Annotated in this window: 50 protein-coding genes and 2 pseudogenes (1 of these 52 cut by a window edge); 12 read left to right on the forward strand and 40 right to left on the reverse strand. The window is 35.1% G+C overall.

The features are described from left to right. From NST77_RS16385 to NST77_RS16400, 4 genes and pseudogenes are all read right to left on the reverse strand, one after another. A pseudogene (locus tag NST77_RS16385) lies at window positions 1-1,310 on the reverse strand (IS1182 family transposase); its annotated part reaches 250 nt to the left of the window's first position; the annotation flags it as partial. Window positions 1,311-1,473: 163 nt separating this feature from the next. Further along, window positions 1,474-2,334, reverse strand: a complete 861-nt coding sequence (locus NST77_RS16390; protein WP_095329886.1) for a hypothetical protein — start codon at window positions 2,332-2,334, stop codon at window positions 1,474-1,476. Window positions 2,335-2,662: 328 nt separating this feature from the next. Beyond that, entirely contained in the window at window positions 2,663-3,853 is a 1,191-nt protein-coding gene (locus NST77_RS16395; RefSeq protein WP_341123219.1) for a MalY/PatB family protein, read from the reverse strand. Window positions 3,854-4,020: 167 nt separating this feature from the next. Further along, window positions 4,021-5,295 carry an ATP-binding protein gene (locus NST77_RS16400; protein WP_341123220.1) on the reverse strand — a complete coding sequence of 425 codons (1,275 nt, stop codon included), beginning with the start codon at window positions 5,293-5,295 and terminating at the stop codon, window positions 4,021-4,023. Window positions 5,296-5,483: 188 nt separating this feature from the next. Here NST77_RS16400 and NST77_RS16405 point away from each other — a divergent pair, with 188 nt between their 5' ends. Beyond that, on the forward strand, window positions 5,484-5,951 hold the full coding sequence (locus NST77_RS16405) for a hypothetical protein (protein ID WP_123260531.1): 468 nt from the start codon (window positions 5,484-5,486) through the stop codon (window positions 5,949-5,951). Window positions 5,952-6,002: 51 nt separating this feature from the next. After that, on the forward strand, window positions 6,003-7,244 hold the full coding sequence (locus NST77_RS16410; protein ID WP_341123221.1) for an MFS transporter: 1,242 nt from the start codon (window positions 6,003-6,005) through the stop codon (window positions 7,242-7,244). A 13-nt stretch (window positions 7,245-7,257) separates the two neighbouring features. Here the strand turns inward: NST77_RS16410 and NST77_RS16415 are convergent, their stop codons facing one another. From NST77_RS16415 to NST77_RS16435, 5 genes are all read right to left on the reverse strand, one after another. Then, window positions 7,258-7,530, reverse strand: a complete 273-nt coding sequence (locus NST77_RS16415) for a hypothetical protein (RefSeq protein WP_095329881.1) — start codon at window positions 7,528-7,530, stop codon at window positions 7,258-7,260. A 157-nt stretch (window positions 7,531-7,687) separates the two neighbouring features. After that, window positions 7,688-8,359: a YdeI/OmpD-associated family protein gene (locus tag NST77_RS16420; protein WP_341123222.1), complete on the reverse strand. Its 672-nt coding sequence runs from the start codon at window positions 8,357-8,359 to the stop codon at window positions 7,688-7,690. Window positions 8,360-8,373: 14 nt separating this feature from the next. After that, complete coding sequence (locus tag NST77_RS16425) at window positions 8,374-9,135, reverse strand: MurR/RpiR family transcriptional regulator (protein ID WP_095329879.1); 762 nt, start codon at window positions 9,133-9,135, stop codon at window positions 8,374-8,376. 108 nt (window positions 9,136-9,243) lie between these two features. Then, window positions 9,244-10,569: a 6-phospho-alpha-glucosidase gene (locus NST77_RS16430; protein ID WP_095329878.1), complete on the reverse strand. Its 1,326-nt coding sequence runs from the start codon at window positions 10,567-10,569 to the stop codon at window positions 9,244-9,246. 12 nt (window positions 10,570-10,581) lie between these two features. Continuing rightward, window positions 10,582-12,183: an alpha-glucoside-specific PTS transporter subunit IIBC gene (locus NST77_RS16435; protein ID WP_172859643.1), complete on the reverse strand. Its 1,602-nt coding sequence runs from the start codon at window positions 12,181-12,183 to the stop codon at window positions 10,582-10,584. Window positions 12,184-12,629: 446 nt separating this feature from the next. On the opposite strand from NST77_RS16435, the gene NST77_RS16440 reads away from it, so the two are divergent. Further along, window positions 12,630-13,352, forward strand: coding sequence for a 3-ketoacyl-ACP reductase (locus NST77_RS16440; RefSeq protein WP_171509989.1), 723 nt, complete (start codon window positions 12,630-12,632; stop codon window positions 13,350-13,352). Between the two features lie 70 nt (window positions 13,353-13,422). Here the strand turns inward: NST77_RS16440 and NST77_RS16445 are convergent, their stop codons facing one another. After that, window positions 13,423-14,247 carry an aldo/keto reductase gene (locus NST77_RS16445; protein WP_341123223.1) on the reverse strand — a complete coding sequence of 275 codons (825 nt, stop codon included), beginning with the start codon at window positions 14,245-14,247 and terminating at the stop codon, window positions 13,423-13,425. Between the two features lie 220 nt (window positions 14,248-14,467). Here NST77_RS16445 and NST77_RS16450 point away from each other — a divergent pair, with 220 nt between their 5' ends. After that, window positions 14,468-16,228, forward strand: a complete 1,761-nt coding sequence (locus NST77_RS16450) for a flavocytochrome c (protein ID WP_303984014.1) — start codon at window positions 14,468-14,470, stop codon at window positions 16,226-16,228. A gap of 52 nt (window positions 16,229-16,280) precedes the next feature. Here the strand turns inward: NST77_RS16450 and NST77_RS16455 are convergent, their stop codons facing one another. Beyond that, the gene (locus NST77_RS16455) at window positions 16,281-16,874 is read right to left on the reverse strand and encodes a nitroreductase family protein (RefSeq protein WP_341123224.1); all 594 of its coding nucleotides are present in this window, start codon (window positions 16,872-16,874) and stop codon (window positions 16,281-16,283) included. A gap of 139 nt (window positions 16,875-17,013) precedes the next feature. Between NST77_RS16455 and NST77_RS16460 the strand changes: the two genes are divergently transcribed. The 3 genes from NST77_RS16460 (at window position 17,014) to NST77_RS16470 (ending at window position 20,173) form a co-directional block, all read left to right on the forward strand. Next, window positions 17,014-17,163, forward strand: coding sequence for a hypothetical protein (locus NST77_RS16460; RefSeq protein WP_017186665.1), 150 nt, complete (start codon window positions 17,014-17,016; stop codon window positions 17,161-17,163). Window position 17,164: 1 nt separating this feature from the next. Further along, complete coding sequence (locus tag NST77_RS16465; protein ID WP_303984009.1) at window positions 17,165-18,478, forward strand: ISL3 family transposase; 1,314 nt, start codon at window positions 17,165-17,167, stop codon at window positions 18,476-18,478. 121 nt (window positions 18,479-18,599) lie between these two features. Continuing rightward, window positions 18,600-20,173, forward strand: a protein-coding gene (locus tag NST77_RS16470) for an IS3 family transposase (protein ID WP_123259231.1) whose coding sequence is annotated in 2 segments (ribosomal slippage) — window positions 18,600-19,233 and window positions 19,233-20,173 — 1,575 coding nt in all. Because the reading frame shifts where the segments join, the coding sequence is not laid out codon by codon here. Between the two features lie 81 nt (window positions 20,174-20,254). Here the strand turns inward: NST77_RS16470 and NST77_RS16475 are convergent. Together NST77_RS16475 and NST77_RS16480 are read right to left on the reverse strand one after the other, a co-directional pair. Next, window positions 20,255-20,980, reverse strand: coding sequence for a hypothetical protein (locus NST77_RS16475; protein ID WP_164668678.1), 726 nt, complete (start codon window positions 20,978-20,980; stop codon window positions 20,255-20,257). Window positions 20,981-20,996: 16 nt separating this feature from the next. Then, the gene (locus tag NST77_RS16480; RefSeq protein WP_109983296.1) at window positions 20,997-21,836 is read right to left on the reverse strand and encodes a hypothetical protein; all 840 of its coding nucleotides are present in this window, start codon (window positions 21,834-21,836) and stop codon (window positions 20,997-20,999) included. 893 nt (window positions 21,837-22,729) lie between these two features. On the opposite strand from NST77_RS16480, the gene NST77_RS16485 reads away from it, so the two are divergent. Continuing rightward, window positions 22,730-24,160 carry an alanine/glycine:cation symporter family protein gene (locus NST77_RS16485; RefSeq protein ID WP_095329872.1) on the forward strand — a complete coding sequence of 477 codons (1,431 nt, stop codon included), beginning with the start codon at window positions 22,730-22,732 and terminating at the stop codon, window positions 24,158-24,160. Between the two features lie 397 nt (window positions 24,161-24,557). On the opposite strand, the gene NST77_RS16490 is transcribed toward NST77_RS16485, so the two are convergent. Beyond that, window positions 24,558-27,686 (reverse strand): alpha-mannosidase, encoded by a 3,129-nt coding sequence (locus tag NST77_RS16490; RefSeq protein WP_171509993.1) that lies wholly within the window; start codon window positions 27,684-27,686, stop codon window positions 24,558-24,560. A gap of 243 nt (window positions 27,687-27,929) precedes the next feature. Beyond that, a complete protein-coding gene (locus tag NST77_RS16495; protein ID WP_341123226.1) occupies window positions 27,930-29,273 on the reverse strand; it encodes a UDP-glucose dehydrogenase family protein in 1,344 nt (447 codons plus the stop codon). Window positions 29,274-29,460: 187 nt separating this feature from the next. Between NST77_RS16495 and NST77_RS16500 the strand changes: the two genes are divergently transcribed. Then, complete coding sequence (locus NST77_RS16500; RefSeq protein ID WP_341123227.1) at window positions 29,461-29,787, forward strand: hypothetical protein; 327 nt, start codon at window positions 29,461-29,463, stop codon at window positions 29,785-29,787. A gap of 154 nt (window positions 29,788-29,941) precedes the next feature. Here NST77_RS16500 and NST77_RS16505 read toward each other — a convergent pair. The 7 genes and pseudogenes from NST77_RS16505 to NST77_RS16535 form a co-directional block, all read right to left on the reverse strand. After that, window positions 29,942-31,501: pseudogene (locus tag NST77_RS16505) on the reverse strand (IS1182 family transposase); the annotation flags it as partial. A gap of 303 nt (window positions 31,502-31,804) precedes the next feature. Continuing rightward, window positions 31,805-32,656 (reverse strand): HAD family hydrolase, encoded by an 852-nt coding sequence (locus tag NST77_RS16510; protein ID WP_095329868.1) that lies wholly within the window; start codon window positions 32,654-32,656, stop codon window positions 31,805-31,807. Window positions 32,657-32,922: 266 nt separating this feature from the next. Continuing rightward, on the reverse strand, window positions 32,923-33,075 hold the full coding sequence (locus NST77_RS16515) for a hypothetical protein (RefSeq protein WP_204259867.1): 153 nt from the start codon (window positions 33,073-33,075) through the stop codon (window positions 32,923-32,925). 272 nt (window positions 33,076-33,347) lie between these two features. Then, window positions 33,348-33,923: a hypothetical protein gene (locus NST77_RS16520; protein WP_095329861.1), complete on the reverse strand. Its 576-nt coding sequence runs from the start codon at window positions 33,921-33,923 to the stop codon at window positions 33,348-33,350. Between the two features lie 292 nt (window positions 33,924-34,215). After that, window positions 34,216-34,395, reverse strand: coding sequence for a hypothetical protein (locus NST77_RS16525; protein ID WP_095329860.1), 180 nt, complete (start codon window positions 34,393-34,395; stop codon window positions 34,216-34,218). Between the two features lie 183 nt (window positions 34,396-34,578). Then, window positions 34,579-35,154: a GNAT family N-acetyltransferase gene (locus NST77_RS16530; RefSeq protein ID WP_095329859.1), complete on the reverse strand. Its 576-nt coding sequence runs from the start codon at window positions 35,152-35,154 to the stop codon at window positions 34,579-34,581. A gap of 30 nt (window positions 35,155-35,184) precedes the next feature. Beyond that, the gene (locus NST77_RS16535) at window positions 35,185-35,703 is read right to left on the reverse strand and encodes a VanZ family protein (RefSeq protein WP_095329858.1); all 519 of its coding nucleotides are present in this window, start codon (window positions 35,701-35,703) and stop codon (window positions 35,185-35,187) included. A gap of 257 nt (window positions 35,704-35,960) precedes the next feature. On the opposite strand from NST77_RS16535, the gene pepF reads away from it, so the two are divergent. Further along, window positions 35,961-37,769 carry an oligoendopeptidase F gene (gene pepF / locus NST77_RS16540; protein ID WP_341123228.1) on the forward strand — a complete coding sequence of 603 codons (1,809 nt, stop codon included), beginning with the start codon at window positions 35,961-35,963 and terminating at the stop codon, window positions 37,767-37,769. A 102-nt stretch (window positions 37,770-37,871) separates the two neighbouring features. Here pepF and bglA read toward each other — a convergent pair whose 3' ends face one another. After that, window positions 37,872-39,311 (reverse strand): 6-phospho-beta-glucosidase BglA, encoded by a 1,440-nt coding sequence (gene bglA, locus NST77_RS16545; RefSeq protein WP_144544637.1) that lies wholly within the window; start codon window positions 39,309-39,311, stop codon window positions 37,872-37,874. 193 nt (window positions 39,312-39,504) lie between these two features. Between bglA and NST77_RS16550 the strand changes: the two genes are divergently transcribed. Further along, on the forward strand, window positions 39,505-40,215 hold the full coding sequence (locus tag NST77_RS16550) for a GntR family transcriptional regulator (protein WP_123258294.1): 711 nt from the start codon (window positions 39,505-39,507) through the stop codon (window positions 40,213-40,215). Between the two features lie 124 nt (window positions 40,216-40,339). Then, window positions 40,340-40,936: a hypothetical protein gene (locus NST77_RS16555; RefSeq protein ID WP_123258295.1), complete on the forward strand. Its 597-nt coding sequence runs from the start codon at window positions 40,340-40,342 to the stop codon at window positions 40,934-40,936. Window positions 40,937-41,151: 215 nt separating this feature from the next. Here NST77_RS16555 and NST77_RS16560 read toward each other — a convergent pair whose 3' ends face one another. The 17 genes from NST77_RS16560 to NST77_RS16640 all read right to left on the reverse strand — a co-directional run bounded on the left by NST77_RS16560 (window position 41,152) and on the right by NST77_RS16640 (window position 57,571). Continuing rightward, window positions 41,152-42,837: a methyl-accepting chemotaxis protein gene (locus tag NST77_RS16560; protein ID WP_341123229.1), complete on the reverse strand. Its 1,686-nt coding sequence runs from the start codon at window positions 42,835-42,837 to the stop codon at window positions 41,152-41,154. A gap of 169 nt (window positions 42,838-43,006) precedes the next feature. Then, window positions 43,007-43,804: a DUF4097 family beta strand repeat-containing protein gene (locus NST77_RS16565; RefSeq protein WP_341123230.1), complete on the reverse strand. Its 798-nt coding sequence runs from the start codon at window positions 43,802-43,804 to the stop codon at window positions 43,007-43,009. After that, on the reverse strand, window positions 43,797-44,357 hold the full coding sequence (locus NST77_RS16570; protein ID WP_095329851.1) for an HAAS signaling domain-containing protein: 561 nt from the start codon (window positions 44,355-44,357) through the stop codon (window positions 43,797-43,799). The genes NST77_RS16565 and NST77_RS16570 overlap by 8 nt, the downstream gene beginning before the upstream one ends. Continuing rightward, window positions 44,350-44,673 carry a PadR family transcriptional regulator gene (locus tag NST77_RS16575; protein WP_095329850.1) on the reverse strand — a complete coding sequence of 108 codons (324 nt, stop codon included), beginning with the start codon at window positions 44,671-44,673 and terminating at the stop codon, window positions 44,350-44,352. Before NST77_RS16575 ends, NST77_RS16570 begins: the two co-directional genes overlap by 8 nt. 247 nt (window positions 44,674-44,920) lie before the next feature. After that, a complete protein-coding gene (locus NST77_RS16580) occupies window positions 44,921-45,820 on the reverse strand; it encodes a ketose-bisphosphate aldolase (protein ID WP_123258298.1) in 900 nt (299 codons plus the stop codon). Between the two features lie 24 nt (window positions 45,821-45,844). After that, window positions 45,845-46,696, reverse strand: a complete 852-nt coding sequence (locus tag NST77_RS16585) for a class II fructose-bisphosphate aldolase (protein ID WP_123258299.1) — start codon at window positions 46,694-46,696, stop codon at window positions 45,845-45,847. Between the two features lie 57 nt (window positions 46,697-46,753). Beyond that, window positions 46,754-47,839, reverse strand: a complete 1,086-nt coding sequence (locus NST77_RS16590) for a PTS fructose transporter subunit IIC (protein ID WP_341123755.1) — start codon at window positions 47,837-47,839, stop codon at window positions 46,754-46,756. A gap of 16 nt (window positions 47,840-47,855) precedes the next feature. Then, complete coding sequence (locus NST77_RS16595) at window positions 47,856-48,170, reverse strand: PTS fructose transporter subunit IIB (RefSeq protein ID WP_047943848.1); 315 nt, start codon at window positions 48,168-48,170, stop codon at window positions 47,856-47,858. 42 nt (window positions 48,171-48,212) lie between these two features. After that, complete coding sequence (locus NST77_RS16600; protein WP_303983622.1) at window positions 48,213-48,683, reverse strand: PTS sugar transporter subunit IIA; 471 nt, start codon at window positions 48,681-48,683, stop codon at window positions 48,213-48,215. Window positions 48,684-48,708: 25 nt separating this feature from the next. After that, window positions 48,709-50,223 (reverse strand): BglG family transcription antiterminator, encoded by a 1,515-nt coding sequence (locus tag NST77_RS16605; RefSeq protein ID WP_249877806.1) that lies wholly within the window; start codon window positions 50,221-50,223, stop codon window positions 48,709-48,711. Window positions 50,224-50,479: 256 nt separating this feature from the next. Next, the gene (locus NST77_RS16610) at window positions 50,480-51,283 is read right to left on the reverse strand and encodes an undecaprenyl-diphosphate phosphatase (protein ID WP_217279731.1); all 804 of its coding nucleotides are present in this window, start codon (window positions 51,281-51,283) and stop codon (window positions 50,480-50,482) included. 229 nt (window positions 51,284-51,512) lie between these two features. After that, entirely contained in the window at window positions 51,513-52,682 is a 1,170-nt protein-coding gene (locus NST77_RS16615; protein ID WP_341123233.1) for a hypothetical protein, read from the reverse strand. Between the two features lie 69 nt (window positions 52,683-52,751). Then, a complete protein-coding gene (locus NST77_RS16620; RefSeq protein WP_163186497.1) occupies window positions 52,752-53,378 on the reverse strand; it encodes a hypothetical protein in 627 nt (208 codons plus the stop codon). Window positions 53,379-53,385: 7 nt separating this feature from the next. Further along, window positions 53,386-53,514 (reverse strand): hypothetical protein, encoded by a 129-nt coding sequence (locus tag NST77_RS16625; protein WP_268876242.1) that lies wholly within the window; start codon window positions 53,512-53,514, stop codon window positions 53,386-53,388. A 156-nt stretch (window positions 53,515-53,670) separates the two neighbouring features. Beyond that, window positions 53,671-54,966, reverse strand: coding sequence for a helix-turn-helix domain-containing protein (locus NST77_RS16630; RefSeq protein ID WP_163186499.1), 1,296 nt, complete (start codon window positions 54,964-54,966; stop codon window positions 53,671-53,673). 174 nt (window positions 54,967-55,140) lie between these two features. Beyond that, window positions 55,141-56,397: a cytochrome P450 gene (locus NST77_RS16635; RefSeq protein ID WP_341123235.1), complete on the reverse strand. Its 1,257-nt coding sequence runs from the start codon at window positions 56,395-56,397 to the stop codon at window positions 55,141-55,143. Window positions 56,398-56,461: 64 nt separating this feature from the next. Beyond that, window positions 56,462-57,571, reverse strand: a complete 1,110-nt coding sequence (locus tag NST77_RS16640; protein ID WP_172859460.1) for an SDR family oxidoreductase — start codon at window positions 57,569-57,571, stop codon at window positions 56,462-56,464. Window positions 57,572-57,671 lie beyond the last annotated feature (100 nt).

The raw sequence follows: 57,671 nt of genomic DNA on the forward strand, positions 1-57,671 counted from the left end.
GCCTTGGTACATGATGAGCGGAATGGGCATCCTGAACAGTCTTCGCACTCGTAGATTTTGAAACTCCTTTGGAAACCTGTAGCGTCCGTTCGGACAGAATGATATTGAAATTCTAAACGCTTCTGATTAGGGCACATATATGTATCGGTTTCTTGATCATATTCCCAGTTATCAGGATTAAATGTATTTTGTTTGTACTTTTTCTTTTGTTCCTTCAAAAACATGTTATATGTTATCAGTGCTTCTCGGTTTCTGTTTGAGAGAATATCACTAAAGTTTTGTTCACTACCATAACCTGCATCTGCAACAATATGTTTCGGTAACTCGAAATAATGTTGCTCTATCTCATCTAAAAATGGAATTAACGTACGTGTATCTGTGGGATTTGGAAATAAACTATAAGCAAGCGCATATTGACCTTCCGTTGCGATTTGTACATTGTAACCAGCTTTCAATTGCCCGTTTTTCATATAATCATCTTTCATTCGCATAAATGTCGCATCTAGATCTGTTTTAGAATAGCTATTACGTGGTCCAAAGATTTTAAAATCCTGTTGGTACTTCCTTTTTCTCAAGACAAAATCAATCAACTGTTTACGCACTTGTTTCGGGTATTTTCGTTCACTTCGTAAGGCTTTTCGTTCCGTAACGTCTGAAGATTCTTCCATTTGTTTATCATATTCGGTCACTACTTCGTCTACTTTTTGAACCATTTGAGTGAGCTCTCCAAATGATAGCTGTTCATCACTTTCCCGTTCCATTTGGGGTATGATTTCGTTCTCAAGCAACTCATTGTACAACTGGTTTGACTTATCAATTAAACGCTGATGAAATTTCTCAATCGCTTTCTTCCAGACAAACGTAAATTTATTCGCATTCGCTTCAATCTTTGTGCCATCGATAAATATCGCTTCTTGATCGATCAGTTTTTCTTCGATCAATTGGCAGCGAAATTGGATGAAACATTGACGAATTAAATCTTTTACTTCTGGTTGAACGCGAAATCGGTTAATTGTACGATAGCTTGGTTCATACCCTTGAGCTAACCACATCATACGGATACTGTCTTTTAATAGGGCCTCCATTTTACGCCCCGAAAAGACAGATTGAGTGTAGGCACATAGAATAATTTTAAGCATCATGCGTGGATGATAAGCAGGACAACCTTCGTTTCGAAGAAATGGTTCAAACGCTTCTTGAGGAATACTTTCCACTAAATGATGGACATGGAAGGCAATATCATTATTTTGTAACTTTACTTCTAAATCTAGAGGCAAAACGATTTGATTCATGGTATAATCTTTAAACATAAGGACACTTCTTTCTGATTAGATTTGGTATGGTAACTTAATTTTATCAGAAGTTGTCCTTATTTTTTATTGTAAAAATAAGCAAAACGGTGAAATTTTACTTGTCGTAAAATTTCACCGTTTTTTTCGTCTTAGAGGTGGGTTTTGTCCCAGCCTCTTTTTATTAGTTTGCTTCTTGGTTCCAGCCAAAAAGTTCATTATCTCGTTGTTCGGATTCTAAAATAGCATGGTGAAAGGCTTTAAAATCAATAGGCTGATCTTTTTTCTCCGTAATCGCCTTAATATATTCACCAAGTTTCACCTTATTCTCCGGTGAAACTTGCCCAAATGGAATTTCTGCCGATCTGCCATAGTAAACATCAGCTGTTTTAGCCGCTAATTTTACTTTCTTACTATTAATTAAATAACGGGAATTAGGAACCGTATAAACAGTCTCCCAATCACTTTCTGTTTCCAACTGAATTTTTGATAGATGTTCTCCTGCAACTGAAATAAGGATTACATCAGGCTGTAAGTATTCAATAAGCTCATGCCATAATTTCACGCCTTCTGCTTGAAGATCTTTCTTTGCTTCTTTGCTTAAACTATCCCAAGTAGGATTAGTAGCAAGCGGTGAGCAAATATCTGTATGCAATGCCGTATTTTCTTTGTTACCATAAAAGCTTGCATTCATTCCATTCAATAACGGTTCAAAAGAAGGCTCATACCATGCTTTATATGGGTCTTTTTCAAAATACTGGTCAAGTGCAGTAATATACTGTTGATTGAATTGATAGTGATGGTCTCGTTTCATCGATTGAAACCTTTGGAAAGGGTCAGGGTCAGGGAAATCACGTCTAGACGGATTTAGACCTACAGTAATGATGCGGATAGGGGATTCAAAATATTTCTTACTATTACCAAAATACATAATTGGCATCGAGGGCTTTACGATATACGTCCTCTCTTTCTTACTTTCATACATTTCCCAATACTTTTTAATTAATTCGGTTTGTACTGCCTGTTGAATAACAATAAAAATCATCCTTTCAATTTAGTAAAAAATAATAGCAAGTCCACCAAAAAGGGACTTCCTTCCTCTCTATTATATATTATCCTTAGGCTATTGGTAAAGAATACGTCATCTTTTATAAAAAATCTTTTTATGGTAAAAAAACATAATCTTTCTCTATAAATTCCGGCTGATGCCCTGTTTATACACTAGGATAGTTAACTATTCTTTTAATCAAAGCACACAAAAAGAAAAGGAGCTGATCATTAAAGATACTTTTTCTAAACAAGTATATTTGTTTCCAGTTCATTCCTGTTAAAAGTATCAGTATAATCAGACCCTCGAAAAAAAGCTACGCTCTTTATTTTAAATCTGCGAACTCTCTTGCAATTCTTTCTATGGCTTCTTTTATAATCGGTCTTGGGGAAGGAATACAAATTCGTTGATGATTAATTCCTTCTTCTCCGAACATACTGCCATCTTCTAGTAAAACATTGGCTTTATGATAAATACGCTCATGCACTTCTTCTGGCGTTATTCCATATCCGCTGAAATCCATCCACATAATATAGGTTCCTTCTGGGATTGTTACTTTCACTTTTGGCATATTTTCATCAATGTAAGCCTTTACCCATTCCATGGTTCCGTCAATATATTCCTTTAATTCCTCAAGCCATTCTTCTCCTTCCTTATAAACCGCAATAAGCGCAGATATTGTAAAAGGAGATGCCAATTGGTGCCCCATTTCTTTATTAAATGCATTGCGCAGCTTCACATTTGGAATGATTAAATTCGTGCAGTGAAGTCCTGCCACGTTAAATGTTTTATTAATTGCCGTACATGTAATCAAATGATCCTGATTATCTGCTACCATCGCAATTGGAGTGAATTTCTGTGTACGTCTAATTAAATCCCCATGAATTTCATCTGCAATAATTAACACATTATGTTTTACACAAATCTCATTTAAACGAGTTAGTTCTTCTACTGTAAAAATGCGACCAGTTGGATTATGGGGATTACAAAGAATAAACAGCTTCGTTGATTCTTCCTTTGCCTTCTCTTCAAAATCAGCAAAATCGATGGTATAATACCCTGCTTCGTCTTGAAGTAATGCATTATTCCGAACCACTCTGCCATTTCCTTCAATTGCCGAAGTAAATGGCGGATAAACTGGACGTTGAATGATTACACCATCTCCAACCTCTGTAAAAGCACGCACAGCCATATTAATTGCATGAACTGTTCCCGGACTGTAGACAATAGATTCTCTGTCTATCTCCCAATTATGTCTTTTTTTAAACCAAAGCTGAATTGCTTCATAGTACTCATCTGGAAAAATAGAATAGCCGTATATGCGATTATCTACCGTTTTATGTAATGCATCTACTAATGCTTGTGGTACGGGCAAATCCATATCTGCTGTAAATAAGGGGATTGTCTCTTCATCATACCGCTCTGTAAGTCCCATCTCCTTAATAATTTTTCCACCATCCCATTTAATCGAATAGGTATTTCGCCGATTTACTACTTCATCAAAGTTATTAATCACTACATCCACCATCCTTTTGCTAGTTTGAAGTCATTATAACATGGAGTGTTTGGAAAAAACTCGACTGGAATCTTTACCATCTAAAGTTTATTACCTTTTACGCCAAACTTATTTCCTTTATTCAAATAAACCTCCGCTATTTTAGTGGAGGTTTACATCTGCTTCTATTATGCTTTGGAAACTGTACCAAGTAATGTATCTTGTGTAGCGGCTGGAAAGATTATGGTTGCCTTTGTTCCTTTGTTTAACTCGCTTTGGAAGCTCAAATTGCCATTATGACTTTCAATGATTTTGAAACAGGTCATTAAACCAAGACCTGTCCCTTTTTCCTTCGTTGTAAAAAATGGTTCACCAAGTGTTCCTAATCTCTCGTCCGGAATGCCTACTCCCTGATCCATAATTTCTATCGATATATTGCCATCCTGGAGAGACGTACCCTTAATAGAAATATATCCACCCTTTGGCATAGCTTCTATAGCATTTTGTAGTAAGTTTATAAATACTTGTTTTAGGTGTTTTTCCTCACATAAAATCATTGGAATGTCCCATTCGTATACTTCTTTGATCTGAATATTATGTAAGCTTAATTGAGTATGTATTAATGTAACAACGTCTTTAATAATATTACGAATATCTTTAACTAAAAAAACATCCGCCGTAGGTTTAGCGAGAAAAAGCAACTCGCCGACAATCCCATTAATTCTTTCTATCTCTGTCAATACGATTTCAAAATATTTATTTTGGGGATTTTCTGCCTTCGCTAGCTGAATAAAGCCTTTAATCGAGGTTAATGGATTTCTAATTTCATGGGCAATTCCTGCAGACATCTCTCCCAAAATCGCTAATTTTTCTGACTTCTGGAGCAAATGCATCGTTTGCTCTTTACTAGCTGTTATATCTTTTCCAATCGATAATATCACATCTTCACCATTTAACTTTATCGCTAAACAGGAGGCCTCATAGAAAAAATCATTTCCAGCAACACGTTTCATTTTATATTCAATAGGAGAGAGCGGTTTCTTTTTCTCTAAGGCAATATTCAGCCGCATTTTCCACCGTTCCATATAGTCTGCTGCGACAAACTCTCCAAATGATCGATTAATTAAGTCTTGGCCGCTAGATGCTCCCATCATTCTAACAGCAGCATGATTGACATAGACTAACTTGTTTTCTCTTAAGGAGTGAATAAATATGGATTCAGGTAATGAATCCATTAGAAGTCGATAGCTTTCTTCACTATCCTTAGCCTTCTTCTCATAGTATTTGGACAGATCATACCTCCAGCCAACAATCCACGCTAAGATCGTAAACAGAAAAAAGTCAATATTGAAAAATGGTTCGTGCTTTATAACAAATTGATAAGTAGTAAATAATATAGAGATTGTTACTAACGTAATTTGTCCCCATGTTTTTATTTGCCTATTACGATTCCAAAGCAGCATAGACATTGCCCCTTCAAAGTATAATTTCTATATACGTTCGTCTTAATGAACATCACATCTTTTCTCCTATCTTATCATTTTTTAACTAGAAGCGCATTTGCTAATATTAGAATAATTAATTGCTGTTTTATTATTTTCCATCCTCCAGTATAATCTAATGAAAGGAAACATTAAAAGGGAGGGACACAATGGTAGATTTTTTTAAAATTATCGCGGAAATTGTTAATATTCTTCATGATATTATTATGGATGCTGCTGCTATTCTTGGTTGGCAAGCCACAGACAAAGATTTGCATTTATGGATTATCGGCCTTATCGGAATTATTTCATTCTTTATTGTTCAATTTATTTTTAAACGGTTAGCCGCTTGGAGTATCAAGAGTATTTCTTTTATTTATACATTTACACTTATTCTTGTATTAGTATTTGCCATTGAAATTCAGCAAGGAATTACAGGACGGGGAAATATGGAGTTCGCAGATGCTGTGGCCGGGATTAACGGGTTTCTTCTTTTCTTTGGGATCTATCTAGTTATTACTCTATTGTTTAAAGGGATTAAAAAAATCCTTCGCAAAAAAAGTAATCATGTGGACACCAATAATCATTCAAACGAAGATAGCAATCTTCCATCTCGCCAATCACGCTATCATAAATAATAGTCTTCATAACTCATTAGTTACATTTTTGAAGATAAAGGAATGATACCTATGAATCGCTTGAACGCTTTTAGTAAGAAACATTCTAAAATTAATTATTCTGTTTTACTTGCTATTATTTTTGGCGGGTTCCTCATTTTCGGATTATCAGAGAACGTTAAAGGACCTGCTATCCCTATCATTCAAGCAGATTTTCTTTTAAGTGAGTCACAAATAGGATTTTTGCTTGCTATCAATTCACTTGGCTATTTAATTGCTTGTACCTTTACTGCCGCTTTAGCCAATAAAATTGGCATCAAATGGACTGGAGTTGTTGCTTTCGCCGCAATGGCTCTTTCAGGTATTTGTCTTTATTTCTCCGAAAAATATTTCACCCTTTCTTCCTCCTATTTCCTTTTATATATTGGAAATGGGATGCTTGAAATCGGACTGGGGATAATGGCAGCACGAATTTTCACAAAGAATACGGGATTAATGATGAATCTCGCTCATTTTTTCTATGGACTAAGCTCAATGGTTGCACCTATTATTGCCTCTTGGATGATGAAATGGACAATCTCAGGCGAAGAATTAAGCTGGCGAGGAATGTATTTTATTGTGCTGCTTTTAGCCATTCTCCCTATCATCCCTTCTATCTTCGGCAAATTTCCAGAAGAGGAAACTAGTGATGACGAATCAGTGTCATATCGATTTTTACTTCGCGATCCAGTTGCATGGCTTATTGTCATGATACTTTCCTTTGGGGTGGTATCTGAATTGGCTGTCGGAGGCTGGTTAGTAAACTTTTTAATTAAAGCGTATTCATGGAATGTGGAAACAGCTTCTGGTATGTTATCTATGTTTTTTCTCTTCTTTATGCTTTCACGGCTAGTTCTTGGCCCACTAACAGATAAAATCGGCTATACACTCTCCATCATGATCTTTGCTGCCTTTTCCGGCATTTGCAGTTTTGCTGCCATTATCATCGGCGAAAAAGGTGCGATTCTTTTCGCTATCGCCGGAATAGGAATTGCCCCCATTTACCCGACTGTAATGGCATTGCTTGCCAAAAGGTATCCGAAAGGAACGGGTACAGCCATAACCTTTACTGTTACTCTAATGGGAATTGCCAGTGTGTTCGGGAACCTGCTAATTGGAGTCATAATTGATGGGATAAATCGTTTGTTTTATACAAGCAATGGTGTCATTGGACAACAGGCAGGCTATGGATTTATCGCATTATTATCGTTGCTTTGCTCCATTTGCTGTATCATTTTATATTATTATTTACGTAAAAGGCAGGAAGTTATTTAATTGCTACTGCCTCCTATTTAATCTTTAGATAGATAGATTTTATCGATATGGTTGTCAAGATAAGCAGCAAGAAGAGGATGCAGCATCCAATATAAAAGAGTACATCAGGATAATACTTCCATTGATAAAAGTAATAAATAGATACTCCTATTAACACTATAAGAAATAATTCAAAAAGAAATGCAGTAATCATAAAAGCAAAATAAGGATATATAATTCCTTTATGATTGACATTGGTCAAAGTTATGCCATCCCAAAAGCGATCAGCTAGTCTAGCAAAACGCATATAGTCCTCTCCTTCAAAAAAGATATATATTAATCTATGAATTTCCTTTGAAAGTCATGCCACACTTTTTGAAGAGAGGGTTTTAAAAGGCGCTTTCCCAAAAGAAACACGCCTTTTTATTTAGTCAAACTGATAATAAAAAAACTGCTGAAACCTATTATCCCTGCTCTTTTCGATAGGTATCTCTGCTTTTATAACCAGATTGAAGGATCATCTTCATTTCTGCTTTTCTTTTTTCTCTCGTTGCTTCTTGTTTTGCACTATAGACATATCTTGCCCACTCCTTTTGATAACCTAGTGTAAGAGATTGGTAAAAGGCTAATAGCTCGGGTGTATTTATTAAATCATCTTCGACAGCTTGAATTTTTTCTATATAATCATTGACACGCTGACTCGCTTTGGAGGAAGCATCCTTTGCTGTCCTTTTTTCCTCTTCTTTTAAACCTATCACGGTAAATACTTCATCCAATCCAACCATTCGTGCAAATTTTATTGTACTCGTTCCCACATATCCATCTGAATCCGTATCTAGCCCCTTAAACAATTCATCCCGATGAATATAAGTGGGATAGACTTTATTTCCTTTCTTTGGATATGCTAAAAAGATGTATCCCTTCTTGTTCAGCGAATCTGTTCGTATAATCTTATCAATCGTTTCTCGCATTGCAGCCATGTCTAGTACAAAGGCGAATATAGCATCATATTTATCTTGAAGCTCTGTATCATATGCTTCCAATTCTCCAAAGTAATTCGATTCATTTGGTTGATTTAGAATCGCCATTTTTTTGTATTTTTTTAAATTTAATTTATCGACAATTGTTTTTACCATTTATGTTCACCTCTTTAATCATTGCTTTCATTTTTTCGCACTGAATAGTCTAAATAACCTCTATAAACCGAATCAATAACAGTAAATAACCCCAACAGGGATCGATGTTCAATCTCATAATGTTTCCCTAGCATAAAGGATTCATAATAAATATTATATGTAGATAAAGTTGCTAAATGGTTATTGTTGAAAGAAGTAATAGATAGGGTAGGAATTGATTTAACAGCCAATTGTCTTAGTTGACCTACTATATTTTTAACATCTCCACTTAAAGATATAACAATAACTAGATCTGTTGGCTTCATTTTGGCTAAAAGAAAATCAAATTCTGTTTCTGCGGGTATGATGTAGATTTTCTTATTATTAGAAATAAATTGCCGAGCCATTTCTTCCAAAGCATTTCTTTGACCCCATCCACTTGCAAAGCCGTATATCGTATCTGCATTTCTAATCTGATTATATATTGCTTCTGTATCAATATTTTTATATAGTTTTCTTGTCATTTCTATTTCTTTCATTTGCATAGTAAAAAAATCTAAATTTGGCTCAAAGGATTTGGGCTCATTCTTCAAAAAATATTTAAACTCACTATAACCACTAAAACCTATTTTTTGAGTCATCCTTAGAATGGAAGACTTGGAAATAGTGCATGCCTCAGACAATTCTAAAATACTCATTTTTTTACATTCTTCTATATGATTAAGAACATAATTTATCACATACAAATCATTTTCTGAGAGTTGATCATAATATTTATTCATTAAGTCTTTAAGCATATACAACTTCCTCCCTTGCCTTTATTATAAGGGATAATAGTATATTCAGAAAAACATTAATAAATAGAAAAGCAGAGTGCCCTTTTTCAAGCACCCTGTTTCTCTCTACTAATTAAGTTCTGGCCAATATTCTTTATTTGCTTCCATTAAATCATCTAAAATTTGTTTTGCTACTCTAGCATTTGGAACCGTTCTTGATAAGGTAATGGCTTGCCAAAGCTTTTGATAAGAATGTTCTTCCCAAGCTTCTACTACCAATTTTTCTACAGCTACTTGCTGCTCCATTAATCCCTTTTGGAATCGAGGAATAGTTCCTTGTACTAACGGTTCAGGCCCATTAACTCCGACAATACATGGAACTTCTACCATTGCAGTTGGATCAAAGTTTTGAATCGCTCCGTTATTTTCAACAATTAAAAGCATTCTTTCCTGTGTATCATATGCTATCGCACGGGCTAAGTCTACGATATAAGAAGCATGTTCGTCTATTTCTAACTCTGAACCTTCTGTAGAACCTAACTCTGCTATTCTATTACATTGAGAAAATATAAATTTCTCTCTTCCATCCATAACCTGATTTGCTCTTGTATAGTTAGGATCTGTATGCTCTACTTCATCTTGAGGATAGAAGTAATATTTTAAGTACGTATTAGGTAAGGTGTCAGGATCAACTGCATACACATCTTTCGCCTTTCTAAAAGTAGATTGCCAGCTTTCATCTGCATGTTGTCCTTCATTTTTTGCTAAATCATAGCCATAATCCTTTACATGCTCTTTCAATTTGGGCATTAAATCATTTCCTTCTTTATCACGAATATCTGTCCACCAGCCAAAATGATTTAGACCATAATAGCGGATAGTCATATCTTTCCGTGAAGGGAGACCTAGTATCTTTGCCATCAGATTTTCAATTCCAATCGGCATATCACAAATATTAAGGATCTTTGAATTTGGTCGTAATTTTCTAGTTGCTTCTGCAACAATCGCAGCTGGATTTGAATAATTCAACATCCATGCATTAGGCGAATATTTTTCCATATAATCTAATATTTCTAATACGCCTCCGATGGATCTCATTCCGTAGGCAATTCCACCAGGACCACATGTTTCTTGACCAACTACCCCATATTTTAAAGGTATCTTTTCATCCTTTTCTCTCATTGCGTACTTTCCTACACGAATATGTGCCATCACAAAATCAATATCCACAAAGGCTTCCTCTGGTTCCGTTGTAGCTAAAAAAGTAATTTCAGGATCTTTTTCTTTAATAATTATTTCACACGCATCAGCTATTTGCTGTTGGCGTTCTTTATCATTATCATAAAAATTAATTTGTCTAATCGGAAATTTATCTAGGTTTTCTAAAAGCATTAATATAATTCCCGGCGTAAAAGTACTTCCTCCACCTGCTACTGTGATTGAAAATTTTTTCATAAATAATCTCTCCTATTCTTCATTTTTTAACTTTTCAAACTCTTCTCTCACTTGAGGAACTGATAAGCCTACAATAATTTGTATGCCTTTATTATTTCTAACAACTCCATGAGCACCACCCTCTCTAAAGGCAATATCAGGCATCACTAGATTGGGATCCTTTACACTAATTCTTAGTCTTGTTGCACAATTATTTATTGTTTCAATATTCTCTGTACCACCTAAAGCATGAAGAAATATCGCAGCTTTTTCTCTATAACTGTTTTCCACAACTGTTACTGCAACCTCATCTTTTTTATCTCTGCCTTTTTGTTTTTCTTGATAATCTTTCTTTCTATATAGTTTAACCTCTTTATCATCCGTCTCTCTTCCAGGTGTAGCAAAGTTAAACTTCAAGATAAGAAAACGGAAAACCAAAAAGTAAATACCGGAAAAAATTAACCCAATTACGATTTGGGCTACATAAACATCCCAATGATTACCGAATAATGGAATCCAGTTTTTAGACATTATTTCAATCAGACCGCCACCCATATCTCCCACTACTCCGAATGTATATAGCGTTGCTGACAATGTAGCTGCGAGTACAGCGTGAACAGCAAATAATACAGGTGCAACAAATAAGAAAGTAAATTCTAGTGGCTCCGTAATCCCTGCCAATACCGCTGTTAAGGTAGCTGGAATTAGAAGGGCAGCTACTTTCTTCCTTTTTTCTTTTTTTGCTGTGAAATAAATTGCTAATGCAATCCCTGGTGCTGCAAACATCTTGGAGTTTCCATATAATCCAAAGCCACCAGCTGGGAACAAAGTTTTTAGTGATTCCGCACTTTGTGCAAAGTCCCCAAGATTACCCATCCAATATTTAACGATTCCATCTTCTACAACTGCTGGGCCAAACATAAATGGCGTATAAATAAAGTGATGCAATCCTGTTGGGATTAATGCTCTTTCAAAAAGATGGTAAAACCAAACACCGAATGTTCCTGAACTAGCTAAAAATCCTTGAAGGGAACCGATTCCAGATTGAATAATCGGCCATATCCATGCAACAACAACTGCGATAGGAATCATTATAAAGTAACCTAGAATGACGACGTACGTAGATCCCTGGAATATCCCAAGCCATTCCGGTAATTTCTTTTCAAAATACTTATTATGAAGCCAGACCGTTATACTAGAAATTAGTATTGCTCCGATAATTCCAGTATCCAATGTTTTTATGCCAGCAATTAGTTTCATTCCACTAGTACTGCCAGCTTCCTGACTAAAATCAACACCGAATGTTGGTCCAAAGAATTCTAATATACCTGATAGAAAATAATTAAAAGTAAGATATACAACAACTGCTTCCATCACGGCTCTTGCATTAGCAGTTTTAGCCAATCCAAGTGCAATACCGATAACAAAAAGCAATTCCATCTGATTAAATACTGTCCATGCACCATCTTCCAAAATAGTTAAAATACTATTCCAAGTTGTACCTTCATCTGCTATACTTCCGACAATTTGGGGATTATTTAACATAATAGTAATAGCAAGAACAATACCCGAAAATGCAAATAAAAGTACTGGCGTAAACATTGCTCCACCAAATCTCTGAAGCTTTTGCATCATATAAATCACCCCTCTTTAATTATTTTTTTGTATTTGCTAACTTCAATCTCTATTTAATCACCAGATGAAAGCCGTTTCAATAACTCGCGAGCATTTAGGTAAACGCTGTCATTTGTAGATAAACGTCCCAAATATCGGGAAAATTCCCGACAATTAGAGATAGTGGAAAATCAAAGTTTACTTGACCTTCCTTTCCAAAATGTAAATACATAGGGCATGGTACTCGTTTTAGCAGGTATATTTTTCGCCAGAAAAAAGATAATAAACAGGATATTAGGCAAAATTTGTTCGATGGCAAGAACCATTCCAATTGAAGAGAAGAAACATTATATGAATGATAGATAATAAATCTTTTCTCTAAGCGGCTTTCTTGCTAATACCTGCAGAAAATCTTAAAATAGACAAAGTATTATTTACTGAACAATGATTGGAAGGAGTTGCTTTTAATGGCACAATCTTTAAAAGGAAAAGTAGCTTTCATTACGGGAGCTGGAAGAGGGATAGGAAAAGCAGTTGCAGTTGCACTCGCAAATGAAGGTGTAAATATTGGTTTACTTGCTCGTACAGAAGGCGCATTACAAGAAGTAGCCAAAGAAGTGGAAGCACTTGGCGTAAAAGCTGCTTATGCAACAGTTGATGTATCCTCTTTAGAAGAAGTAGAACAAGCAATTTCTACTTTAACAAACGAACTAGGGAAAGCAGATATTTTAATCAATAATGCTGGAATTGGTAAATTCCAATCTCTTTTAGATATGGACCCAGAAGAATGGAAACAAATCATCGACGTAAATTTAATGGGACCATATTATGTAACAAAGGCAGTTTTACCACAATTAATCGAAAAAAATGGCGGAGATATTATCAATATTTCTTCTACAAATGGCTTAAATGGCGCTGCTACTTCTAGTGCATACAGTGCTTCTAAATTCGGTCTAATCGGAATGACAGAATCATTAGCACAAGAAGTACGCAGAAATAATATTCGTGTTACTTCCTTAACACCAAGTACAGTTGCAACAGATCTTGCTGTTAAAACAGATTTAATCAAAGGTGATGCAGAGAAATACATGCAGCCAGAAGATATCGCAGAACTGATTGTTTCTCAATTAAAACTGCATCCAAGAATCTATGTAAAAACAGCTACAGTACTAGGAACAAACCCGTTCTAATACCAATAGATATAACTGGAAAAGGGAATAGTGTTGCTATTAAATATAGCAGCACTATTCCCTTTCTTCCTTATCGTTTATTCATATCATTTGGGTGTGGACCTTTTCTTCTATTGCGGTTTAGCTCATTAATTTGTTTCATTTCTTCCTCTGTTAATTCAAAATCAAACACATGGAAATTTTCTTCAATGCGAGATGGTGTCACTGATTTCGGAATAACAATCGTATTATTTTGCAAATGCCAACGCAATACTACTTGTGCTGGTGACTTTTCTTTTGTTTCTGCAATTTGTGTGATGACTTCATCCTGAAGAACTTCTCCCCCTTGATCAAGCGGGCTCCAAGCTTCTACAAAAATATCATACTTTGCGCAAAATTCCTTTAATTCATTTTGCGCTAAATATGGATGACATTCTACCTGATTCAAAACAGGTTTAACCTCACATTCATTTAAAATGCGCTCTAAATGTTCAATTTCAAAGTTACAAACACCAATTGCCTTGACTCTGCCATCTTTATATAATTTTTCTAGTGCTCTATATGTATCCACATACTCATCAAATTGTGGGGTTGGCCAATGAATCAAATAAAGATCGACGTAATCAAGCCCTAATCTTTCTAAACTTTCATCGAATGCTCTTAGTGTATTCTCATAGCCCTGATCACTGTTCCACACTTTTGTTGTAATAAACAACTCTTCGCGTGGAATAGAAGATTCTTTAATTGCTTTTCCTACACCTGCTTCGTTTTGATATACCATCGCTGTATCAATGGAAGTATAGCCTACTTTAAAAGCAGTGCTGACAGCAACAGCCGCTTCTTCATCTGGAACCTGCCATACGCCAAACCCCAGTTGAGGCATTTTTAAGCCATTATTTAATGTAACAACATTCATCTTTCCACACTCCTTTTTCGAATTCTCTTTTAGTTTAGCGCGAATAGAAATAAATTACAAAAAGTACGATTTCCTTATCCTTTAAAGATTCACAAATTCTCCACATACTTATGAACTTATTTTGAACATTATTATTTTGATAGCTAGTAGTTGAGCATGTTCCTTATGATAGACATTGTGAAATAATGAACAATACATATATAGAGAGGGGAAAATTTTTATGAAAAGATCTTCTAGTATAGCATTTGTTCTTCTAGCTATATTTATGCTGATAATAGCAGGTTGTAGCAACAATACGAATACAGAAGAAAAAGCAAAGTTTAAAGCGGGAACATACGAAGGCATTTCCACTGGTCATGGAGGAGAAATTAAAGCTACAGTAACAGTTTCAAAAGATAAGATTGAGAAAATTGAAATCAGTGCAGACGGAGAAACAGGCAGTATTAGTGATGGGGCAACTACTCAATTAACCAAGGATATTATCTCCTCACAAAGTTTAGCAGTGGATGTTGTATCAGGAGCAAGTGAATCTAGTAACGGAATTATTGAAGCTGTTACAAAGGCGTTAGAAAAGTCGGGAGCCGATATGAAAGCCTTAAAAGATGCTGCAAATAAAGTCATTGTAGAAGAGCAAAAGCAGGAAGACTTAGATGTTGATGTCGCTATAGTAGGTGCAGGTGGTGCAGGACTTGCAGCAGCCGTGAAGGCTAGCGAAGCTGGTAAGTCTGTTGTCATTTTAGAGCAAATGCCTATCATTGGTGGAAACACAAATAAAGCAACAGGTGGAATGAATGTGGCAGGCACCAAATACCAAGAAGCGGATGGAATTAAAGACGACAAACAAACATGGTTTGACGATACGATGAAAGGCGGCAAAAACTTAAATGATCCAAAACTGCTACAAACTCTAGTAGATAATGCTCCTGATGCACTGAAATGGCTAAATGATATGGGAGCAGGTTTAACAAAGGTAACATTATCTGGTGGGCAAACGAACCCAAGAATTCATCAGCCAGCAGATGGATCACCAGTTGGTCCTGTTATTGTAGAGGTTCTATCCAATAAATTGAAAAAATTAAATACTCCCATTTTATTAAATACTACAGCTGATAGTTTAATAAAAAAAGATGGAGCGATTGTAGGAGTAAAAGCTACCGATAAAAATAAGAATTCCTTCACGGTTAATGCAAAATCTGTTATTTTAGCAACAGGTGGTTTTGGAGCAAATGCTGAAATGGTTATTAAATACAATAAAGATCTGGAAGGTTTCTCAACAACAAATCATGCAGGAGCAACAGGATCAGGAATTGCTATGGCAGAAAAGGCTGGGGCTGATCTCGTAGATATGGATCAGATACAAATTCATCCAACAACCGATCCAGAAACAGGCTATTTATTTACAGAAGGATTACGCGGAGACGGAGCCATTTTAGTAAATAAAGAAGGAAAAAGATTTACCAATGAATTATTGACACGTGATGTTGTTTCGAAAAACATTTTGGCACAGACAGATAAAATTGCATATCTCGTCGTAAACCAAGAAATGGCTGATGAAAATGCCTCATTAGCAGGATATATTAAAGATGGCTATGCTATAAAAGGAGAAACAATAGAAGCTTTAGGAAAGGCAGCAGGAATAGATAGCAGTACCATTGCTTCTACTTTAAAAAATTACACAAAATACGTTAAAAATAAAAAAGACGAAGAATTTGACAGGGTCCATCTCACTCAAACATTAGAAGAAGGTCCATACTATATAATTCCCGTAACTCCAGGTATACATCATACTATGGGTGGATTAAAAATTGATACAAAAACTCATGTTTTAGATAAACAAGGAAATATCATTAAAGGACTGTATGCTGCAGGTGAAGTTACTGGTGGTGTTCATGGCGGAAATAGAATTGGTGGAAATGCTGTTGCTGACATCATCGTATTTGGCCGTATAGCAGGTGAAACCTCTGCAATCGAAATAAAATAACCCAAAAGTGCCTTCTTTCTTTTTAGAATCAAGGCACTTTTTTCTCTCTCAATCAGTAAAATTTCGCAATTTTTTCTATCGGCATTCTGCTAGTATTAAAAGCTGGTGCAGCAGCTTTTCCTATTGCAATAAGGGTAATCGGAAATTGGTTTTCTGGTAACTCAAAACGTTTCGCAAATGCATCTTTATCAAAACCGCCCATTATAACGGTATCATACCCTCGTTCTTTTGCTAGCAGTAAAATCTGCATGGAAATTAAGCCTGCATCATAGCTAGCAATTTGTGCTAATATTTGTTTTGGTTGATTGGGATATAAACTTAGCGTGTTATTAATCGTTCTATCTGCAATGGATTGATCCATATAGCCAAGGGAAACATTTTTCTCATAGATTTCTTCCACATTTCTATAAGCATCTGTATCTCCTAAAACAGCAATAATCGCTGAAGAATCTTCTATTTGCGCTTGGTTATTGCCAATTTCTCTTAACTCTTTTTTTAGTTCCTGATCTTGGATTACAATAAATCTCCAAGACTGCAAATTACTAGAAGACGGTGCACTTGTTGCTAATGCTAAAATTTCTTCAAATTCCTTTTTTTCTATTTTATGAGCTGAATCATACACTCTTACCGATTTACGGCTTTTCATTATTTGGGTCTTCGGAATATATAGTGGAAAACCCAGTTTAATAGTTTAACAACAATTTAATCATAAATCGGATTATTTAGTGGAATATCATTATCCTTTATTGGTATAATTAACCTATCAAATGATAGGAGTGATGGTAATGAGAGAGTTTAAGTTTCGTGCTTGGATAAATTTGTACTCACATTGGCATATGACAAATGAAGTACAATATGTGGATGATAAGACACTTGAATGCAATTTAAAAATTATTGGTAATATCTATCAAAATCCAGAGTTGGTTCAGGTGTAATTTGAACGACTTATTATTCCTCCCAGATCTTACAGCAATCGAACCACCACAAGAGAATGAAACCGATATGATGTTTAAAGTGGAAGCAATCTATCCTCCAGAACGTTGTCCAGAATGTGGTTTTGACAAGTTATATAAGCACAGCTCACGAAAACAATTGATTATGGATTTGCCCATTCGTTTAAAGCGAGTTGGCTTACAATTGAACCGTAGACGTTATAAGTGTCGTGAGTGTGACTCGACCTTTTGGGAACGTCTTATATCCATTGACGAAAAGCGTAGTATGACCAGAAGGCTGTTAGAATCCATTGAAGAGCAATCAATGTCTAAGACCTTTGTAGAAGTCGCAGAAAGCGTTGGTGTTGACGAGAAGACCGTTAGGAACGTCTTTAAGGACTATGCGGCATTTAAAGAAAGAGAATACCAATTTGAGACTCCTAAATGGCTTGGGATAGATGAAATACACATCATTCGTAAACCTCGTCTGGTACTTACCAACGTCGAACGGAGAACTATCTATGACATCAAAAAGGATCGTAACAAGGATACAGTCATTAAACGCCTTTTAGAGATTGAAGATAGGTCTTATATCGAATACGTCACAATGGATATGTGGAAACCTTACAAAGATGCAGTGAATATCGTCCTTCCACACGCTAAAGTGGTGGTAGATAAGTTTCATGTAGTCCGTATGGCAAATCAAGCCTTGGATAGTGTTAGGAAATCTTTAAGAACTAATATGACACCAAAAGGAAGAAGAACACTTATGCGTGATAGGTTTATACTTCTCAAACGCAGGCACGATCTAATCGACCGTGAATTGCTACTTTTAGAAACTTGGCTTGGAAATATTCCTGATTTGAAGGAAGCCTATGAACTCAAAGAAGAATTCTATAAGATATGGGATACGCCAAGTTCACAAGAAGGAGAAAAACGATATATAAATTGGCGTCAGCGTTGTGTATCCAGTAATGTTAAAGATGCTTATAAAGACCTTGTTAGAGCCGTAGACAATTGGAATGAAGAAATATTCAATCACTTTGATAAAAGACTTACTAACGCATATACAGAGTCTATAAATAGCATTATACGTCATGTTGAACGACTGGGAAAAGGATATTCTTTCGATTCTTTAAGGGCAAAAATTTTATTCAACGAAAAGCTTCATAAAAAGCGGAAACCTCGTTTTAATAAAAATGCTTTTTACGATGCTTTACCAAATATGTTTGACCACGTTACAGATCACAACGTTTCAGATAACTTTGGTATCGACTTCACCAAATTTATTAAGGAGTTGGAAAAGGGAGAGCTATAAGTTCCGTTCCACCATAAATCCGAAAATCCAAGAAAAAAGCACCCTATATAAATTGATATGCTCCCCAATAAGTAGACAGGTTAAAAAAATAAATCTGTTTAGTTATTGGGGAGATTTTTTTATGAAAAAATATAGTCACTCTAAAGAAGAAAAATTAGAGATTTTAAATTTTTATAATAATAGCCATTTTACTCTTAACGAAGTTTCAGAATTATATAAAGTAAATACTAGAACAATCAAAGATTGGCAAAATAATTATCTATTTTTTGGAGAAGACGGTCTTGAAAGACAAACAAACCACAATAATTATTCTAAAGAAGTAAAATTGGGAGCTGTTCAAGACTATATATCGGGTAAATACTCATTAAGAGAGACCGTTAGACGATATAAACTTTCAGGTACAACCGTTTTAAGAAATTGGATTAAAAAGTATACTAGTCATAGTGAATTAAAAGATTCGGGTAAAGGAATGAGCCAAACTATGACTAAGGGAAGAAAGACTACGATAAAAGAGCGTATTGAAATTGTACAAACTTGTATTGCTCAGGGGAAAAGCTACAGAATTGTAGCTGAACAATATGAAGTTTCTTACCAACAAGTATATCAATGGGTAAAGAAATATGAAGAAAAAGGTGTGCAAGGATTACAAGACCGTCGTGGCCATACAAAAGCAGAAGAAGAATTAAGTAATGAAGCTAAACTACGTTTAGAAATCCAACGGATAGAACGTGAAAATGAACGATTACGTGCAGAAAACTTATTCTTAAAAAAGTTAGAGGAAATAGAAAGGAGGCATCGTTAACCAAAACTCGTAATACTAACCGATATGTCGTAATCAAGGAATTAGCTACGAATGGATCACTATCTATCGTTTTATTATGTAAAATAGCTGGTGTTACACGTGCTGCTTATTATAAATGGCTAAAACGTCAACCATCCAAAAGAGAAGTTGAGAATGAACAACTCCTAGAATCAATCAAGTTACTTTATAAGCAAGTAACTGGCATTTATGGGTATCGTCGTATCACACTTACTATCAATCGTCATCGTGAAAATAATAATTTGCCGAAGGTTAATAAAAAACGTATTTATCGTTTAATGAAATTGTGTCGATTGAAATCGGTTATTCGTCAAAAACGAAAAAAATATCGTAAATCTACTTCTAATTATGTTGCAGAGAATATACTTAGTCGTGATTTTAATGCCGAAAAGCAAAATCAGAAATGGTGTACTGATGTTACAGAATTAAAATATGGTAATGGTAAAAAGGCATATTTAAGTGCCATTATTGACCTATATGACAAATCAATTATTAGTTATATATTGGGACATTCAAATAATAACAAACTTGTCTTTCAAACTATAGTACCGGCCATACAAAGTTTAAAAGAAGATGAGCATCCACTAATACATAGTGACCGTGGCTATCAATATACTTCAAAGTTCTTTAAACAAATAATAGATAATGCTGAAATGGTGCATAGTATGTCCAGAGTGGGACGTTGTATTGATAACGGACCAATCGAGGCTTTTTGGGGTACGCTTAAATCTGAGAAATACTACCTGAACAAATATGATACATATGCGACACTTGAAGAAGCGATTCATTCCTATATTGCATTCTATAATTTAGAGCGTTATCAAGAAAGATTAAACGGCATGAGTCCCTTAGAATTCAGGAATCAAGCCGTTTAAGGTATTTTTATTATTTCCACTGTCTACTTGACAGGTAGCACTTCAAATTTCAGGGTGCTAGAAATATTATGTTACTGAACATTATTTATTAATAATTTGTACTTGCTCATGTTTATGGACATAATCTTTTGGTAAAGGAAGTTGACCATTCTCGTCCATTTTGTACTCTTTACCTTGAATTATAAATATAGTATTTTCATCATGTCCAAACTTTCTCCAGTCCTTCTCTTTCATTCCTCTACTCTCAAGATCAACTTCATGAATAACACCAGAAGGATCGATCCTATATCTTGTCGGTTTATTATTTATAGTGAAAGGCTCTTCGGTATTGATTCCCAATCTATTAAATCCTTCTAGTACTTCACTAGCTTCTCTTGCAGTATACATAATATTAATTCTTCCAGTCTCTGCAAACGTCTGTAAATGAGTTAAAAATTGCCTGTTTTTCTCTAGATGGACACGTTTCTCATCACTAATTTGATTATCGTAATGCAGTGTTTGAACGTAACTTGAATTTGAATCATTATTAAATTGATAGTTTATCAATCCATAATCTGTATCCACACTGTATACTTTGTTTTCTTCAATAGTTAAATTGTAATTTCTGTCAACCTGTAACCGTGGTGAAATAGATTTATCATTGTATTTCACTTTATTAGTTTTGGGATTATATATTTCTACATTCTTATTAGAATGAACACCATCAGTTCTCTCTACTGATTGTGAAACTGTGTTACGGAAATTTTGTTGTTGGACATTACTTTTATCAAAATAATTATTTAGTAATCTTTGAATACTAGAGACCATTTGACCTTTTCAAACCTCACTTCATCTCTATTTTATAATCTAAAGTAATCTTTGGAGTTAAAGTATAGGTAGCAGTTTCGCCTGGATAAAAGTCGGCAGAATGCCTAAATGCCCAACCCTGCTTTACCAAGATTTGATCACTCTTAGGTGCAACATCTAAATCACTAGGGCTATATAAAGGATAGGTTGCATCTATCCAATTTAAGCTAGAATTAGGTCTCAAACTTCTTTTTATACTATAAAGGCTAAGAGAAGATCGGTTAACTTCAGTACCCCCCACTGTAAAGCCAGTTAATATCGAGCCTTCAGGTATAGAATCTATGTCTGATAAATCAAAGTATTGTATCCTACTGGTAGTGTTAGTAGGTGTTAAAGACGAATTCAGAAGATTGATTTGGTACTCATTTCCATAATATAAATAAATAGGTTCCCCAACTATGACTCTTAAACTATAGGGATATTGGGTTCTCCCATCATCTGAAGGTGTGATGAATAAGTAATAGTCACCATAATTGTCAGTTGGGAATTCTACTTGTCTACTACCTTCCTCGCCAATTTCATTTCTTTGTATAATAGTATTACCATTCGAATCAGTTATCACTATGTCATAGGTTTTTTGTGATACAATAGTTAATTTCTCTGTAGGGTTCATTCCTAACTCAATTTTATAAACTCTACTGTCAGTATCTGAGTTGATTTCAGTTAGGTGATTCTTCTCCGGCATTGTTCTATCGGTCTTATCGTTTCTAGGCAATTCTATGGCATCTTCTACTTGATCCGGGGTGCTCGTATCCGCACTAATAGCAATTGGGGACATTAATAAAGTTACAAGAAATATTAAAATAAACTTTTTCATTTTGAGTACCACCTTTCAAAATTTTGGGAATTGATTAACTTACAACTACAACAAATATAATAGTCATTATAAAGCTATAAGTAATATCCCTCCTTAAAAAGATATTATTTTTAATATCGGAAAAAATCCCATTAATTTAATAGATATAATGTACTATTTTTTATTTAATTTTTATTCAAATTTTCAATTTATATTTAGATTCGCACTAATTATACATTGCATTAGGTATTGCAACAGAAGGCTTTTGAACTAAAACTTTACTATAACTATATGGGTAGATGAATAGAAAAGTAAATTAAATGCTTTTTTTATAGTTTTTTAACTTCTAAAGTATATTGGATATTTTTTTCATAATTCATCTATAACGAAAGAGCATCTTTATGGAATTTAGTTAACTTTGGTATTCGTTTTTCCATATTTCTAAAGAAATTGAAGAAGGGTGAATTATAAGCCCTTTTCCACTATATATTCCGAAGACCCATTATTTCTTCTAAATGAGACATATTCTTCCTCCGACTAATTAGTTAATTATTTTCAAGAACTAACTTACCATTGGTAAGTAATAATTGTCAAAGATGATGATTTGTTCTTTTCAAATGGGATATAGGCCTCATTAATAAATGTTTTATTAACAAAATAATTTACTAACGCATACAGATAAAATTAGACGCTATACTGGTCCACAAAAACACCCATTTTATCCTTAGTATCCGAAATTTTTTAAAAAAATTTAATTATTTAGTTAATTGCTTCGATACTAGTAATGACAAGGTATACAGCTTATTACAAAAATCCCCTTTTGTGTTTTTTGACAGTGATATAGGCCAATATTATTTGACAGGACCAACATTTTTCGAGATAATCGAAACCATAAAATTTTTGGGAGGGGTTGCGTGAATATTATTGAAAAGTTAATCGCAAGTGGAAATACAGTACTGTGGGGGTATGTTTTGATAGCCGTCTTGCTCGGCCTCGGAATATATTTCACCATAGGATCGAAATTTGCACAAATCAGGCATGTAAAGGAAATGTTCCGCTTACTAAAGGTAAAAGAGAAGCCACCTGAACACACAGAGAAAAAACAAATTTCTTCTCTACAAGCATTTTTCGTAGGGGCAGGTACTCGAATTGGTACAGGCAATCTTGCAGGAGTAGCCATTGCCTTAGCAATTGGAGGACCTGGAGCAGTATTTTGGATGTGGATGGTAGCTATTCTTGGCAGCGCTAGCTCTTTTGTAGAGAATACGCTAGCGCAAATTTATAAGGCAAAAGACAACGGACGGTTCAAAGGTGGTCCTGCCTACTATATGAAAAAACAACTGAACAAAAAGTGGATGAGTGCACTTTTTGCTGTCATGATGATTCTTTCATATGGTACTACCTTCAATGCCGTACAGAGTAATACCATTGCAGTTGCATTAGAAAACTCATTTGGCATTAGTCCTGTCATTGCCGGAATTGCTTTAGTCATTCTCACAAGTTTAGTTGTATTTGGCGGTATTAAACGTATTGCTGATATTTCATCTCTTATCGTTCCCTTTATGGCCTTAGGCTATATTCTCCTTGCAGTCTTTGTAGTAATCACCAATATTACAGAGATTCCTCATGTTTTAGTATTAATTTTTAAAAGTGCATTCGGTATTGAACAGGTAGTGGGTGGCGGAATTGCTGCTGCTATTATGAATGGCGTGAAAAGAGGTCTATTCTCTAACGGAGCTGGAATTGGTGGAGATCCAATCGCTGCTGCAACAGCATCTGTATCCCACCCAGCAAAACAAGGGTTTATCCAAGCCCTCGGAGTGTTTTTTGACACTTTACTCGTTTGTTCTGCAACAGCGTTTATTATTCTTACCTCAGATGCGTATGGGTCAGGTTTAACAGGCATTGAATTATCACAAGCAGCAATGGCAGAGCATTTTGGTGCTTGGGGTGGAGTATTTCTCGGCATTGCCATATTTCTATTCGCCTTTACTTCCATCATCGGCTGCTACTACTACGGGGAAGCTAACCTGTCGTTTATTAGTAAAAGCAAGGGGTTCTTAATCTTCTATCGCGTAATAGCTCTAGGAATGGTGATGTTTGGTGCTGTAGCTAGTTTGCAAATTGTTTGGGATTTAGCTGACTTCACGATGGCAATCATGGCTCTTATTAATCTAGTTGCCATAGCAATTCTTGGGCCAATTGCCTTTAAAGCACTTGATCATTATATGAAACAACGAAAACTAGGAAAAGAACCTGTATTCTTTCGAGATGATATTAAGGGGCTTAGAGGAGTAGAAGCATGGCCTTTGCGAAAGAAAAAATCGATAAAACAAGTCATTTAAATATTAAAGATAAATAGACTAGGCTGTCAAAATTGGCAGCCTAGTTTTGATTCTCGGTTTTAAAGATTTATAGTTTGAATTCATTGCAAAAAGAAAGTTACTATCATAAGAATATATCTTTTCTCTTCCACATATTTTGTATTAATAACCCATATGTAAGGAGAGTAAGAGATGTCATCAAATAATAAATGGAAGGAAATACAGAAACTTTTGAATCAATGCCATTCTGATTTAAAGGAGATCCAAAAAGATCTTATAAAATTAGAGAATGCCTTAAAAATAAGGAAGAAGGCTCTACATTAACACCATTTAGGTATCCTCACATGATAGATTAATAGAAAAGTAAAAAGCAGATCCTTAAGTGTCGAGACGAACAATTGGGGCCTGCTTAAATCATTTAGATTTCCACTAAAAACGTCTTAACTTCATAAGGCTTTATGGCAAATGTTATTATTTCATTTTCTTGTTTCTCTCCATTTTTCCCTTCCAGAAGATTACATTCCTGCCATCCTTTTATAGGAGCATCTGAGGTTAATTCTACTGTTCCTCTTTTCCCCATAAATTCATGTAACCGAACAATGACTTTATCCTCATCCTCTGCCTTTTTCACTGCATCGATAAAGCAATGATCAGACGCTATTTGGAATAAAGAAAAATCTTGTGATTGTAGCTTTCCTACCAAACTTTTTAATGGCTGATTTAAATCCCATGCCTCTTGGACTGTTCTCCCTTCTCTCCAATCACCTTGATGTGGCAGAAGAGAATAAATAAATGTATGTGCTCCTTGATCTTGTAAATAATCTGGGTAAGTACCAGCCTTAATAAGGGACAGACGCATCACGGAATCTTTGATGTCATAGCCATATTTACAATCATTTAAAAGACTTATTCCATAACCTTGCTCCGATAAATCTGCCCATTGGTGTCCAACCGTTTCAAACTTCGCATAATCCCAGCTTGTATTCCAATGAGTTGGTCGTTGTACATTTCCAAACTGAATATCATAGGTTGCTTGCGTTGAACGAATTTCAACAGGAAATGCCACTTTTAATAGCTGATGCTGTTCATGCCAATCAACAGATGTCTTAAAGTCTATTCTAGGATTTTCAGCATAGAGAATTACCTCTTGTTCTACCTTCGAATGGTGATATGTCCACACAAATTTTATTACTGCTCTTAAGGAGTTGTTTTCAATTATTTCTATCTTCTCTAATGTAGAAATCTCTTGATGCTTTTCTTGATAAAAAATATCAATGTCCCAAGCTTCCCATCTTAATGGCTTATCTTCAAATACTTGCAGGACATTTCCTGCCTGATTTTCTTTTAACACATTTCTTTGTGCCTTTTTATCAAATATACGAGTTAATTGTCCCTTTTCATTCCAAAGAATTTGATAAAAAGGTGTCTCTATCCCATTATTATTTATCACAAAAGGAGACTGCTTATTCGCACCTTGATTTTCAGACGATTTAAATAAAAGATTAGCTAATCCATGTGATGGAACGTCTTCCACTAATATAAGCCACTTTCCATTTACTTTTTCAACTTGCAGCACTTTCCCATTTTCTGATGACCATTCTCCCTCTTCTAGTCCAAGTTTAACTGGCACCTCCACCAATCCGGAACGTATCCATGAAGAGTCATTTATCACGGTAAACTGATCAGAGACATCTGAATCGATTATTCTCGTTAATACTTGCTTTTGTGCTTTATTAGCCAGTCCTTCTGCTTCTTCATATTCTAATAGACTATCTTCATATACTTCACGAATCGAAGAACCTGGAATGATATCATGGAACTGATTGCGTAATAAAATCGTCCAGCCTTTATGCAGCTCTTCCTGCGGATAAATGGTCCAATCAGAAGCTAATACACCAACTAGGACACTAAGCAGTTCTGTCTCCCGGTATAATAATTCTTGTTTGCGATTGCTTCTTTTATTATATGCTTGGCTGGTATAGGTTCCTCGATGAAATTCTAAATAGAGCTCTCCATCCCATGTATGAACATATTCATCTGTGGTCTTCACTTTTTCATGAAGGGCATCAAAATAATCGCCTGCTTTAGTTGATTTAACAGCAGGCAGACCAGGAATTCTGTCAAACCGTCTTCTCATTTCCAGCATATCCCGATTTACTCCCCCTCCACCATCTCCATAGCCATAAGACATTAGTAAATCCTGCGTTATATTTTTATCCTTATAATTATCCCAAGCTCCCTGCACCACATCTGCCTGCATTTCTCCATTATAATCATAAGCCCAGCCTCTGCTGTTCGGATATGGTGTGGTCACAAAGTGGGTCAAAATTTCTGTTCCATCAATGCCTCGCCATTGAAAGGTATCATGCGGCATTCGATTGTACTGATTCCAGCTAATCTTCGTCGTCATAAAAGTTTCTATTCCTGCTTGTTTAAGAATTTGCGGCAATGCCCAGCTATAGCCAAAGACATCTGGCAGCCATAGATACTTACTCGTTACCCCAAATTCCTCTTTCAAAAATCTCGTTCCATTCAGTAATTGACGAACAAAGGATTCCCCAGAAGGCAAATTACAATCAGGCTCCAGCCACATCCCGCCTTCTGGTTCCCATCTTCCTTCCGCTACTCTATCTTTCAGCTGGGCATAAATTTCCGGATAATCCTCTTTTAAATAGGCGTATAGCTGAGGCTGGGACTGCATAAATAAGTATTCTGGATATTTCTCCATTAAACGCAATACGGTGGAAAAGGAACGTGCCGCTTTTTCTCGAGTATGCTTCAAGCGCCATAACCAAGCAACATCAATATGGGTGTGGCCAATTGCATGAATCGTTACAGCTGCATGCTTGTCCATCTTTTCTAATGCTGCATTTAAATAGTTATTTGCCTTGTTAATAGATTCATAAAATAAATCCGATTCTGGTTCTGTCCAGTCTATTTCATAAAATGCTCGATTTAATGCTGTTAGGATCGTCTGATACTCTGGTCTGTTTTCATCTAAAATATGTATAGTTTGGATCATTGCTTTGGCTGTATAGTATAAATCATCTGTCGCTTCGTCTAGCCAGGCGATCTCTGCCTTCTTTATCTTATGCTCCTGAATAAACGGTTTACCGCCACCTTCTAAGCCAGACCACAAACGAAAAATCAAGCTGACATTTGTGCCGCAATGTTCCTCTTTGAGAAAAACTTCCCGATGATTCGCATCTACTCCTTGATAGATTTTCTTATTTACATACAAAAGCGACTCAAAACCTGAATTCGTTCCACCATCTGTTATGCCAAAATCAAAATATCCCAATACTTGTTTCCCTTTCCAGCTCACAGGGATTGCTACTTCTGTCTTTAACCAGGCATAATGATCCCTTCCTGCCCAATGATCTCCGACATGGATGGTAGCCCATTCCCCATTTTCTGGTGGTCTTGCCCCAATCTCTCCTTCTTCATCTAATTGCATCGAAAAGGAGTCTAAGGAAATTGATTCTCGATAGCGATATTTTTCCAGTTCCTTGATTCGTGCATCCAACTTCTTTTCTGTCCAGAACATAAAGCCCCTCCATATTAAGATAATTTTCAAAATTTTGATTATCTTTATTATCTAACAATAGGCGCTTTAGTCAATGCCAAAAAATAGTTTGGGGCGGAGATGGGGTTATCAAGCTGTTTGAATTCGTCACACTCCCTGTCCTAAATCATTTACATGCGTGCTTATTCTTTATACAACAAACAAAACCCTATTTAGAAAAGAAGGGTTTTGTTTGTTGTTCTATTTCTCTTATTCCTAACACCGTTATCTTCCTGCTGCTCTTCTAATTGGTTCAAGCTCTATCATTCTAACCTCTGGTCGGCCAATGGAGAAATAATTAATGCCTGCCTTACTTGCTTCCTCTAGTGAAAAGCAATTTCTACCATCAAATAAAAATGGTAAGTTCATTTTTTCTTTAAAAATTGTTAAATCGATTGCTTTAATTTCAGCCCATTCTGTGTAAATAAAGCAAATATCTGCTCCTTCTAGTGCTTTCTCTGGTGTTTGTTCATAGACTACCTCTGTAGGAAAGAGCTTTTTAAAGTTTTCTCCTCCTACTGGATCATAAACATGTACTTTTGCTCCTTCGTTTAATAATAAGCGGACATTGGGAATAGAAGGAGCTTCGCGCAAATCATCTGTGCCAGGCTTAAAGGTAAGTCCTAATACTGCTACTTTCAGTCCATTGAAAGAGGAAAATTCATTCCGCGCCTTCGAAATCAGCTTAAATTTTTGCTTCTCATTGACCTCAATCGCAGCCTTTACTGTTCGTAAAACATAGCCTTCTTCTTCTGCAAGCCAATGCAGGGCTTTCGTATCTTTTGGAAAACAAGAACCACCATACCCAATGCCTGGATTTAAAAATTTTTTCCCAATTCGCTCATCGTAACTCATTCCGCTTGTTACATCCTCAATATTCGCACCAACTGATTCACATAAGTTAGCAATGTCATTGATAAAAGAGATCTTTAAAGCTAGAAAATCATTCGATGCATATTTTACCATTTCTGCACTGCGACGATTCATCGTTAAAATTGGCTGCTGAAAAGGTTCATAAATAAAAGTTAAAATCTTCTTAGCCTTTTCGCTTTCTACCCCGATGACAATTCGTGAAGCATGCAGTGTATCTTTAATGGCACTTCCTTGGGCAAGAAATTCTGGATTAGAGGCAACCTCTATCGAAACTTTATGTTTTAAGTGATTTTTTATGTATGTTTCAACACGGTCATTCGTCCCGATGGGAACGGTAGATTTAATGACAATTAAACAATCACGCCTTACACTTTCGGCAATTTGCTTTGCTACTTGAAAAACATAGTTTAAGTTAGCAGACCCATCTTCATTTTCGGGCGTCCCAACCCCTATGAAAATAACATCTGATTGCGCATAGGCTTTGTTATAGTCAGTTGTAAAAGTTAATTTTCCGGCCTGTGAATTTTTTTCTATAAGTGTATCTAGCTCGGGTTCATAAATAGGCGAAATTCCTAGATTCAGAAGAACAATTTTCTCTTGCTCTTGATCTACACAAGTTACCTTGTGACCAACCTCTGCTAAACAAACTCCTGTCACTAAACCAACATATCCTGTACCTGCCACTGTGATATTCATTTTGACAAAACTCCTTATGTAAAAGATTACAAATTCGGAAGATTTAAATAGTAATATAGTTAGTATAATGGTTGATTATTTCATCTCTATTTAATCTTTTTATATTTTTGGTAAAGGAATGTAAATTTTCTAACTAATTTATAAGGAGAAAATAGGAAATTTATGCTAAACTATAGCTAAAATAGCAATGGAGGAAGGATCAGTGGTCATTATCTTACTATTTATATCTTTGTTGTTTTCTGCAGTCCTCTCTATTTTTACACTCACAAAAACACAGAAGAAATGGGTGGCACTATTCGTTGCGTTCTGTGGGAATAGCGTTGTGTTAGCAGGTTTAACATGGATTATATATATTTCTAATGAAGAAGTGAGATTATTTGGTTTTGGTCATTCGCCTCTATCCTTGCTGCCACTTTTCATTCCTGTTATTACATGGATTAACTACTTCATTCTTGAGCTAATTAAAAAGTTTTCCAACTGGTCTGACTCATCTTGGATGGATTCAAATAAATAGCTGACTTTTATTAAAATTGTAATCGAAGTATTTTAAGAAGAAAGAAGAGGCTGGGACATAACTAGCCTCTAATAAAGAGAAAGGTGAATTTGAGTCCACTCAAATTCACCTTTCTCTATTTTTTCGTGTTAATTCTTCTATTATTTTAGTTAATGGCAGTGAATTTTCTTAAATTCACTGCCATTAACGCGAGGCCCATTTCGTTTTCCACCTTCGATTTTCCTCGTACAGAAAATCGAGTGAAACGCAAATTAGCCTTCAAGAATCCAAAAACTGGTTCCACATCGGTTTTGCGTTTTCGATAGATGGCACTCGTTTTCTCTTCTGAAAGCTTCGCTCTCACATATTCTTTTTGCTGTTCCCATTTTTTGTTCACCATTAGTTTTCGATTGTTTCCTTCTTTTGCCTTGGTACATGATGAGCGGAATGGGCATCCTGAACAGTCTTCGCACTCGTAGATTTTGAAACTCCTTTGGAAACCTGTAGCGTCCGTTCGGACAGAATGATATTGAAATTCTAAACGCTTCTGATTAGGGCACATATATGTATCGGTTTCTTGATCATATTCCCAGTTATCAGGATTAAATGTATTTTGTTTGTACTTTTTCTTTTGTTCCTTCAAAAACATGTTATATGTTATCAGTGCTTCTCGGTTTCTGTTTGAGAGAATATCACTAAAGTTTTGTTCACTACCATAACCTGCATCTGCAACAATATGTTTCGGTAACTCGAAATAATGTTGCTCTATCTCATCTAAAAATGGAATTAACGTACGTGTATCTGTGGGATTTGGAAATAAACTATAAGCAAGCGCATATTGACCTTCCGTTGCGATTTGTACATTGTAACCAGCTTTCAATTGCCCGTTTTTCATATAATCATCTTTCATTCGCATAAATGTCGCATCTAGATCTGTTTTAGAATAGCTATTACGTGGTCCAAAGATTTTAAAATCCTGTTGGTACTTCCTTTTTCTCAAGACAAAATCAATCAACTGTTTACGCACTTGTTTCGGGTATTTTCGTTCACTTCGTAAGGCTTTTCGTTCCGTAACGTCTGAAGATTCTTCCATTTGTTTATCATATTCGGTCACTACTTCGTCTACTTTTTGAACCATTTGAGTGAGCTCTCCAAATGATAGCTGTTCATCACTTTCCCGTTCCATTTGGGGTATGATTTCGTTCTCAAGCAACTCATTGTACAACTGGTTTGACTTATCAATTAAACGCTGATGAAATTTCTCAATCGCTTTCTTCCAGACAAACGTAAATTTATTCGCATTCGCTTCAATCTTTGTGCCATCGATAAATATCGCTTCTTGATCGATCAGTTTTTCTTCGATCAATTGGCAGCGAAATTGGATGAAACATTGACGAATTAAATCTTTTACTTCTGGTTGAACGCGAAATCGGTTAATTGTACGATAGCTTGGTTCATACCCTTGAGCTAACCACATCATACGGATACTGTCTTTTAATAGGGCCTCCATTTTACGCCCCGAAAAGACAGATTGAGTGTAGGCACATAGAATAATTTTAAGCATCATGCGTGGATGATAAGCAGGACAACCTTCGTTTCGAAGAAATGGTTCAAACGCTTCTTGAGGAATACTTTCCACTAAATGATGGACATGGAAGGCAATATCATTATTTTGTAACTTTACTTCTAAATCTAGAGGCAAAACGATTTGATTCATGGTATAATCTTTAAACATAAGGACACTTCTTTCTGATTAGATTTGGTATGGTAACTTAATTTTATCAGAAGTTGTCCTTATTTTTTATTGTAAAAATAAGCAAAACGGTGAAATTTTACTTGTCGTAAAATTTCACCGTTTTTTTCGTCTTAGAGGTGGGTTTTGTCCCAGCCTCTTCTTTCTTCTTCTGTTTTATCACTTTGCTTTTTATTCCGTTTGTTTCCTTTACTATTATCCTCACTAATACTAGACTGATGTCCCTTAAGGAAGTTTTGATTTTTACTTACAATAACAAAGAATAAGTATGGTGAACCGTATCTGTTATTTGAATCGAGATGTTAAGAAATGACAAACGCCATCTTCATCACAGCTTAACTCTGTTACTTCTGCTGCTAATTCTTTAATATGGTCTGGAGCATTTTGCATAGCAACCGGCATGGAAACAAATTGAAGCATTTGGATATCGTTATCACTATCCCCAATTCCCATAGTCTCCTCTGCGGAAAGATTAAATCTTTCTAACATCTCTTTAATCCCAGTTGCTTTATTTACGTTGGCAACCATTACTTCCACATTATGCGCGGACGAAGTAGATGCTGTAAAATCGATTTCTTTTCTTAAATCTTCTAACACCTGTTTCCATTGATTAATATGTTCTTTTGTTCGAGCAAAAAAATAGAACTTGGAAAACTCTTTTCCTTCAACCGTGTTCTTCCAAGCAATCTTTCTACTGATTGCTTCTTTTCGAGAAAGCCACTCATTAATACCTACGCTTTCTGGTTTCGGGTCTCTGATCTCTTGTATAACATACTCTTTATCCTGACTTAATGTCATTCGAGAGTCCCCATATGGAAATAACTCATAATATACTTTATTCTCTCTTGCCTTTTTAATAATGGTATCCACTAATTCTAAAGGTAGAGTATGCTGAAAAATAGGTTCCTTTCCTATGTAACCAGCCATGCCGTTAGAAGAAACATATCCATCCACTTCAAATCCTTCTGGCACGACGGATTCAATTTCATCAAAAGATCTCCCTGTAGCTATGAATACGAATAGACCATCCTTGCGTAGATCATCAATAATCTCTTTTGTCTTCACGCTTACCTGATTCTGATGATTTAAAATAGTACCATCCATATCTAGAAAAATAGCCTTTGGCTTTTGTAACAAAATAATTCCCCCTTTAACATTCTTCATTGGCAAGTATACACCTCGTTGCGTTTTCCCTCAAATGCATTGTTTACAATTAGTTTGTTTTCTTGGAATGTGAGGAGGGGTTAGCTGTTAACTCTCTTTTGGTAGCTCTTCGGTGATATTTGGCTTTCATCTTGTTTATGAACGCCACTTTTTTCACTTCTCCTTTCCATTTTGGCTTTCATCTTGTTTATGAACGCCACTTTTTTCACTTCTCCTTTCCGTTTTGGCTTTCATCTTGCTTATGAACGCCACTTTCTTTCGCTTCTCCTTTCCGTTTTGGCTTTCATCTTGTTTATGAACGCCACTTTCTTTCGCTTCTCCCCTCCGTTTTGGCTTTCATCTTGTTTATGAACGCCACTTTTTTCACTTCTCCTTTCCATTTTGGCTTTCATCTTGCTTATGAACGCCACTTTTTTCGCTTCTCCTTTCCGTTTTGGCTTTCATCTTGTTTATGAACGCCACTTTTTTCACTTCTCCTTTCCGTTTTGGCTTTCATCTTGTTTATGAACGCCCCTTTCTTTCGCTTCTCCTTTCCGTTTCATTTTTAATCATAGTTTTCCATAGCGCATTTCTTGCTACTCTCTCGATTTTTCCACTTTCCTATCTTCTTCTGGACATGCAAAAAACTAGCATGTGCCTTATAAATACATGCTAGTAATAAACATTATTGCTGCTCGTCTTTCTTGAGGATTCTAAATTTCAACAATAACCTAGTAAACCAATATGCTACAAATACAATAAATAAATCCAAAAGGAATAAATGAATAACGTGAATTCCTCTATGAAACGTTACCAAGCCCATTGATTTTTCAATATTAGCGCATATAAAAGTATATACAGCACTCAATAGCACGGTTAGAATATAAAAGTTTTTCTTGCGATTCGTTGCATATTGATACACTAGCATAAACCCTACTGGCAGAAAGGAACCTGTAATATTTAATGCATTAGGAAGCATCGGTGTAAGAAAGTAAGTATGTGTTAAGTAATTAGTTCTACTAAGTGCTAGGTCTATGTAAGCCCAAAGTAGATGGACAGTATAGCCAAAGAATAATATTTCAAATAATCTCCTTCTGTCTACCATAAAATATAATATGATTAATGGTACTAATAAAGATAGAAGAATGATCCAAAACTGCCATGTAGCAAAATCTGAATATTTATCCCAATAGGAAGAATATAAAGAATGCAATTGTCCATTTATTTCATTAATTTTATCCCAATATTCCTTGTAGTTCATTTTATTCATCTCCTTCTAAAAAAATTTCCATTATTGAAGGTAGAGGCATGTTTAAGGATCTCCAATAATCGAAGTTAGAGACCTATTTTTTGTCCACACATCATCATGAGTTATTTCTCTACTTTAAATAGTTTGTACAATTTATTGGTAATTACTCATAAAAAAATGGAAAAAGCTCTTTCAATTTTCCACACCTTGAAATGATTCTAAGAAGAGTGGATGCAGAACTACCTATTATTTCATAGAAAAAAGGCCAAGTGCATTTTCCACTTGACCTTGTTATATATGTGCTCTATAATTCTGCTTTCAGCTTTTTTATATAGGAAGGAATTAGATTTTCTCGGCTGCAATTGTTGCAATAGAATTGTTTTACCATGTCATCACATAAGTACGTTTTTAGCACAAACGCTGGAATACGTTGAGGCAATCCACAATGCTGGCAGAAAAATACGTATCCAACCTCTTTCTTCATGGACCTCACTCCATTCATTCATTTTCCACACTTACTTGATTCTGATGATGCTGTACTTCTATACAATTTGCCCTTTTATTCCTGTTTTCTTCTATTATACTATTAAAATATAGGTAAAGCATGAGTACTAAAACTTAATTTTCTTTCTAATTTCACCTAACGTAATCTTCCATTACACTGATTTTATTTATTAATATTTCCAGCACTTGTTTTGTTTCCGTTTAAAAATGCTTCCCATTCTTCTTTTAATAATCCCATCCGTATGGAGTCATAATATACGCCGTTATAGTAGCGGCACTTTCTCATGCGTCCTTCCATTGTCATGCCCAGCTTTTCTCCTACCTTTATCATTCGCTCATTCCCTGACCATGTTGTATATCCCACTCGAACTAATGGCAAGGTCTTAAATAAATGGTCGATCCATAGCTTCAATACCCGCGTTCCATATCCACCACTCCAGTAGTTTGGATTATAGATAACAATTCCCATCTCTAACCATTTGGACGGTTCATGTTCCCAGTAGTAGCCAACTGTTCCTATTAATTCTTCCCCGACAATAATTGCCCAGTAATCATCTCTTTCTAAGAAGCGCTCTTTTTGAGTTTTTAAGAATCCTTCATAACTTAATGCTTTATGTGCATAATACGGAGCATCCCATTTTTTCCATTCAGGATTTTCTTCTTTAAATGCCAGTGTCCAAAGCTGATAAAGATCCTCCTCTTTAATCGGTCTTACTGTCAATTCTTTATCTTGGTACAATCGCTTCACCTCTCCTGTCTTTGGGAATCCCTAAAACCTTCCCTTCGTTTTCCTCTTTTTAAAAAATATAGTACCAATAAAACCAATGACTAATCCTAATATAACGCCAGTTCCGTCGATAATGATGGCGTCTTGCCAATGGCCTGTTCTTCCAGGGACAAAGCTTTGGTGCCACTCATCTGTTAATGCATAAGCAATAGAAAGAGCTCCACTTAGTAGATAAACCCATGGTCGTTTGATTTTCGTTTGCATCAGGGTGAGAAATAGCAGCAAAGTTAAGAGACAATAACCAATTACATGCCCTGCTTTCCGAAATAAAAATTCGATAAAACCATATGGGTCAGAATCCGAAGATATAATTTGACCATCGTACTCAAATGTAATAGAGGGAAATGGAATATTTGTCAGGTCTATCTTATCTCGTAGAAATGGCTTAATATCCTGTTCTTCATACGGCATATGGGAGAACATAAAAATGATAACCATGGAGACAATGCAGATAAAAAATAATAAATAAAATCTTTTTTTTCGTGAAAACTTTAAGGGCAATTTCTTTTCATTCCTTTTTGTTTATTCCAATTTCAGCACTCATTCTTTTACCTTATAATGTAAAATTTGGCGAAATGGTGAGTTTTAACCATTATACAATTATTTATCATAAGAAGCGTAGTTTTTTATCTTTATCTTCTACAAATTATCATTAAAAAATATAATAAACAAAATATTCCTATAGTTCAATTTTTTATTGTATAATCAAACTAATCGTTTCGAAAAACGAAATAAATAGGTGGCAGAGGAGAATGTTTATGAATAAAGAAATAGAAAAAACACTTTATCGTTCCGAAGTTCCTTTCGAACAAACCTGGAATTTGCGCGATTTATTCGAAAGCGAAGCAGATTGGAAAAGGGAAGTAGAAGCGATCGAAGAAGATATTCCTACTGTAAAACAATTTAAAGGGAAGCTTCACCAAAACGCTAAAATCTTGCTAGATTGTCTAAAAGCTCGAGATGCATTGGATGAAAGATTAGTGAGCGTTCTCACTTATGCAAACCTTAAGCAATCTGCAGACGGATCTAATCCTTCCAATCAAGAGAACGATGCAATTGTTTCTTCCCTCTATGCAAAAGTAAGCTCAAGCCTTTCTTTTATTAATTCAGAGATTCTTACGCTTGCAAACGATAAAATAAATACATACCTGAACGAGGAAGAAGAACTACAGCTTTTTTCCAAAACACTAACGGACTTAATGGATTTGAAGCCACATATGTTAACACCTGAAGCAGAGGAAGTATTAGCAGCATTTGGTGAAATCCAGCGTTCTCCTTATATGATTTATCAAAGAAGTAAAACATCAGATATGGAGTTTTCCTCCTTTATAACAAGTGACGGGACAGAATATCCTTTGACATTTAATTCTTTCGAAAAGTACGAAGAATCGGCAGATAAAGAAGTAAGAAGAAAAGCATATGAAGCCTTTTCGGCTGGCCTTAACCGTTATAAAAATACATATGCGGCTACCTATGGAACAGAAGTTAAAAAACAAATAATAGAATCTCGTTTACGAAACTATGAATCTGTAACAGACATGCTTTTACAAGAACAACAAGTCACAAAAGAAATGTACCATAACCAATTGGATACCATTCTTACAGAATTGGCTCCACATATGCGCAGATTCGCCAAATTAAAAGAGCGTGTATTAGGTTTAGAAAAAATCCATTATTGTGATTTAAAGGCTCCGCTCGACACATCCTATGATCCTAAAATTACGTACGAGGAAGCTTCCAAGCTTATCTTAGAAGCGCTTAATATTATGGGACCAGAATATATGGAAATAATGGAAAAAGGCTTAAAAGACCGCTGGGTAGACTTAGCAGATAACTATGGAAAACGATCAGGCGCCTTCTGCTCCAGCCCGTATGGAGTACATCCATACATTTTAATGACATGGCATAACTCAATGCGTAATACGTTTACCTTAGCACATGAACTTGGACATGCTGGACATTTTGCTCTTGCTGGCAAAAATCAAATTATTTCAAATACCCGTCCATCTCGATACTTTATTGAAGCTCCATCCACCATGAACGAAATGCTTTTGAGCAAGTATATTATGAAACAATCTTCTAACAATCAAATTAGAAGATGGGTAATTCTCCAATCACTAGGAACGTATTATCATAATTTTGTTACCCATATTTTAGAAGGGGCACTCCAAAGAAAAATTTATGAATTAGCAGAACAAGGAACTCCGATTACAGCTAAAGTATTATGTGAACAAAATATCGATGTCTTAAAATCATTCTGGGGAGACAGTGTGGAAATAGATGAAGCAGCAGGCCTAACATGGATGCGCCAACCCCATTATTATATGGGTCTTTACCCATATACGTACTCCGCTGGGCTTACAGCTTCAACTGCCGTATCAGCAATGATTGAGGAAGAAGGACAGCCTGCTGTTGAGCGATGGCTAAAAGTTTTAAAAGCCGGCGGCACTTTAAAACCATTCGATTTAATGAAACTAGCAAATGTGGATATGTCCACCCCTGAGCCAATCCGAAAAGCGGTTGCCTATGTTGGAAGCTTAATAGATGAATTAGAAGCAAGCTATTAATAGAAAAATACAAAACTGTTTCTCGTAAACTATTTAACTTCATTAAAAATAAAGTTTACTATACACTGAAAGGAAGAGGAAAATATCCCCTTCCTTTTTCTATTACAGTTTTTCCCCGTTTGACTTAATCACTTCTTGATACCAATAAAAGGAGGCTTTTTTCGAACGGCTCATGGTTCCTTTCCCTTGATTATCTCGATCTACATAAATCATTCCATAGCGTTTTTTCATTTCTCCTGTTGTAAAGGAAACAATATCAATAATTCCCCATGGTGTATATCCAATTAAATCTACTCCATCATACATTACCGCTTTCTCCAATGCTTCAATATGCGCCTTTAAGTAGGCAATTCTTTCCTTGTCATGAATAGAGCCATCAGCTTCGACAGTATCAATAGCGCCAAATCCATTTTCTACAATAAATAATGGTATTTGATAGCGATCATATAGACGATTTAACACATAGCGCAGACCTGTCGGATCAATGGACCAGCCCCAGTCACTTGCTTTGATGTACGGATTTTCAACCGCATTTGGCAAGGCGCCATTAACAATATCCCCTGTATTATTATTTTTCACATCACTCTTTACGGTAGTGGACATATAATAGCTAAATCCTAAATAATCAACTGTCCCATTGCGTAAAATCTCAGCATCCTTTGGCTCCATTGTAATTGAATAGCCTTCTCGTTCAAATTCCTTTAAAGCATAACTAGGGTAATATCCACGAACTTGCACATCTGGGAAGAAATATCTTTGTCTCATTTCTTCTTCCGCTAGCATCACATCTTCTGGATTAGAAGAAAATGGATAGATAGGAATATGGGAAACCATTGCTCCAATTTGGAAATCAGGATTTATTTTTTTACCAATAGACACAGCTAATGCACTTGCAACTAGCTCATGATGAGCAGTTTGATACATTACTTCTTTCGCATTTTCTCCTTCTTTGACGGTTACTCCAGAATTTGTCCACAAAAAGAGTGGATTAGAAACATCCATTTGATTGTTGATTTCATTAAAAGTCATCCAGTATTTTACTTTATCTTTATATCGATGGAAGCATGCTTCGGCAAAGCGGACAAAACAATTAACTACTTTTCTATTTCTGAAACCGCCATATTCTCTTGCTAGATGTAACGGCATTTCAAAATGGGATAAGGTAATAACTGGCTGTATTCCGTATTTAAGTAATTCATCAAATACTTGGTCATAGAAGCGCAGTCCTTCTTCATTCGGTTCTAATTCATCCCCTTTTGGAAAAATTCTGCTCCAGCCAATGGAAGTTCGTAAACACTTTAGCCCCATTTCAGCAAACAAGGCAATATCCTCTTTGTAACGATGGTAAAAATCAATTGCTTCATGATTTGGATAAAATTGCTCTTCTTCAATCAAGTCTGTTATTTTCCTAGGTACTCCATGAGCACCTGCTGTCATAACATCTACTACACTCGGACCTTTACCGCCTTGATTCCAGCCACCTTCAAATTGATGTGCAGCTAATGCTCCACCCCATAAAAAATCTTTCGGCATTTTGCTCATTCTTGTTCCTCCTTTTTAATGCTATTAAATTATCTTTTCTTTTTATTTTTTTGGATTACACTTATATTATAATTGTATCGGTATAATTTAATAAATACAATACAATATTTTTATACCCAATTAATCTAAATGAATTTTTTTCCTATATATGCTATAATCCAGCTATAACGTTTAAGATAATCGAGGTATATATATGTTAAAATACCAGCAAATCGCAGAAGAAATAGAGAAATATATTGAAGAGCATGGCTTAAAGCAAGGCAGTAAGCTGCCAGTTATTGAGACATTAATGAAGCAATTCGAGGTTAGTAAAAGTACGATTACGAAAACGCTGGAGCTTCTTGAAAAAAGGGGAATCATTTTTCAAGTAAGAGGCAGTGGAATTTTTGTAAGAAGACAGAATCGAAAAGGCTATATCAGCTTGCTTTCCAATCAAGGATTTAAAAAAGATTTAGAGGATTATTCTCTAACCTCCAAAATAATCAAATTAGAGATAAGAAAACCGACTGAGGAAATTGCCCTAAATTTAAATATAGAGCTTCATGAAGATGTTTATTATGTCAAAAGAATTCGCTATATTAACGGCCAAACTCTTTGTTTAGAGGAATCTTGGTATAATAAGGCCTTCATTACGTATTTAAATAAAGAAATCGTAGCAGAATCTATTTTTCATTACATAACAGAAGGCTTAGGGCTAAAAGTAGGCTTTTCAGATGTGTATTTACATGTTGGGAAGTTAACGGCAGAAGAAGCTGCTTATTTGGGATTAGAAAAAGATGATCCTAAATTATTGGTAGAAAGCATCTTTCATCTAACTAATGGTCAGCCTTTTGACTTTTCGAAGGTTACCTATAATTACGAGCAATCCCAATTCTTTATCCAGGCGAATAGTCATTTCTTTTAACGGAGGTAACACATAGCTAATCAGGAAAAGTTTCCTAAATCTGAAAAAATATATAATTATTGAAACATTCCTATATTTCCTTTCGTATAACAGGTAGTACATAATTGAAAGGTTGGAATAGTTAATGTTAATGGAATTGAAGGATGCTTTTCTTTTCTTAATGGACATCTTTAAAGGAAAACTCCCATTACATGATTTATATTTATTAGTATTCATTATAGTTGTGACATCAATTGCTGAAACCATTCAGGAAAAGAGAAAACAGTCAAGCAGGAGTAAAAACACCATTTTTATATATTTGAAATGGATACCTATCTCATTTTTGGCTAGTTCTATTTATCTAACAAGTTTTTATTTTATCACCAATCTATTTACAAAATTCTTATTTACAGCAGAATTGTTCCATCAAGAACAAAACGTTCGCTCGATTGCGATAATGTCTTTGGCTATGACAAGTATCGTTTCGCTAATTATTGCTATTTGGAAGTTATATTCTTTTTTCACTGTAAAAAAAGCCCTATTAACTTTGATAAGTAATTCACTGTTAATAGCCATGGGTGTATACTTTATTAATATGTTTTGGTATGAAGCTATCATAATGCCGATATGGTGTTATGGAATAATAGGGTTGGTTAATACAATCTTTATAAGCTTTTTACTTTTAAAAGAGAGAGAAAACTTGCAAAGCAATTCATCTCCTATTAACGCAGTAGATCAATAGATGAAGCAACTTGGTGCTCGCCCACTGGAAAGTTTATTGCAGTCTTGCGGATAATTACCACTTATACCAAATAAAAAACGAACAATTATACAATATACATGTATAATTGTTCGCCCTATTTAGAACCCACGGGTCCTTGCCTCTTAATTTCTCGATCTTTTTTAAATTGGATCTAGAAAATCTCACATAGTTTCTCTTTTTTTTTACATTCTTTCTTAGATTTTAAATCGGTGCACTAATTCCTGAAGCTCCTCTGCCATTTTGGATAATGCCATGCTTGAGCTTGTTATTTCTTGGAATGAGGCAGTTTGTTCTTCTGTTGCTGCTGCAACACTTTCAGTTCTTTCCAATGTCTCACGAGAAGTTTGGGCTATTTCTTCCACTGAATCTTGCACCTCTTGTACTTCTGCCGTGATTTCTTGCGTTGTTTCTGCCATCTTTTTAATATGGTCTGCGATGGATTCAACTCGATTTAGGATTTCCTTGATATGTTCATTTGTAGTATCAGATAATTTCGTACCACCATCTACATTTTCTTTTACAAAAGACATATTTTTTTCTGTCGTACTAGAATGATCATGAATAGAGCTTATCAGATCGTGTATTTGATTTACAGAAGTACCTGTCATTTCGGACAGCTTTCTAACTTCTTCTGCTACAATGGCAAATCCTTTTCCATGTTCACCTGCTCTTGCTGCTTCAATGGATGCATTCAATGCTAGCAGATTAGTTTGATTAGATATATCTTGAATACTTGCAAGTACCTCATTAATTTCATTTGTACTTAAAACAAGTGATTTCAATCCGTCTCCTGCTAAATCAACAGATGCATGAATGGCCTCCATCTGCATTTGCATTTCAGTCAATGCCAATTCTCCTTCTTTTGCTTTTTCTTTAATTAGCAGGGATTCATTTGCAACTTCGTTGGCAGTATGGGCCATATGCTTAATATTTTTCAAGGAATTATTAACTTCTATTAAACTATTTTGGGTAAGTGAATCTTGCTTATTTCCATTCTCTGCAATGGTTTGAACAGCATCCGCCACTTGCTCTACCGCTACAGTCGATTGTTCCATACTGGAAGCTAATTCATCGGAAGCTTGTGCAACATTTTTAGACGTCTGCCCTACACTTTTTATCATTATTTGAAGAGAATCAACGAAGGCGTTAAACGAATGTGCTAATTGGCCAAATTCGTTTTTCCCATTCACATTTACTCGCTGTGTTAAGTCCCCTTCTCCAGAAGCAATACTTTGAAGTTGATTATTAATTTTATTTAATGGTCGTAAAATAGACTTTAATAACAGAAAACCTAATACAATGCTCAATAGTGCTGCCATGGTGATAATTACGATTAATACCGTTTTTGTTATTTTATTATTTTTTTGATTTTGTTCTTCTATCTGAATAACATCTTGATTAATATGTTCCACTAATTCATTGACTGCTGGATCTAAAACTTCTTTCCTTAATGTCCGTAAATCCCCAAAATGGAGTTTTTTTGCAGCAGATGGATCTTCGGCATAAGCACCAGGCACTTTGTCACTTGTGGCTAAGTATGTTTGTAGACTGGATTGAAACGTTTGGATATCTTCTTTATACTCATAATAATTAGATAAAGTCTCCATTGTTTTCAAAGTATCATGAATGTCTGATTCTTTCTCATTGATTCCGTCACTATATTCTTTATTTCCAGTAAGAAGAAAGGCACGCTCGTCATTAGAAATTCCGGCAATACGATATTGCAAATGAGTAACAAGACGCTGAATTTCTTTTGCCTCTGTCAGTTCTTTACTATTTGCAATTAGCGACTGCAGACTCATATTGCTAAATCCGCCAATCCCCAACAAAGAAATAATTAAAATGAAGAAAATGATTGCCAATTGATATTTTATTTTCATTCTATCCCCCTGAATGTTTCTAGCTTTTTTCTTTTGTCCATTTCCTTTCTATATATCGGAGGTTTTTATTTTTTATATAGTTTGTATGCGATACCAAATTTTCTTTTCTCAAGAAAATTTATATTTATATCTGCAGATAAAAAAAGACAGCTTCAGAAAGCTGCCTTTTTTAATTTTCCACTCTAATTTTCCCATTATTTGTTTTCAGCTTTACTTTATTTTCCCCGTTTCCAATCACGGTACTTCCTTTGTATTTATCTAAAATATTGATGCTGCCATCATCAACTTGAACATCGAATGTGACATTTGTTGGTTCCTTATCTGTTACAATTTCGATACTTCCATCATCTGTTTCCAGTTGTATCGCCTGATCCAATGTGGCGGTTTTCATTGAAATTCTCCCATTATTCGTTTCTCCTTTCACGCTTCCGCTTACATGATCCAGCGATATTCTGCCATCGTCAGAGTTTACTTCTACACTTTTGGATTGAATATTTTGCAGATGAATGCGACCATTATTACTTTCTGCCTGTACTTGCTCAACCATTAGGTCCGCTAAATCAATCTTTCCATTATCATTATTTATGCGAAGAGATTTATATTCCTTCACAGGTACAAGAATTTTTAATGTAAGTGATTCATCTATAAAATTCATCTGAAAAAAGCTAATTTGTTTTTCATTCCAATTTACAACAAGTTTTTTCCCAACTACCTTGGCAGTAAAACTTCCCTTCGTTTCAGAGGAACCTTTTCCTTGCAACACAACCTTTGTTTCCTTTTCTGCTGTGGGAATAATTTCAATCCCTGCATTATTGGAATCTACTTCAATTCCAGTTATATTATTTTCTTTAAATATTTTCTCTTCATGAATATCTAGACTGTTATCGCGGAATGTTAGGAATGCCCCTATGCCGCCAATTAGAACAAGAACAAGTCCAATGACCATTAATTTTTTTAGACTAATCATGCTTTTGGCCTCCCTTCACTAATTTTGCATTAAATTTCAAATAATTGATGAAGCCTTTTGAAGAAATTCTTGTAATGTAATACATGGCAATTACAAGAAAAATTCCTAATCCCACTAGCAAAATAGTCATAAATAATTTAAAAAACGCAAAACTACCTGGATGAAAAACACTGTCAACAAGAACAAGTAGTGGGGAGAGTATAAAAGACACACCAACTATCCACCCAGATAGAATAAGGGCTGCTATGGTAACAAACGGTCCAAGTACAATAACCAAATTAAAGAATCCTAAACCAATAACTGCCCATACTGCTCGTAGAATATTTCCCGTTGTTCTGTTTTTCTCCACCTTTTCAAGGTGATAGGAAGCTATTAATTCTTTGGTAATTTGCTGAGGAGATCCTAAAGACTTGGCTATTTCTTCCTCCGTTTTTCCATCTTCTTTGCCTATAAAAAAATGTTCTTCATAATCATGGATGATATCTTTTCGTTCCTCTTGCGGAAGCTTTTTTAATCCAGCTTGGAGCTGTTTTAAAAATTGCTCTTTAGTCATTATTTACACCTTCTTTTATTAATTGATTGACACCATTAGAAAATTCATTCCATTCCGTAATAAGTTCATTAAGATAGGTTCTTCCTTTATCGGTTAACTTGTAGTATTTACGCGAAGGACCTTCTGTTGACTCTTGTAAATAAGTTGTAAAATATTCTTCTTTTGTTAATCTTCTTAAGAGGGGATAAACAGAGCCCTCTGAAATTTCAATTTGATTGGATATCTTCTGAACGAGTTCATAGCCATAGCGGTCCTTTTTATCTAAAAGAACAAGTACACATAACTCTAAGACACCCTTTTTAAACTGTACATTCATCTTTTTCACCTACCTTTATTCATCATCCAGTACCTTATAATAAACAGTACTATAATAAAAATAATACCTATTTCCATTAATATACCATTTAGTATTGTTCATTGCAAGGTACTGATTAAAAAATATATTTAGATTTCTCTTAAAGTCGATTAAAAATACACAGAAATCTATATCTGCACCATTTTAATGAGGACAAAAAAATAATCGCTTATAAAAAAGAGAGGATTATCTCCCCTCTTCCTACTGCTTATAACCATTCTCTACGCCATGCCGTCACATTTTCTTCTCTGTAAATTTCAGCTTTTCCAATGGATTGAAATAAATTCATTTTATATTTTACTATTTCTTTAGCTGCCTCAATGCAGGCTGGATATATTGCGTTAGGATCCCAAAGCTCTGTTTCAGCTAAAATCTCACGGCATTTTTTATAAAATGCGTACTTATAATCTGATGAGATATTCACTTTTTGAATACCAATCTGAACAGCCTCTGCAATTTCTTCATCTGGATTAGCTGAGCCGCCATGCAATACAAGAGGAATGTCGACCGTTTCTTTAATTTCTTTTAAAATATCCATTCTCAACTTTGGCTCCATATCTTTAGGATAAATACCGTGACAAGTACCGATTGCAATCGCCAGTGTATCTACCCCTGTTTTCTCTACAAATTCTTGGGCGTCTTCAGGTCTCGTATAAATTACCTCCGATACCCCGCCCTCTACTGAGGTACCTGTATTTCCAATTGTTCCTAATTCTCCTTCCACTGATACTCCCAGTGAATGGCTCACTTCTACTATTTGTTTCGTTAACTGAATATTTTCTTCTAAAGAAAGCAAGGAGCCATCAATCATGACGGAACTAAAGCCTACATGAATCGCCCGCATAATATCAGCCATATTTCCGCCATGATCTAAATGCAGAACAAATGGGACATGGCTATTTTTAATTCTTGTTAATACATAAGAGAAAAAATCATCTTTGACAAAATCTAATTCAGTTGGATGTACTGCAATTATCGCAGGAGAATTATTGCTTTCTGCCTCTTCAACTACTACTCTCAAAAAATTACTATCTGCTACATTGAATGCTCCAACGGCAAATTGATGTTTTTGTGCTACTTCTAATAACTGCTTCATATTTAATAACATAATATATTCCTCTTTTCTTTAAATTTATAATGACTTTCCTTCAGAGCCTGCCAGTTCAATATAATATTTAACTAAGTCTTTTCCAGCCTTAATCGTTTGATGAATAACATCAAAATAATCTATTTCGTTTCCAACCATGTTTTTTTTTATACTATTTATCTGTGCTTTAAAAAAATCAGAGCCTACATTAATCTTATTAATACCTAATGAAATAGACTTTCTAATGTTTTCTTCTCCACATCCAGATCCTCCATGGAGTACAAGCGGGATACCAGTTTCTCCTTTAATTTTTTCTAAAATATCAAATCGAAAAGCTGGAATATAACCATCTGGATAATCCCCGTGACTAGAGCCATAAGAAATAGCTAGCGCGTCTATCCCTGTTTCTTTTGCATATCTAATGGATAAATCAGGATTCGTATACATTTCATCATCTGTCATCTGGTTCCTAGAAACAGAACCAATATTACCAATTTCCCCTTCGACGCTCGCATCATAGCTTTGCGCAAATTCTACCATTTCTTTCGTTATTCTTATATTCTCGTCAATTGGATAACGAGAAGCATCCATCATTACACTAGAAAATCCATCTCTTAAGCATCTCTTCACGAATCCAACATCCTGCCCATGGTCTAAATTAATGGCAACTTCTACACTTGCTGCATTTGCCATTTCTATAATTGGCCTTGTTAATAACTTACTTCCAAAATGCTGCATTAAATGATCTTGTAATAAATCTACAATGATAGGTGCTCTCAATTCTTGTGCTGCTTCAATCACTGCCTTAGCTGTTTCTAGGTTAAAGCAATTGATTGCCATTACCGCATATTTCCCTTGGTTGGCACGTGCAAGCATTCCCTTCATCGAAACATACATTCTAAGTCCCCTCCTTTATTGACTTACTCTAGCAAAATAAGCGTTCTTTCCTTCAGGTTAAAATGTAATCTTCACATCTGATAAATCTACTTCTTCCTCTTCACTCGATGTTTCTTCTATTTCTGCAGCTGGTTCCTTCTTCCATAAGAACAGCATAACTCCGGTAATGAGTGACCCGATAAGTAATGCCACACAAAAGAGAATTGGATGTGTCATCGCAGGTACAATAAACATTCCTCCTGATGGAACCGGAGATCCTACCCCCCACATCATAGAGAACCCTCCTCCGACGGCTGCTCCAATAGTGCATGAAGCAACAACTCTTACAATATCTACTGCTGCAATCGGGATAACGCCTTCTGTAATCATGCATATTCCCATCGGTAGAGCTATTTTGATGTTATCTTCTTCCGATTTTGTATATCGTTTCTTCTGAAATAATTTAGAAAGTCCCCAAGAAATGGCTACACCAAATGGGGGAACCATTGATGCCAATATTTTCACAGCTTCTGGCTCGTATATGCCCTCTAATAGCAAACCATCCGCAAACAAGGAAGCTACTTTATTAACAGGTCCGCCAAAATCAAATGCTGCCATTCCCCCTAATATTGCTCCAAAAACAAATCTCATCGATCCCTGCATACTTGTTAGAAAAGAAGTTAGCCCTTCTGTTGCCCATACAATCGGAAGGCCAAGTACAAAAAACATAAGTAATCCGATAAATAAACTAGATATTAAAGGAATAATCATCATTGGCATTAAGCCTTCTGCCCACTTTGGTACTTTTAAATTTTTTCTTAAAAATAAAACAAAGTAACCAACAATAAAACCACCTAGCATCCCACCCAAAAAACCTGCTCCAATGGCATTTGCTATCAATCCCATTAATAGCCCTGGAGCAATACCTGGACGATCTGCTATCGAATATGCTATTGCTCCTGAAATAACAGGAGCTAATAACCCCATTCCAAGTACTCCTAATGAAACAAGTGCTGAGGGAATATCAAAGGAAGCTTTATAATCTTCAATGACCGAACCACCTGTAAGATTCCCAATTGCAATTAAAAGTCCTGATGCCACAACAAGTGGCAACATATAACTAATGGCTGTTAAAGCATGCTTTTTTACTTGCATTTTCTTCAACATCTAGTAGACCCCCTCACTGTTTATTTAGCTCAGCGTCAATCTTTTGGTAAAGCTGTTTCGGTGCCTTTATAGCAATATGTGTAGGTATCTCAACAATTTTCTTCCCAGCAAAACGTTCTTTTCCACTAACCTTGATATCTGCAGCAATTATGACCAAATCAGCTTCCTCTATTTCCTTAGTTGTTAACTCATCCTCAATCCCAATAGTTCCTTGTGTCTCGATTCGAACTTTATGTCCCAGCTCTTGACCCGCTTTAATCAATTTTTCTTTCGCAATATACGTATGAGCAATACCAGATGTACAAGCTGAAATTCCCACAATATTCATCATGATTCCCTCCAAATTGATAAGTTTTTAACAACATTCCCTTTAATCGTTTTTCGTTAATAGCTTTAAAAATTCTTTCTTTGTCTGCAGTGTTTGTAACTTACTAATTGTTTCTTCATCTGCTAATAAGACAGCCACCTTTTGTAATAATTTAATATGGATAGTGGTTTTATCCGTGTCTTTAACTGCAAATAAGATAATAATATTGATAGGATTTCCATCAAGCGATTCCCATTCTACAAATGATTTGGTTCTTCCAATTGCAATGGATGTCTTTCGTACATGCTTTGATTTACCATGGGGGATAGCTACCCCCTTCTCCAATCCAGTAACACCTTCTTCTTCTCGATACATCACATCCTTTATAAATCCTTCTTTATTCGATATACAACCGTTTTCATATAAGAGGTCGGTTAACTCATTCAGTACTTCTTCCTTTGTAGTTCCTTGTAAATTTAACTCGATAAGATCTTCTGTTACAACCTTATGAAAATCTAATTCTTCTATTTTCATGTCCACTTTAAACTCTCCTACCTTTCTATTTTTCACCGATAATACTCTGCCGATTGTAGTAGTCCTTAATAAATTGATCTATCTTAAACTTATCCTCTTGATTTAAAATAGGACTCACAAGAATAGTAGGCTTATCAATGATACTATGTGTTTTCACAGTAGAAATAACTAATTCTACATCTTCATAATCTGTCTGTTTTATTCGTTGCTGGGCAATTATTTTCTTTATATGGATATCAGGAAAAGTTCTTCTTATTTTTTCACTTAATAAATGCGAAGTGCCAATACCACTTGTACATTCAATCAATATAGGAATCTGATTAGCAAAATGATCATCATACGAAATTTGAAAATACAAAGTAATATAGCCAATTTCTTCATCGGTTATATACTTTTCATAATGTCCTTCTTCTACTAATTGTTGAATGCTTGTCTTCACTAAGCCAAATATATGGGAAAAATTAGTTGCTATCGATTTTATGATTGGATTAACTATATAGATTCGATGGCTTAATCGATATAACATTGCATGCATATGCAATGTTAGCCTTTCTAATAATTCATCATCTGTATCGAAGCGATATCCGCTATTTTCTGTCACTCTTGCTATTAACCTCTTTGTTAAAAGAACAACCTGATCATTTTGATATGGCTCAGTACCTTGGTTTAATAAAAATCGTGAATTAAGTTTATACGCTTTCAAAATATAATAAAGTGAATAAATATCATATTGTTTTAACGAAAGAGAAAATTGATTTTCGATTTCCTCAATCATATCTTTACAAATACAATAAATAGCGGAATTTCCATCTATTTCTTCGTACACTACTTCTTCTTCATCTAATGAAAGCTTATTATTATGTTTTTCTATTATCGAAAGAAGAGAGCAGAATAAGGTTAAATAATAGGGCTGATCTAAGCTTAGATCATGCTTCACTTGGATATCATGCAGCAGCCTCTTAATTTTTATTAAATGATTATTTTTCACTTTTACTTTTTTGATAGAATCAGGAATATCATATTGACTAAAAGGGTCTCCCATTTGAGTTAAGTAATTCTCAATAATTACGGCCATCAAACGATAAATAGATAGTTTATCTCCCTTAATAAAGGTTCCTTCCTTTGTCCTTAATAGTCTTAAATGATAGGACCTTAATTCCTTTTCAATATGTTTAAAATCATTGAGAATAGAGCTCTGACTTACGATGTACTTTTCCGATATTTTTTGAATGGAGGTCTTACCGGGTGCAATGGCTAAAAGATATAATAGTAAATTCAAACGTCGTTCGTCAGGATAATCAAATATAATCGTTTCCGTTTCTAAAGGTTCTTTATGGTTCTGGAAGTAATAACCGAAGTTTTCTTTTTTTATTATCCTAAACGGCATTGAATTCGAATCAACTATTTGTTGGATATCTCTATATATTGTCTTCTTAGAAACTTTAAGTGATTGTGCTAACTCTGCAGCTGTCACATACCGTTTCTCCCTTCGTAAGATAGTAAGAATCATCTGATGACGCTCATTTATGACTTGACTCACAAAATCCTTCACCTCTTTTCTTCTTTCTATGGTAATATCTTATCCGACTGAAAGCGGATACACAATTACAAAATAATGCTGATTGTTATGTCCCTATTAAAGTGGGCACTCCTTATTTCTGATTTTCCGGCTGTGTTAAGAACTTGGGATTTTACAATAAAAGCTTTTTCCTTTCTTTTTGAAATAGCCGTCATAAAGACAAAAAAAAGCACAATAGCTGTCCTATTGCACTTTTCTTCTTTGTCTATTATTCTCTTTATAATAAGTAAGTTACCACTAACAATATCGTTCCAACGATAAAGCAATAATAAGCAAAATACTTTAAATTTCCTTTTTCCATTATCCCCATTAGCCATTTCATAGAAAAATAGGTAAAAACAAGGGACGTCATAAAAGCAATGAAATAAGGCCATGCCAAAGTTTTCATATCTGGGCTGTTAATCATATCCGTTACTCCAAGAATAGCTCCTCCAACACTTACTGGAATATAAAGCATAAAGGAAAAACGCAGTGCCGTACTTTGTTTCATCCCCAATGCAATGGACGCTATAACAGTGGAACCTGAGCGGCTGATACCTGGTATAAGTGCAATCACTTGAGCACACCCAACAATTAGAGCATCTCGCCAAGATAAATCCCCATCTCTTTTTACACCACGCATATTTCGAATGATCCATAAAGCTATACCTGTAATTAGTAGTGTAATGGAAACAGTATAAAAAGAGGTGAAATAATCAGCAATATAATCGCCAAACAGTACGCCGATCACACCAGCTGGAATGGTTCCAATAATAACATACAGGGAGAAACGAAAATCAGCTCGATACCTTTCCTTTCGCGTTTTTAGATACAAAAAGCTATGTGTTATTAATTGCTTGATATCCTTTCGGTAAATGAAGACAATCGCAATTAATGAAGCTGTATTTGTAATAATCTCGAACGATAAGCCTCTCTGTTCAATTCCTAGGAGTCTTTGGCCAATAATTAAATGGCCACTTGAGGAAATTGGAATCGGCTCGGTAATACCTTGGATGGCTCCTAAAATAAAGTACTTTACCATTAATAAAAAATCATGCAAATCCACTACTTAACCTCCAACTTATCTACTTTTTTCCTAGTATACGGGAAAGTGAGATGGAAATATAGGGGATCAATTTGTTCTATCTCTTATTCTACTAAAATGTAATCGTTTTAAAACCTTTTATATTCGGAAAACAGATATTTTTTTAGATAAAATCTACTTTACATCTGACTTCGTAAAAAAAGCATAAGGCTCTCCCCTTATGCTCTTACTTTAATATTTTAAAATCATAAGAATAAATAGAAGTTCCTTTTACGGATGATAAGATGTCATCTAATCCTGCAATTTTTTTCTCTTCTACCTTCTCACCATTTTCCAAAGAGTAGCTCTCCAGATAATACTTCTCTTTTTGCGAATCGTCATATCTTAATGCAAATAAATAATTCCCTGCAAAATATACTTCTTCATTATGACGAGCTCCGTTCTGCGGAAAATCCTCCAGCAGGAATTTATTCTGTTCTTTTCCATCTTTACTTACCGCAACAACTTCTCCTAATCCGTTAACATAGAAAAAAACATCCCTCCATAAATAAGCTGCATTTTTAGAATTCATGGAATCAGCTGCAGGATCATTGGCAACATATCCTGAATTTAACTCCACTTTTGTTTGTTCCAACGTTACCTTATTAAGGAGAAATAAAACAGTATTTTGGCTCTTATCTTTAGTTATCTCTGAGAGTAAAACATAATAATGAAGTTCGTCACTTAAGATAGGAGCCAATGCTGAATACTCATATCCTTTTTCCATTTCCAAACCCTTAATGTCATTGATTTCTAATTGGTTATTTTCCAAAGACGCTTTCCTTAAGACATATTCCTTTTCTTCTTCATCATTGGTCAAAATGAGAATTTCATCCTTAGTGTAACCCGAAGCCATTATAGAATAAGGGAGATTTCCTCCTTTAAACCCTTTATGATTTCCCCAATAAATATGGGATATATCCCTTTCTTTATCATTACCAGAACGATAAATAGAGAAAAAGACATCCTGTTTCTCCAAATAGCCTGTTCGTTCTCCGTTTTGTTGGTATTTCAGATCGATTACAGCATTCTTTTCTCCAATCAACCTTATAGTATTTTTATCCTCTAGCAACAGCTGATGGTTATTTAGCGCCATGCTTCCAAATTCTAAACCACCCATTTGAAAACCACTCGCTTTTCCTTTATCATCAATAAAAACAGCGTAACTAATTCCTTCATTATTCCTATCTTGATTAGTTGTTGTGGAGAAATAGACAACTGCCTCTTTATCATGTAGAAAATCTGGCTGATTAAGCTCTTCCATCGTAAGGTTATTTTCTGAATGGCCAATTTTAGTAGTGACAGTAATCATTAGAACGATAATTAGAAATAGAGCTATACCAAATTTCGTTTTCATACTATCCTCCTAAAGTAAAAAGGCGGTATGCTAATAGTGCAAACTCGCCTTATAATCACTGATTTCCCACTATGAAATTAACGAATCTCTGAAACTATCTGTGGCATATAACCACTGAACGAAAATATAAGGAGGCAGCAATAATTTTCTCTCTTGGTGTTCGGATAACAACTCAGCAATCGCAATGGTAGATTCCACGCCTCCATGCAATGATAAAAAATAATTCAGCTTTTTCATCACCTTAATTAACTTATCCAATGTCTCTTTATCTTTTCTTAACAGTTTATATGATATCCCTAAATCTGATTTTATTCCAAGCTGCTTTTGATGAACTTCTATTTCTTGATATTGATTATCGGCAAGCTGATCAAGTTGCACAAAGATTTCATTTTCGGCATCCAACTTATAAACACCATTATGAGGTATTCCTGTCACAACATCTGGATTTAATTTAATAATTAGAGGAGAGATATCATTAATAAACTCTGGTTCAAACTTATCAAACACCTCAAACAATACTTGAGCAAGCGTATTTTTATGAAAAAGTGAATTTATTGTGTTCAATTTTTCTTTTTGATGTTTTTCAATCGAACAAGCAACGATATGAGAAGTTGATGGCTGTAAATAATCACGATTCATTTGATCTTGATAAGTTACAAATATCCGTTGCATCAACTGATTATTCATCTCCACCATTTACAATTCACTCCGTGGTTACCTTAATAATACTCAACGGACCAGGTTGTGCCTCAGCCTCTGCAAATGCTTTATCTAAATTAGTCCCTAAAGTTAAGATTACAAGAGCGAGAATAGCGAAAACTACTTTTTTCAATATAAACAACTCCTTTTCATAAAGTTTTATTACTATTACTTTAACGCAAAGGAATTGTTTAGTGAAAGCAGTAAAATTCTATTAAATTTTCTAGTATTTAAATAGTTTTTTTCTTTAACTATTTAACAAACTAGCTATCATGATGGTATTTCTTTATTAGTTTTCGTAATCAATTGCTTTCATTAATAGATCAGCTGCCTTTTTATAGGCCTTTTTTTCATAAAAATGACTTCCAAGTTCTTTCGTAATTCTTCGAATTAATGCACCTTGATTTAATTGCATAGCTGTATCAAGAAGTTTCTGCATTCCCTTTTCATAAGAACTTTCATTTCCCTGCAACTTTTTCACCGAAAACTTTATGATATTAAGTAGAATATAATCATACTTTAACCGGTGTTTTTCTGAAATGAAAATTGCCTTTTCTAAATATTTATCTACTAGAACCCAATCCTTTAACTCTATATAAATCTCTACTAATCTTTTTAAAGGATAAACATTTTGTTGTTCTGAAGAATGATTTTCAAATATCTCTATGCTTTTTAAATAATAGGTAACAGCCCCCTGATAATCTCTCTTCCTTTCAAAGATTCTCCCCATGTTATGTTGAATCATAGCAATATAATTTACAAACTTCTCACTCTCTTTATCCTCCACTATAATCGCTTCCGCCTTTTTCAAGCAATCCATCGAAGTATCTAATTCATTATTCAATTGATATTGTACTCCAAGAGTAATTAATACAGTAATAATGTATTTTTTCTCTCCATATTTTTTAAAAATTTCATAAGCCTTTTGTGAATAATAAAGACTTACTTCCTGATTATCATATGTTCTTTGTTTAACCAAGCTGAGATTATAATATAGTTTCGCTGCATCTAAATTATCTCGATCAATTAGTAAGCTTTCTGCTTTTGAATAATAGTGATTTGCACGCTCAAAATCTTGGAAGTAATAAAAGTAGTTACCACATGCTAAAAAATAGTAAAAATATTCTCCCTCTAATCCATCACTTATTTCTCCAGAAATAAACCTTTTAGATAAATTAAAAATACTCCTAGCCTGCTCTATTTCTCCTTTGGCCGTATAATATCTCAACAGAACACCATAAAGGTGCAGATTAATTTTAGTAGAATTTAATTCATATGTCTGAACAAGCAGATAAGAAAGATCTTCATCCGATATTTTTTCGCTTTGCTTATAGTTTTCTACAATCTGTAATATCTTTTCATCTCTATTCGGACTACTCAATTCTGTTAAATCATAACCCAGTCTTTTGGACACTTTTCTTAAAAATTCTGCAGATGGATTGATTTGCCCATTTTCAATCCGGCTTAAATAAGTGATAGAACAAATCCCTTCCGTTAATTCCTTTTGCGTCAGCTGTTTATGGATACGTAGTTGCCTTATTCTTTCACCAACCATTATTTCTCCCTTCTCTCTTGTTATTTCCATTTCTCCGTATTGATATTACAATTATAGCGCTAATGTACCATTTATTAGAAAATATATGAGAAAATTCACCAATTTTTTTCAAATAACAGGAGTACTTCGACATATTTTTCATCACTAGAAAAAAACAATAAAAAACTTGGCCTTAGATAAATAGGCCAAGCTCTCTTTATTTACTTATCGTTTTTTAATATTGCTCATAATAAATCCACTCTTCGGCAATGTTGGCATCTCACTTAAGTCATAATGTAAATCTTGATTTGGTACATCATAGTCCATTTTCGTTGAGAGAGTTCGCAAAACAACCTTCATTAATTCAACTGTAACTCCTTCTCCGGGACATCGATGTCCTTTTGCTGGATCTCCTCCTCCATGGGGAATAAAATCATACAATCCTCCTTGCCAATTTTCAAATCGGCTTGGATTAAATTGATTTGGGTTTTCCCATAAACGTGCATCATGATTAGTTCCATAAATATCTAATAAAACTAAAGTTCCTTCTTTAAATTCTTGGTTCTTCCACATAAAATTAGTTCGGACACGAGCTCCAAGAAAAGGGCCAAACGGATAATATCGCCTTACTTCATGGACAAACATATCGAGATGTCGGTCATCAGCTGTGCGAAGCTTTTCTCTTTCTTCTTTATATTCATGGAAAGCTAAAGCAGAAAATGTAATGAAAGTGGCAATCGCAACGATTGGTCTTAACACATTTATTAACTCAATTGCCGCCATTTCCGGATCAAGCCTTGCTCCATCGATTTTCTTATAAAAAGCCATTTCATGTAAGGCAGTTCCTTGTTCTGTTTCCAGTTTACCCTCACGAACTACTTCGATCACTTGTTTAATCCACCGCTCAGCTCGATTACGAGCTATTCTGCCTTTCCAGTGCTCGGGGCCCAAGGTGCCAAATGCGTACACCATCGCAATAAAATCATCAGCACGCTCTGATAGTTCTTCTTCCGCGAGAGGTACTCCTGCCCATTGACAGGCAACTTTACATAAAATATTCTTTATTTCATCAAATAAAACAATTTGATCTCGCTGTTCCCACTGTTTTATTGCTTCTTCCAAATAGACTGTTGTAAGATTCGCCAGCTTTTGTTGATGTTCAGGAGTCAATAAGGACATAAATAGAAGTTTTCTGTGAAGATGTTTTTCATCATCCATCGTTTGAACAGCATTCTTTCCAAATAATGATTGCTGAATCCGATTAGGGGCTGCACCATTGCGCTGAAATTTCTCAGAGTCGTAGAAAATCTTTACAGCCTCTTCACCTTTTATACATATCACATTTTGCCCTAATAAACGCACTGTGAATATATCAGAATTAAATTTATCCATTCTGTTATTAATAAAAAGATATCCTTCCTTTAATAAGGAAATGGTTTTATCTAATCCTTTTTCTGAAGGTACGTTTGAATTGGTCGGCATCTCTGACTCTCCTTTCTAAACTGCATCATCATTCACAGAGGAAAAACAATTATTCTGCTTCTTATTACTTTGATTTTTTACTTTTAGCCAAAAGGATAAATCCAATACTGACGGCAGCTGCAGCTGTAAGAATAGGATGCTTGCTTATTTTTACGTACATACTTTGAGAACGAATCCATCCCTGATTAGTTCCTCTTTCATGTAAACCATATCCTGGCTGATATAAATTACTGTCTTCACGGCTGTTAGATGGTTGATCTTTATATTGAGTGGGTGGAATCCATTTCTCCATTAACCTGTCTGTAAATCTTGGTAATAATGTACCTAGTAGATTTAATAGTTTTGCTTGAGAACCAACATACATATCTCTCTTCGGATTTTCTGCCGCATATAATATTGCCTCTGCTACAGCATCAGGAGGATAAATCATTCCTTTATGAGTGGGCTGCTTATCCAAATAACTTCTAGCATGTTCAGCATATGGCGTATCTATTCTTCCAGGATGAATCAAAGTAATAGATACAGGAATTTGTTCCTTTTCCGCTTCCATTCGAATGCTTTCCGTCCAGCCATGGACAGCGAATTTCGAAGGTGCATATGTCGACTGGATAAGTGTTCCTCTATCCCCGAACAGGCTCCCTATATTAATTAGAGCACCAGCATTCCCTCGCTCTTTGAAATGGTTAATCGCAATCCTTGTACCGTAGACAACACCCCAATAGTTAGTATCATGCATTCGTTTCATGTCCTCAATGCTTACATCCATGGCATATCCGTATATCGTCACTCCTGCATTATTAACCCAAGTATCAAATCCCCCGAATGTTTCTAGCGCCGTATCGGCAATTTTTTTTACTTCTTGTTCTTTTCCCACATCAGCCTTTACATAAACGACGGAAGCTCCTTGTTCTTTTAACTCAGCAGTCAGTTTTTCTAAGGCATTCTCATTTCGTGCTGCTAGCACAAGCTTTGCACCTTTAGCAGCAGCCATCCTCGCTGTGACAAGTCCGATTCCACTAGAAGCTCCTGTAATTACGATGACTTGTTCATTGATTTCTTTTAATGTCCACTTGCCCGTTGAATCATCTTGTTTCTGAAACTTTCTATCTTTTAATTCCTTTAAGCTCTCTAAATGAAGTACTTTCTTATTGTATTCTCTTTCCTTGCTGCTCATCATCATACCTCCCATATAATAGTAATAAGCTTAGTATTTAGTAATTCAGCAATAATAATCAGAAAAAGAATGGAAGTGACATATAGAAGATATACCCGTA

Source organism: Niallia sp. FSL W8-0177 (assembly GCF_038006285.1).
Lineage (GTDB): Bacteria > Bacillota > Bacilli > Bacillales > Cytobacillaceae > Niallia > Niallia circulans_A.

Coding starts and splice junctions, on each gene's coding strand:
- NST77_RS16520 (WP_095329861.1), bottom strand. CDS start 33,923: ATGAACTACAAGGAATATTGGGATAAAATTAATGAAATAAATGGACAA.
- NST77_RS16460 (WP_017186665.1), top strand. CDS start 17,014: ATGAGAGAGTTTAAGTTTCGTGCTTGGATAAATTTGTACTCACATTGG.
- NST77_RS16405 (WP_123260531.1), top strand. CDS start 5,484: ATGGTAGATTTTTTTAAAATTATCGCGGAAATTGTTAATATTCTTCAT.
- NST77_RS16615 (WP_341123233.1), bottom strand. CDS start 52,682: ATGAAAACGAAATTTGGTATAGCTCTATTTCTAATTATCGTTCTAATG.
- NST77_RS16500 (WP_341123227.1), top strand. CDS start 29,461: ATGGAGGAAGGATCAGTGGTCATTATCTTACTATTTATATCTTTGTTG.
- NST77_RS16620 (WP_163186497.1), bottom strand. CDS start 53,378: ATGGTGGAGATGAATAATCAGTTGATGCAACGGATATTTGTAACTTAT.
- bglA (WP_144544637.1), bottom strand. CDS start 39,311: ATGAGCAAAATGCCGAAAGATTTTTTATGGGGTGGAGCATTAGCTGCA.
- NST77_RS16570 (WP_095329851.1), bottom strand. CDS start 44,357: ATGACTAAAGAGCAATTTTTAAAACAGCTCCAAGCTGGATTAAAAAAG.
- NST77_RS16445 (WP_341123223.1), bottom strand. CDS start 14,247: ATGAATGTTGTTACATTAAATAATGGCTTAAAAATGCCTCAACTGGGG.
- NST77_RS16495 (WP_341123226.1), bottom strand. CDS start 29,273: ATGAATATCACAGTGGCAGGTACAGGATATGTTGGTTTAGTGACAGGA.
- NST77_RS16630 (WP_163186499.1), bottom strand. CDS start 54,966: ATGGAAATAACAAGAGAGAAGGGAGAAATAATGGTTGGTGAAAGAATA.
- NST77_RS16390 (WP_095329886.1), bottom strand. CDS start 2,334: ATGATTTTTATTGTTATTCAACAGGCAGTACAAACCGAATTAATTAAA.
- NST77_RS16560 (WP_341123229.1), bottom strand. CDS start 42,837: ATGAAAATAAAATATCAATTGGCAATCATTTTCTTCATTTTAATTATT.
- NST77_RS16420 (WP_341123222.1), bottom strand. CDS start 8,359: ATGGTAAAAACAATTGTCGATAAATTAAATTTAAAAAAATACAAAAAA.
- NST77_RS16440 (WP_171509989.1), top strand. CDS start 12,630: ATGGCACAATCTTTAAAAGGAAAAGTAGCTTTCATTACGGGAGCTGGA.
- NST77_RS16600 (WP_303983622.1), bottom strand. CDS start 48,683: ATGAAAATAGAAGAATTAGATTTTCATAAGGTTGTAACAGAAGATCTT.
- NST77_RS16490 (WP_171509993.1), bottom strand. CDS start 27,686: ATGTTCTGGACAGAAAAGAAGTTGGATGCACGAATCAAGGAACTGGAA.
- NST77_RS16430 (WP_095329878.1), bottom strand. CDS start 10,569: ATGAAAAAATTTTCAATCACAGTAGCAGGTGGAGGAAGTACTTTTACG.
- NST77_RS16550 (WP_123258294.1), top strand. CDS start 39,505: ATGTTAAAATACCAGCAAATCGCAGAAGAAATAGAGAAATATATTGAA.
- NST77_RS16435 (WP_172859643.1), bottom strand. CDS start 12,183: ATGATGCAAAAGCTTCAGAGATTTGGTGGAGCAATGTTTACGCCAGTA.
- NST77_RS16565 (WP_341123230.1), bottom strand. CDS start 43,804: ATGATTAGTCTAAAAAAATTAATGGTCATTGGACTTGTTCTTGTTCTA.
- NST77_RS16640 (WP_172859460.1), bottom strand. CDS start 57,571: ATGAGCAGCAAGGAAAGAGAATACAATAAGAAAGTACTTCATTTAGAG.
- NST77_RS16595 (WP_047943848.1), bottom strand. CDS start 48,170: ATGAATATTGTGGGAATTTCAGCTTGTACATCTGGTATTGCTCATACG.
- NST77_RS16635 (WP_341123235.1), bottom strand. CDS start 56,397: ATGCCGACCAATTCAAACGTACCTTCAGAAAAAGGATTAGATAAAACC.
- pepF (WP_341123228.1), top strand. CDS start 35,961: ATGAATAAAGAAATAGAAAAAACACTTTATCGTTCCGAAGTTCCTTTC.
- NST77_RS16455 (WP_341123224.1), bottom strand. CDS start 16,874: ATGAAAAGCCGTAAATCGGTAAGAGTGTATGATTCAGCTCATAAAATA.
- NST77_RS16610 (WP_217279731.1), bottom strand. CDS start 51,283: ATGGTAAAGTACTTTATTTTAGGAGCCATCCAAGGTATTACCGAGCCG.
- NST77_RS16515 (WP_204259867.1), bottom strand. CDS start 33,075: ATGAAAGCCAAAATGGAAAGGAGAAGTGAAAAAAGTGGCGTTCATAAA.
- NST77_RS16400 (WP_341123220.1), bottom strand. CDS start 5,295: ATGCTGCTTTGGAATCGTAATAGGCAAATAAAAACATGGGGACAAATT.
- NST77_RS16410 (WP_341123221.1), top strand. CDS start 6,003: ATGAATCGCTTGAACGCTTTTAGTAAGAAACATTCTAAAATTAATTAT.
- NST77_RS16475 (WP_164668678.1), bottom strand. CDS start 20,980: ATGGTCTCTAGTATTCAAAGATTACTAAATAATTATTTTGATAAAAGT.
- NST77_RS16525 (WP_095329860.1), bottom strand. CDS start 34,395: ATGAAGAAAGAGGTTGGATACGTATTTTTCTGCCAGCATTGTGGATTG.
- NST77_RS16425 (WP_095329879.1), bottom strand. CDS start 9,135: ATGCTTAAAGACTTAATGAATAAATATTATGATCAACTCTCAGAAAAT.
- NST77_RS16480 (WP_109983296.1), bottom strand. CDS start 21,836: ATGAAAAAGTTTATTTTAATATTTCTTGTAACTTTATTAATGTCCCCA.
- NST77_RS16580 (WP_123258298.1), bottom strand. CDS start 45,820: ATGTTATTAAATATGAAGCAGTTATTAGAAGTAGCACAAAAACATCAA.
- NST77_RS16555 (WP_123258295.1), top strand. CDS start 40,340: ATGTTAATGGAATTGAAGGATGCTTTTCTTTTCTTAATGGACATCTTT.
- NST77_RS16450 (WP_303984014.1), top strand. CDS start 14,468: ATGAAAAGATCTTCTAGTATAGCATTTGTTCTTCTAGCTATATTTATG.
- NST77_RS16575 (WP_095329850.1), bottom strand. CDS start 44,673: ATGAATGTACAGTTTAAAAAGGGTGTCTTAGAGTTATGTGTACTTGTT.
- NST77_RS16415 (WP_095329881.1), bottom strand. CDS start 7,530: ATGCGTTTTGCTAGACTAGCTGATCGCTTTTGGGATGGCATAACTTTG.
- NST77_RS16585 (WP_123258299.1), bottom strand. CDS start 46,696: ATGTATGTTTCGATGAAGGGAATGCTTGCACGTGCCAACCAAGGGAAA.